Annotated in this window: 46 protein-coding genes and 1 tRNA gene (2 of these 47 running past the window's edge); 22 read left to right on the top strand and 25 right to left on the bottom strand. The window is 70.7% G+C overall.

Annotation, left to right across the window (positions count from 1 at the left end; all coding sequences use genetic code 11):
* The 6 genes from H6726_28960 to H6726_28935 form a co-directional block, all read right to left on the bottom strand.
* Positions 1–920: the 5' portion of a PEGA domain-containing protein gene (locus H6726_28960; GenBank protein ID MCB9661711.1), read on the bottom strand. The gene continues 445 nt to the left of window position 1, outside the view; 920 of the gene's 1,365 nt are visible here — the first part of the coding sequence; its start codon is at positions 918–920; its stop codon lies beyond the left edge, outside the window.
* A 175-nt stretch (positions 921–1,095) separates the two neighbouring features.
* Positions 1,096–1,866, bottom strand: a complete 771-nt coding sequence (locus H6726_28955; GenBank protein MCB9661710.1) for a hypothetical protein — start codon at positions 1,864–1,866, stop codon at positions 1,096–1,098.
* 80 nt (positions 1,867–1,946) lie between these two features.
* On the bottom strand, positions 1,947–2,969 hold the full coding sequence (locus H6726_28950; protein ID MCB9661709.1) for an AraC family transcriptional regulator ligand-binding domain-containing protein: 1,023 nt from the start codon (positions 2,967–2,969) through the stop codon (positions 1,947–1,949).
* A 15-nt stretch (positions 2,970–2,984) separates the two neighbouring features.
* Positions 2,985–3,587 (bottom strand): TetR/AcrR family transcriptional regulator, encoded by a 603-nt coding sequence (locus tag H6726_28945; GenBank protein ID MCB9661708.1) that lies wholly within the window; start codon positions 3,585–3,587, stop codon positions 2,985–2,987.
* Positions 3,584–5,656, bottom strand: coding sequence for a hypothetical protein (locus H6726_28940; protein ID MCB9661707.1), 2,073 nt, complete (start codon positions 5,654–5,656; stop codon positions 3,584–3,586). Before H6726_28940 ends, H6726_28945 begins: the two co-directional genes overlap by 4 nt.
* A 173-nt stretch (positions 5,657–5,829) precedes the next feature.
* Complete coding sequence (locus H6726_28935; protein ID MCB9661706.1) at positions 5,830–7,521, bottom strand: cytochrome P450; 1,692 nt, start codon at positions 7,519–7,521, stop codon at positions 5,830–5,832.
* A gap of 567 nt (positions 7,522–8,088) precedes the next feature.
* Between H6726_28935 and H6726_28930 the strand changes: the two genes are divergently transcribed.
* The 4 genes from H6726_28930 (at position 8,089) to H6726_28915 (ending at position 12,662) form a co-directional block, all read left to right on the top strand.
* On the top strand, positions 8,089–9,348 hold the full coding sequence (locus H6726_28930; protein MCB9661705.1) for a cytochrome P450: 1,260 nt from the start codon (positions 8,089–8,091) through the stop codon (positions 9,346–9,348).
* Positions 9,349–9,434: 86 nt separating this feature from the next.
* Positions 9,435–10,232, top strand: coding sequence for a hypothetical protein (locus H6726_28925; protein ID MCB9661704.1), 798 nt, complete (start codon positions 9,435–9,437; stop codon positions 10,230–10,232).
* Positions 10,233–10,327: 95 nt separating this feature from the next.
* Entirely contained in the window at positions 10,328–11,827 is a 1,500-nt protein-coding gene (locus H6726_28920) for a hypothetical protein (protein MCB9661703.1), read from the top strand.
* A 205-nt stretch (positions 11,828–12,032) separates the two neighbouring features.
* The gene (locus H6726_28915) at positions 12,033–12,662 is read left to right on the top strand and encodes a hypothetical protein (protein ID MCB9661702.1); all 630 of its coding nucleotides are present in this window, start codon (positions 12,033–12,035) and stop codon (positions 12,660–12,662) included.
* Here the strand turns inward: H6726_28915 and H6726_28910 are convergent.
* The 3 genes from H6726_28910 to H6726_28900 all read right to left on the bottom strand — a co-directional run bounded on the left by H6726_28910 (position 12,581) and on the right by H6726_28900 (position 16,304).
* Entirely contained in the window at positions 12,581–13,018 is a 438-nt protein-coding gene (locus tag H6726_28910; protein MCB9661701.1) for a flagellar biosynthetic protein FliO, read from the bottom strand. The two genes, H6726_28915 and H6726_28910, sit on opposite strands and share 82 nt — an antisense overlap.
* A 128-nt stretch (positions 13,019–13,146) precedes the next feature.
* Positions 13,147–15,327 carry a (Fe-S)-binding protein gene (locus H6726_28905; GenBank protein ID MCB9661700.1) on the bottom strand — a complete coding sequence of 727 codons (2,181 nt, stop codon included), beginning with the start codon at positions 15,325–15,327 and terminating at the stop codon, positions 13,147–13,149.
* 416 nt (positions 15,328–15,743) lie between these two features.
* A complete protein-coding gene (locus tag H6726_28900; protein MCB9661699.1) occupies positions 15,744–16,304 on the bottom strand; it encodes a DUF1232 domain-containing protein in 561 nt (186 codons plus the stop codon).
* 160 nt (positions 16,305–16,464) lie between these two features.
* On the opposite strand from H6726_28900, the gene H6726_28895 reads away from it, so the two are divergent.
* Together H6726_28895 and H6726_28890 are read left to right on the top strand one after the other, a co-directional pair.
* Positions 16,465–17,151, top strand: coding sequence for a PEGA domain-containing protein (locus H6726_28895; protein MCB9661698.1), 687 nt, complete (start codon positions 16,465–16,467; stop codon positions 17,149–17,151).
* Positions 17,148–18,299: a tetratricopeptide repeat protein gene (locus tag H6726_28890; GenBank protein ID MCB9661697.1), complete on the top strand. Its 1,152-nt coding sequence runs from the start codon at positions 17,148–17,150 to the stop codon at positions 18,297–18,299. Before H6726_28895 ends, H6726_28890 begins: the two co-directional genes overlap by 4 nt.
* Before the next feature lie 41 nt (positions 18,300–18,340).
* Here H6726_28890 and H6726_28885 read toward each other — a convergent pair whose 3' ends face one another.
* The 4 genes from H6726_28885 to rseP all read right to left on the bottom strand — a co-directional run bounded on the left by H6726_28885 (position 18,341) and on the right by rseP (position 22,315).
* Positions 18,341–18,949: a response regulator gene (locus H6726_28885; GenBank protein ID MCB9661696.1), complete on the bottom strand. Its 609-nt coding sequence runs from the start codon at positions 18,947–18,949 to the stop codon at positions 18,341–18,343.
* 171 nt (positions 18,950–19,120) lie between these two features.
* Positions 19,121–19,197 (bottom strand) — tRNA-Pro (locus tag H6726_28880).
* A 38-nt stretch (positions 19,198–19,235) separates the two neighbouring features.
* The gene (locus H6726_28875; GenBank protein ID MCB9661695.1) at positions 19,236–20,657 is read right to left on the bottom strand and encodes a hypothetical protein; all 1,422 of its coding nucleotides are present in this window, start codon (positions 20,655–20,657) and stop codon (positions 19,236–19,238) included.
* A complete protein-coding gene (gene rseP / locus H6726_28870) occupies positions 20,621–22,315 on the bottom strand; it encodes an RIP metalloprotease RseP (protein ID MCB9661694.1) in 1,695 nt (564 codons plus the stop codon). Before rseP ends, H6726_28875 begins: the two co-directional genes overlap by 37 nt.
* A gap of 200 nt (positions 22,316–22,515) precedes the next feature.
* Between rseP and H6726_28865 the strand changes: the two genes are divergently transcribed.
* From H6726_28865 to H6726_28855, 3 genes are all read left to right on the top strand, one after another.
* On the top strand, positions 22,516–23,937 hold the full coding sequence (locus H6726_28865) for a right-handed parallel beta-helix repeat-containing protein (protein MCB9661693.1): 1,422 nt from the start codon (positions 22,516–22,518) through the stop codon (positions 23,935–23,937).
* 5 nt (positions 23,938–23,942) lie between these two features.
* Entirely contained in the window at positions 23,943–25,133 is a 1,191-nt protein-coding gene (locus H6726_28860) for a hypothetical protein (GenBank protein ID MCB9661692.1), read from the top strand.
* 253 nt (positions 25,134–25,386) lie between these two features.
* Complete coding sequence (locus H6726_28855; GenBank protein ID MCB9661691.1) at positions 25,387–26,574, top strand: hypothetical protein; 1,188 nt, start codon at positions 25,387–25,389, stop codon at positions 26,572–26,574.
* Between the two features lie 40 nt (positions 26,575–26,614).
* Here the strand turns inward: H6726_28855 and orn are convergent, their stop codons facing one another.
* Positions 26,615–27,178 carry an oligoribonuclease gene (gene orn / locus H6726_28850; GenBank protein ID MCB9661690.1) on the bottom strand — a complete coding sequence of 188 codons (564 nt, stop codon included), beginning with the start codon at positions 27,176–27,178 and terminating at the stop codon, positions 26,615–26,617.
* Between the two features lie 101 nt (positions 27,179–27,279).
* Between orn and H6726_28845 the strand changes: the two genes are divergently transcribed.
* From H6726_28845 to H6726_28830, 4 genes are read left to right on the top strand one after another with little or no spacing between them, the layout of a single operon-like run.
* Entirely contained in the window at positions 27,280–28,455 is a 1,176-nt protein-coding gene (locus tag H6726_28845) for a threonylcarbamoyl-AMP synthase (protein ID MCB9661689.1), read from the top strand.
* 14 nt (positions 28,456–28,469) lie between these two features.
* Positions 28,470–31,130 carry a DNA polymerase I gene (gene polA, locus H6726_28840; protein MCB9661688.1) on the top strand — a complete coding sequence of 887 codons (2,661 nt, stop codon included), beginning with the start codon at positions 28,470–28,472 and terminating at the stop codon, positions 31,128–31,130.
* Positions 31,109–32,272: an N-acetyltransferase gene (locus H6726_28835; protein ID MCB9661687.1), complete on the top strand. Its 1,164-nt coding sequence runs from the start codon at positions 31,109–31,111 to the stop codon at positions 32,270–32,272. Before polA ends, H6726_28835 begins: the two co-directional genes overlap by 22 nt.
* Positions 32,269–33,510: a metallophosphoesterase gene (locus H6726_28830; protein ID MCB9661686.1), complete on the top strand. Its 1,242-nt coding sequence runs from the start codon at positions 32,269–32,271 to the stop codon at positions 33,508–33,510. Before H6726_28835 ends, H6726_28830 begins: the two co-directional genes overlap by 4 nt.
* 133 nt (positions 33,511–33,643) lie before the next feature.
* On the opposite strand, the gene H6726_28825 is transcribed toward H6726_28830, so the two are convergent.
* A complete protein-coding gene (locus tag H6726_28825) occupies positions 33,644–34,354 on the bottom strand; it encodes a DUF4336 domain-containing protein (protein ID MCB9661685.1) in 711 nt (236 codons plus the stop codon).
* A 197-nt stretch (positions 34,355–34,551) separates the two neighbouring features.
* Between H6726_28825 and H6726_28820 the strand changes: the two genes are divergently transcribed.
* From H6726_28820 to H6726_28810, 3 genes are all read left to right on the top strand, one after another.
* Positions 34,552–35,001, top strand: a complete 450-nt coding sequence (locus H6726_28820) for a MarR family transcriptional regulator (protein ID MCB9661684.1) — start codon at positions 34,552–34,554, stop codon at positions 34,999–35,001.
* A gap of 21 nt (positions 35,002–35,022) precedes the next feature.
* Positions 35,023–35,601: a hypothetical protein gene (locus H6726_28815; protein ID MCB9661683.1), complete on the top strand. Its 579-nt coding sequence runs from the start codon at positions 35,023–35,025 to the stop codon at positions 35,599–35,601.
* Positions 35,602–35,728: 127 nt separating this feature from the next.
* Positions 35,729–37,273 (top strand): NAD(P)/FAD-dependent oxidoreductase, encoded by a 1,545-nt coding sequence (locus tag H6726_28810; GenBank protein MCB9661682.1) that lies wholly within the window; start codon positions 35,729–35,731, stop codon positions 37,271–37,273.
* On the opposite strand, the gene H6726_28805 is transcribed toward H6726_28810, so the two are convergent.
* From H6726_28805 to H6726_28775, 7 genes are read right to left on the bottom strand one after another with little or no spacing between them, the layout of a single operon-like run.
* Positions 37,191–38,396: an ABC transporter permease gene (locus tag H6726_28805; GenBank protein ID MCB9661681.1), complete on the bottom strand. Its 1,206-nt coding sequence runs from the start codon at positions 38,394–38,396 to the stop codon at positions 37,191–37,193. The two genes, H6726_28810 and H6726_28805, sit on opposite strands and share 83 nt — an antisense overlap.
* Positions 38,396–39,145: an ABC transporter ATP-binding protein gene (locus tag H6726_28800; GenBank protein MCB9661680.1), complete on the bottom strand. Its 750-nt coding sequence runs from the start codon at positions 39,143–39,145 to the stop codon at positions 38,396–38,398. Before H6726_28800 ends, H6726_28805 begins: the two co-directional genes overlap by 1 nt.
* Positions 39,142–40,347: an efflux RND transporter periplasmic adaptor subunit gene (locus tag H6726_28795; GenBank protein MCB9661679.1), complete on the bottom strand. Its 1,206-nt coding sequence runs from the start codon at positions 40,345–40,347 to the stop codon at positions 39,142–39,144. The genes H6726_28800 and H6726_28795 overlap by 4 nt, the downstream gene beginning before the upstream one ends.
* Positions 40,344–41,936, bottom strand: a complete 1,593-nt coding sequence (locus H6726_28790) for a TolC family protein (protein ID MCB9661678.1) — start codon at positions 41,934–41,936, stop codon at positions 40,344–40,346. Before H6726_28790 ends, H6726_28795 begins: the two co-directional genes overlap by 4 nt.
* An 11-nt stretch (positions 41,937–41,947) precedes the next feature.
* Complete coding sequence (locus H6726_28785) at positions 41,948–42,697, bottom strand: alpha/beta hydrolase (GenBank protein MCB9661677.1); 750 nt, start codon at positions 42,695–42,697, stop codon at positions 41,948–41,950.
* A 7-nt stretch (positions 42,698–42,704) separates the two neighbouring features.
* Positions 42,705–43,472, bottom strand: coding sequence for an alpha/beta hydrolase (locus tag H6726_28780; GenBank protein MCB9661676.1), 768 nt, complete (start codon positions 43,470–43,472; stop codon positions 42,705–42,707).
* Entirely contained in the window at positions 43,469–43,912 is a 444-nt protein-coding gene (locus H6726_28775; protein ID MCB9661675.1) for an SRPBCC family protein, read from the bottom strand. Before H6726_28775 ends, H6726_28780 begins: the two co-directional genes overlap by 4 nt.
* A gap of 161 nt (positions 43,913–44,073) precedes the next feature.
* On the opposite strand from H6726_28775, the gene H6726_28770 reads away from it, so the two are divergent.
* Positions 44,074–45,417: an inner membrane CreD family protein gene (locus tag H6726_28770; GenBank protein MCB9661674.1), complete on the top strand. Its 1,344-nt coding sequence runs from the start codon at positions 44,074–44,076 to the stop codon at positions 45,415–45,417.
* A gap of 45 nt (positions 45,418–45,462) precedes the next feature.
* Here H6726_28770 and H6726_28765 read toward each other — a convergent pair whose 3' ends face one another.
* Positions 45,463–46,836, bottom strand: a complete 1,374-nt coding sequence (locus H6726_28765) for a GGDEF domain-containing protein (GenBank protein MCB9661673.1) — start codon at positions 46,834–46,836, stop codon at positions 45,463–45,465.
* A gap of 100 nt (positions 46,837–46,936) precedes the next feature.
* On the opposite strand from H6726_28765, the gene H6726_28760 reads away from it, so the two are divergent.
* Positions 46,937–49,522, top strand: coding sequence for a response regulator (locus H6726_28760; protein MCB9661672.1), 2,586 nt, complete (start codon positions 46,937–46,939; stop codon positions 49,520–49,522).
* A gap of 3 nt (positions 49,523–49,525) precedes the next feature.
* Here the strand turns inward: H6726_28760 and H6726_28755 are convergent, their stop codons facing one another.
* On the bottom strand, positions 49,526–50,194 hold the full coding sequence (locus tag H6726_28755; protein MCB9661671.1) for a PaaI family thioesterase: 669 nt from the start codon (positions 50,192–50,194) through the stop codon (positions 49,526–49,528).
* Positions 50,195–50,359: 165 nt separating this feature from the next.
* Between H6726_28755 and H6726_28750 the strand changes: the two genes are divergently transcribed.
* Positions 50,360–50,998 carry an HAD-IA family hydrolase gene (locus H6726_28750; protein MCB9661670.1) on the top strand — a complete coding sequence of 213 codons (639 nt, stop codon included), beginning with the start codon at positions 50,360–50,362 and terminating at the stop codon, positions 50,996–50,998.
* 62 nt (positions 50,999–51,060) lie between these two features.
* The gene (locus tag H6726_28745; GenBank protein MCB9661669.1) at positions 51,061–52,308 is read left to right on the top strand and encodes a DUF839 domain-containing protein; all 1,248 of its coding nucleotides are present in this window, start codon (positions 51,061–51,063) and stop codon (positions 52,306–52,308) included.
* 56 nt (positions 52,309–52,364) lie between these two features.
* On the opposite strand, the gene H6726_28740 is transcribed toward H6726_28745, so the two are convergent.
* Positions 52,365–55,481, bottom strand: a complete 3,117-nt coding sequence (locus H6726_28740; protein MCB9661668.1) for a sulfatase-like hydrolase/transferase — start codon at positions 55,479–55,481, stop codon at positions 52,365–52,367.
* Positions 55,482–55,660: 179 nt separating this feature from the next.
* On the opposite strand from H6726_28740, the gene H6726_28735 reads away from it, so the two are divergent.
* Positions 55,661–57,073, top strand: a complete 1,413-nt coding sequence (locus H6726_28735) for a VCBS repeat-containing protein (GenBank protein MCB9661667.1) — start codon at positions 55,661–55,663, stop codon at positions 57,071–57,073.
* A 52-nt stretch (positions 57,074–57,125) separates the two neighbouring features.
* Positions 57,126–57,671: the 5' portion of a hydroxyacylglutathione hydrolase gene (gene gloB / locus H6726_28730; protein ID MCB9661666.1), read on the top strand. It continues 324 nt past the right edge of the window; only the first 546 of its 870 coding nucleotides appear in the window; the start codon lies at positions 57,126–57,128; the stop codon falls past the right edge of the window.

Raw genomic sequence — 57,671 nt, 5'->3', positions numbered from 1 at the left:
TGTTCCGTGTCCCCGTGCTGCGGGTCCACGTGTTCCGCGTGCCCGTGCTCCGAGTCTGCGTCTGCCGGGTCCGCGCGGGGTGGGCCCGCGTCAGGCGCTCCGGTCTCGCGGGGCGCTCCAGTCGCATCAGGCGGTCCCCCCGGCGTGCCCTCCACCCGCGCGCCCTCCCCGTCCGCTGCCTGCCCCGGCCGAGGCACCAGCTGCGCTTCCACCGTGCGTTCGTCACCCGGGCTGACCGCCACCCCCACGATGCCGTCCTCGTACCCCTCGGCGCGCAACAGCAGCACGTGCTCTCCCGGCGCGAGCGGCAGCGTGAGGGGCGTGCGTCCAGCGGCACCGAGGTCGGGCCTGTCCACGCGCACCTCGGCGCCCGGCGGAGTGGACTGCACCGTCACCAACGCCAGCCGCTCCAGCAGGGTGCCGCGCTGAGCCGCTCCCGCAGCCCGCTCGTCGTCCGTCAGGCCCGGCTGTGTCAGGTACTCGCCAAAGTAGGCGTAGGCCTCGGCCGGCCGCCCCAGCGCGGCCAGCGTCACCCCCGCGTTGAACAGCGCGTTCTTGCTGCGCACGATGGCCAGGCTCGCCACGTAGGCTCCCAGCGCTTCCTCCAAGAGCTCTCGTCGCCGCGCTCCCTGCGCGCGCTGGCTGCGCTCGAAGGCCCGGTTGCCCTGCACGAAGAACGCGCGGGCCTCGGCGTTGTCGGTGGTCTGCGCGTGGGCCTCGGCGGGTTGGCCCGTCCCCGCGCCGCACGTCAGCGCCAGCGCCAAGACCACGAGCCGTGTGACCGCGAGCGCCACCGCGGGCGCACCGCTGCGCGTCCCACGCCGAGACCCCCGTGTGGCGGCCGACGAGCAGCCGCACGCAGCACGAAGACGCACGCGCGCCTGCACCGGGCTCGGGGGAGGGGGAGAAGCGAAGGTCACGGTAAGCAACGTCGGACACGCAGCGACCAGGGGCAGTCCCGTGCGCCGACCATGCCCACAGTGAACCATTTTCGCTCCGCGCTTGCACGCATCACGCGCGCGCGGGGCTAACCGAGCTCCGGGCGCGAACTCCGAACTCTCCCGCGGCCACCGCTCCGGTGACCGGCGCGTCCCTTCACCCCGCGTCGGCCGGGAGCGGGCCCCGGGCGCGGTAGATGCGCTCCAGCGTCTTGGCGCCCCACACGAACACGAAGGCCGGCATGAACACCCAGAAGCTGTTCGACAGCACGAACTTCACCCACAGGTTGATGGGGTTCGCGGCGTCCACGTTGGGCAGCCCGTTGGCCAGCTCGCTCACGTAGTACAGCACCGTCGGGTAGCTGTGCAGCGGCGCGGCGAACATGAAGTACAGCACGGGCAGCGGGTTGGTCTTCTCGGACTTGAACCACGCGTAGAGCGCGATGGCGCTGAGGATGCCGTTGGTGTCCGCCCAGCCCTCGATGAAGAACACCAGCCAGTTGGGGTTGATGTAGCGCAGGTCCCCGCCGTCGATGTAGGCCCACCAGGTGTAGGCCCACAGCTCCTCGCGCGCGCCGGCGATGCGCTCGTGCAGGAAGGCCCAGGGGATCTCCCAGGTCAGCGCCACGCCCACGAAGACGATGATCCAGATGTAGACCATGCGCTCGAGGCGCCGGTAGCGGGACTCGCCGCGCAGCGCCGCGAAGGGCAGGTGCGGCGCCACCATGAGGCCCGCCATGCTGAACACGAAGATGCAGGCCAGCACCGCGGCGGTGTCGGCTCGGTCGGCGCCGGCCCCGAAGACGGCCCACGACGCGATGGGGAAGCTGAGCGTCAGCGTGGCCGTGAAGAACGCGAGGGTGCGCGTGTAGCCGTCGCGGAGGAAGCCCGGCTGAGCGGCGGAGGTGGCGGCGAGGGTCTGTTCCATGGACTCGCAGCATGGCCCACGCGCAACGGGGGACCACGGCCGAAGCGGCCAGAAGGTCATGCCGTAGCGGCCTCTAGCGCCTATCCGCGGCCCCGGCGCTGCTCCAGGAAGGCCGAGGGCGTCTGCCCCGTCCAGCGACGGAACGCGCGCCCGAACGCCCCGGCGTTGCCGTAGCCCAGCTCCTCGGCGATGGCGTCCAGGTTGACCTTGCCGCGCTCCATCAGCTCGATGGCGCGCTCGCGGCGCGCGTCGTCCACCAGGGCGCGCACGCTGCTGTCCTGCTCGGCCAGCTGTCGCCGCAGGCTGCGCTCGCTCAGCTTCATGGCCTTGGCCAGGCGGGCGCCGAGCGCGTCGTCCCCTCGCAGGTTGGCGCGCAGCCAGTGCCGCGCCCGGTCGCGTAGCGTGAAGGCCGCCGTGTTCTCGGCCAGCTGCGCCTGCGCGCGGTGCGCCAGCAGCTGCCCCAGCCCCGGGTCCGCCGAGGCGACGGGCAGGTCCACGTTGGGCAGCTCGAAGCGGAAGCCCACCTCGGCCGCGCCCAGGTGCACGGGCGCGCCGAAGAACTCCTCCAGGCTGCTCCCGTGCCGTGGGAAGCGGTGCGTGAACGTCACCGCCCGCGCGGGTGGCGAGGCGGGGGCCACCAAGCGCGTGAAGCGCCACAGGCACAGCAGGAAGTACTCGGCCAGCTCCGGCGGGTAGAAGGGCTCGTCGTGCCGCCGGAAGTCCGCGAAGCCGCTCTGCCCGTCGTGCGCCAGGTGCACCGCGAGGCCGTCCACCAGCGAGCTCCCGAAGGGCATCGCGTAGCGCGCGCCCTCCCGCAGCGTGGGCTGCGAGCCCACCAGGTACAGCTCGAGGGGCAGGCTGCGCGCGTCGAGGCGCTCCGTGGCGCGCAGCGGGAAGCTCGGGTCCTTGGTCTCCTCCACGCAGAACAGGCGCACGTCGGCCCACATCTCGTACGCGATGCGCCCGTCGATGCGCGCCGTAAGCTCGAGGTCCACGCCCAGGCGCTTCTCCAGCACGCGCAGGTCGCGCCCGCCCGCCTCCCACTCGCGCAGCAGCGGCTGGATCAAGCGGGCGGAGATGGAGCTCGGCGCAGACGACGGCACGCGCCGCAGTGTACTTCAGTCACGCGCCGGAGCGGACGCCGCGAAGAGCCCCTCGGCGGGCAGCAACGCGCCGATGAACGCGCGCAGCGGGGCGCCCTGTCGTGGCGGGTAGGGCAGCATCGCGAGCGAGAGCACCATGCGCACCAGCCACTCGCCCAGCGCGGCCACGTTGGTGTCCTCGGCCAGCCCCGCGCACCCGTCGGCCGGGGTCAGCAGCGCGCGCAGGGCCTCGAGCGCGTGGGGCAGGAGGCGCGTGCTGCGCGCCGGGATCAGCGCCGCGATGGCGAGCGCGTCGGGCGCGAAGAAGGCGGCCATGGGGGGCCGCGTGGCGATGCCCTCCACCGCGAACGCCACGGCCTCGATGACCCGCGCGCGCACGCTGCGCTTGCGCCCCGCCACCACCAGCAGCTCGGCCAGGAAGCGGTCCATCTCGCGCTCGGCATAGGCCACGAACACGTCCTCGCGCGTTCCGAAGTAGCGGTAGAGCGTGGCGCGCCCGAGCCCCGCTTCGTCTGCGATGTGCCCCACGCGCGCCTTCACGACCCCCTGCGCCACGATGACGCGCCCGGCGGCGTCCAAGATGCGCTCCACCGGGCTCGCGTCACTGTCCTGGCTCATGGCGCGGGAAGATACACCAGCGCGCCCACCGACGACTCCTGCCCCGCGTGCACGTCGTAGCCCCAGATGCCCGTGCCCGTGCCGGCCTCGGAGCTGAGTCCGTCGGTCCACGGGATGTAGTCGCCGAACACGATGCCGCGCCCCGTGCTCAGGTCGAAGAAGCCCACGTCCTGCACCTGCCCCAAGCCCGACGACGAGATGGCGCTGCTGCCGTTGCCCTGGATGCCGCTGCCCCGCACGAACAGCATGCTCTCGCCCACCGCCAGCTGCGGTCCCGTGAACACCACGGGGGGGATCGGCAGCGTCGTGCCGTGGTCGCGGATGAAGCGCTTCAAGAACCAGTAGTCGAGGTCGATGCCGTGGTCGGGCGTGCCGTTGCCGTCGATGTCGAGCGTGGTGCTGGCCACGGCCAGCGACGCGCCGGTGAGGTCGAGGATGGCCACCAGGTTGGTGTCGGACGCCTCGGTGGCCTGACCGTAGGGGAGCCGAAAGGTGGTGGCCGTGTTGACCGCCTTGCACTGCGGCAGGGCGTAGAGGCGCGTCTGGTCGGGGCTGGGCACCAGCTCGGCGAAGAGCTGCCCGAAGCCCGTGAGCGGCAGGTCCGTGGGCGCGTTCGCCAGGTTCGCGGGGTCGAACACGGCCACACCCGTGTCGTGCCCGACCAGCAGGCGCGACGCCCCGTTGAGCGAGACGACGGCCGCGCCCGAGGGCCAGTTCACCTGCGCACCGCACGGCTCGTCGGAGGTGAGCGCCGTGACCGTGGCCGTGCTGCCCGTCACGTGGCCCATCGCGTCGCGCGTGAGCTCGAAGATGCGGTCGAAGCCCACGCCGTTGTCGTCCGAGTCCTTCGACCAGCTCATGTCCACCGCGAACAGGTGGTCCGTGCCGTCCAGCGCGATGGCGCGCAGGGCCAGGTCGGTGTCGGTCAGCGGCGTGCTGTACCCGCCGTTGGTCAGGTCCACGTCGTAGAACGGGAAGGGGTACGAGGTGGTGGTCGAGCCCGCGCCCGAGAACTGCAGCAGGTACAGGTGGTCGACCCCGCCCAGGCTGCCGAACACGCCGCGGCAGGGGCGCGGGTAGGTCTGGGGGTCGCTCGCGTTGCTGGGCGGCATGACCACCACGGGCACGTCCGAGCTCTGCTGCCCCGTGCTGCCCGACAGGCGGAAGACGTTGGCGCCCGCGTCGTCGATGCCGACGGCGAACAGGTCGCTGCCGCCGCGGATGAGCCCGCACACGTCGCCCTCGAAGTCGGCGCCGTCCTTCTGCAGCGTGTACGAGGCCGGGCTCAGCGCGCCGGGCGTGGCGCTCGCGTCGCTCAGGTCCACCAGGCCAATCAGGTTGCGGTAGGTGTCCGCCGCGTTCGAGATCGCCATCACCAGCGTGCCGTCGTCGGCCGGGGCGGGCGCCGCGAGCGGACCGCGGTCGAACTGCAGGTGCCCCAGGTAGAAGGTGTCGCTCAGGCTCAGCTGCGCGTCGCGCGCCGGCACGTTGAGGGCGACCGTGGCGGGCGCGGGCTGCACGGTGGTTCCGTCGACGTTCTGGCCCACCGTGAACCCCGCGATGGAGAGCACGTCGAAGTCGGCCGGGCAGTCCGCCGTGGACGAGCACGTGCCGAGACCAGCGCGCGCGCTGAACTCCGTGTCGCCGATGATCTGCACGAACGACGCGCCGAGCGGCGCCTGCGTGATGGTGAAGGGCTTGGCGAAGCCGTTGCCGGATGTGTCGGCGCTGGCGAGGACGTAGCGGCCGTTCGTATCGGCCCCTTCGATGACCAACGGCACCACCGCGATGGGCGAGGCGCAGGCCGCGTCGCTGCAGAAGCGCGCGAAGAGCTCGACGCGCCCGAGGTCGGACCCGGCGGAGATCTCCGCGCGGAACAGCGGGAGGATCTGGCCCGGGTAGCCATTGGCGAGCAGCACCTCGCCCTGGATGTCGACCGGCACGAGCGTGCCCGGGCCCCCTTGGTCGCCGCCCATGCCCTGGTCGACCGGGTTGTCCAGCGTGGCGGTACAGCCGCCCACGGAGAGGGCGCACAACAACGCACCGAGCCTATGGTTCCACCCACTCATCGCATGACCTCCACGTGGTGCCGGCCTCGTCCATGGGCCGGCTCGCTCGAAGATACGCGAAGGGTGAGGGGATCTCTCCTTCATTCTTCCGTGCTGAGCGGACTACATGACCCGACCTGTGCGGGCGCAGGCCCACGGCCGCGCAAGAGCAGCGGCTCGTCGCGCGGCCCCGTTCAGCGCATGGGCTCGAGGTGGATGGCCCGGTTGGGGCAGTGCTCGACCGCGCGCTCGGCTGCGTCCAGCAGACCCACGTCGAAGCCCCCGTCGGCCACGCGCGCCTGCATGCCGTCGAACGCGAAGATCTCGGGGGCCTCCCCCACGCACATGCTGTGCCCCTGGCAGAGCTCGAGGTCGATCACGGCGCGGTAGCGCGTGACGGGGGCCTCTGCGTCGACGGCGACTTGGTTCGCCGGGGTCTCCGCCGCGCTCACGTCGCTCAGCGCGGGGGCGCGTGTCTTGCGCAGGCGCCGCTTGAAGCGCACCGGGCACGGCGACAGCGGCTGCACGATCATCTGTGTGTAGTCGTCCACGTAGGTGTCCGGCGCGTTCACCAGCTCGAAGTCCCACTCGCGCAGCATGACCGCGAAGATGGCCTTGATCTGGAAGATGGCGAAGGCGTTGCCCGAGCACTTGTGGCGCCCGCCGCCGAACGGCTGGTACGCGTTGAGGTTCTTGTCCTCGGCGCGCTCCGGGCTGTAGCGCGTGGGGTCGAAGCGCTGCGGGTCCGGGAACAGCGATGCGATGCGGTGCGTGACGGGCGGGCTGGCCCACACCATGCGCCCCTTCGGGATGAGGTAGTCGCCCACGCGCAGGTCCTGGCTGACCTCGCGCATCAGCACGATGAGCGGCGGGTGCAGGCGCAGCACCTCTTTCACCACGGCCTCCAGCTTGGGGATCTGGCGCAGCGACTGGAACGTCACCTCGCCGTCCTCGCCGTAGATCGCGTCCAGCTCGTCGCGCACCTCGCGCATGAGCTCCGGCTGCTTCAGCAGCTCCAGCAGCACCCACGCAGCCGTGCCCGAGCTGGTGTGGTGCCCGGCGAACACGGCGCCGATGAGCATGCCCGTGATCTCGTTGTCGGTGAGCTTGCTGCCGTCTTCGTAGGAGTTCTCCATCAAGCTCTGGAACATGTCCGTGGGCTTGTCCGTCTGCTGGCGCCGCTTGGCGATGATGCCGCTGACCAGCTCCTGCAGGCGCACGCGGGCCTTGTCGCGACGCCGGAAGGTGGGGATGGGGAAGTTCGGGTAGTGGTAGGCCAGCGGGTGCACGCCCTGCTCGAGGTCGTGGTAAATGGACGCGAACTCCTCGCTGATCTCGTAGCGGAACTCGCGGCCCAAGAGGCAGTGCGAGGCCGTGCGGATGGTCAGCTCCTTCATGAAGTCGACGAGCTCGAAAGTGCCCACGTCGCCCCACTCGGCGGACATCCCGCGCACCTCGTCCACGATCTTGGCAGAGTGGTTGCGCATGGCGTCGAAGCGCAGCGACGGCATGAGCATGCGCAGCTGCTCGTTCTTGCGGTCGATGGGCGCGTCGAACACCAGGCCCTCGCCGAAGATGGGCGCCATCAGGCGGTAGGCGGCCGACTGGTCCAGCTGCTCGTCCGGCGCGCGGTAGAACGCCTCGCTGGCCTGCTCGCCGGTGAGCAGCACGATCTTCGCGCCCAGCATGGTGAACTCCACCACCTCGCCGCCCTCGTCGTGGGCGCGCTGCATGAAGTGGTAGGGGTTCTTGGCGAACGGCAGCATGTGCCCGAAGAACGGCAGCCCGCCGCGCAGGCGAGGCGGCGCCTTGTCGACGGGGGCCGTGCCGCTCGGGGGCTTGGCGACGGGCGTCTTGCCCGCGGAGGCGGTGGTGGTGCTGGACATCGGTGAGGGCATGGTAGGCCGTTCTGGCCCGCCGGGGGGTCACCCAAGCGGCCAGAACGCTCTGTTGGAGCGGCCAGAGGGCTCAGCGGGCACTGACCGGAGCGGGGCACCCCGGACCAAAGAGGCTGTCTCAGAACCTGCCCCTGAATTGGGGCACCCCGGACTAAAGTCCGGGGCAGCATCCTTCCGAGCGCCCGGCTACCGCCGGGCACTCTCCAAAGTCCTCCCCACAAGGGGGAGGACTGTCTTGCTCGGCGCCACCGCAAATCCAAGACAGCAGCCGTCCCGCCGAACACCCGACAGCGGTCCACGAGACGCAGTCCGCCTCCGCAGGGGGCGGACTTTGAGCGAGCGATCACCTGGGATCGCTGCCCCGGACTTTAGTCCGGGGTGCCCCTAAATCGGGATACCTCGTCAAACAGCCTCTTCCAATCTCGGGTGCCCAACTTCTGCGTTGGATCCCGCCCTTCGAGACCGCTGCGGTGAGACAAAATAAAAAAGTTGTCTTGCGCGACCCCGCGCTCCACGCGCACCTTGTGTGGAGGAGACGCCGTCATGCAGCCCACCATGAGCCCCAGCACCCACGGTCCCGAAAGCCCATCCGGCCCCGGTGCGCCTGTCGCCGACGCGTCCTCACCGGGCCCGCTGCGCTACGACCCGTTCGTGGTGGGCGAGCTGCCCGACCCGTACCCGCTCTACGAGCGGCTGCGCGAGGAGGCGCCGCTGTACCGGCACGACGAGGGCGACTTCTGGGTGCTCTCGCGCTTCGACGACGTGTTCCGCGCCACGCGCGACTACACGCACTACTCGTCCGCGCGCGGGCTGACGTTCATCAAGGACGAGATGAAGCTCCTGGGGCTGGCCCCGACCTTCATCATGATGGACCCGCCCAAGCACACGGCCCTGCGGCGGCTCATCTCCAAGGGCTTCACGCCCGACCGGGTGTCGGCCATGGAGCCGCTCATCCGCGCGTTCGTGCGGGCGCGTGTGGACGACGTGGCGGCGCGCTGTGCTGCGGGCGAGGACGTGGACATCGTGAGCGCCTACACCTCACCCATCCCCACCTTCGCGCTGGCCGAGCTGCTGGGCGTGCCCCCCGAGGACCGCGCGCGCTTCGACCCGTGGTCCACCGCCATCACCAGCAGCTCCATGGAGGAGGCCTCCCTTGGGAACGCGGTGCAGGCCGTGGCGCAGCTGTTCGGCTACTTCATCCAGCTGCTGGAGCGGCGCCGCACCGACCCGGGTGACGACATGCTCTCCGCCTTGCGCGCGGCCGAGGTGGACGGCGAGAAGCTGAGCAACTGGGACCTCCTCGGCTTCTGCTTCGTGTTCATCGCCGGCGGCAACGACACCACCAACCACATGCTGGCCAACGCGCTGGTGCGCCTGCAGGAACACCCGGCGCAGCGCGCGCACCTGCTGGCCCACCCCGAGCGCATCGGCCCCGCGGTGGACGAGTTCCTGCGCTACGACGCGCCGGTGCAGGGGCTGTCGCGCACGCTCACCGCGCCGCTCGAGCTGTACGGCCAGACGCTGCCCGAGGGGGCCAAGGTGCACCTGCTGTACGCGAGCGCCAACCGCGACCCGCGCCAGTACGGTAAGCGCGCGCACGAGCTGGACGTCACGCGCGACGTGCAGCGGCACATGAGCTTCACCCAGGGCCCGCACCACTGCATCGGCGCGCACCTGGCGCGCATGATGGGGCGCATCGGGCTCGAGGAGCTGCTCGCGCGCTTCCCCGCGTACCAGCTGGATCTGGCGCGAGCCGAGCGCACCCGCTCCGCGTTCGTGCGCGGCTACGAGCGGCTGCCGTTTCATCCCGGGTAGGGGCGGCGCCCCACACGTCTCTCACACCAGACCCAGCGTCCGGCCCACTCGGGCAGCCCCTCGGTGCCGCGCGCGTATACTCGGCCGTGCTCACCGACATGCCCTCCTCGCCCCCGCCGGCCAGCTCGCTCGCCGTGACGACCATGCGTGACTGTCCACGCTTCACGCTCCGCCGCGGGCGCATGGCGCTGTGCGCGCTGATGGCCCTGTGGTCTGGGTGTGGGAGCAGCGCGCCGCTCGCGCCCACCGAGTCGCCCGCCGGCGCGGAGGCGAGCGCGCAACACCCGAGTGGCACGTCTGGCGACCCGATGGGCGAGCCCGCCGATGCCAATGCCGAACCAGCCGCGACGGACGCTGCGCCCGTCGCCGACTCCGAGCCCCCGTCCGGAGCGGACGAGCCGGTCGAGGCGTCCACCGCGCCCACCGAGCCCATCCAGCCCATCGACATGACCCCCGCGGCGGCCCCCGCGCTGTGCGCCGATCTGGTGGACGACCCCGACTTGGTGCGCAGCTGCGCGTTCCTGCGTGGTGGGGTGACGCTCCCGGAGGCGGCTCGCGCCGACGTGCTCGAGTTCGTGGTGGATGACACGAGCTATGGGGAGACGCGGCGAGCCTATCTCGTCGTCCGCACACCAGGGGTGGACTACACCACCACCCGAGAGCTGGGTGAGGCCTACGACATCCCCGGTTCGTCTGTGGGTTACCGCCTGGGCCGGCTCCAGCGCACGGCACAGGGGGTGCGCATCCAGGTGACCCTCACGGACGAGACCTTCGCCTACACGGGCGAACCCGGGGTCCACGGCCCACGTGACGTCGAGACCGTCCGTGCCATGTTCGTGTGCACACGTCAGGACGACGGGTACTACGACTGCGACCGCGACTGACGCGGGGGTCCCTTGACGCCTCTTGGCAGTCACGCTACGTCTCGGACGAAAGTGAATATCACTTTCAATATCACTTGAAGACGGAGACGCGACGGATGCTTGGACGGAATGGGGTGTGTGGGGGACTGCTGGCGGCGACGGCCGCTTTGGTGGGCTGTGGTGATCCCATCACGCGCACCGCGGACGTGATCCTCACCGACGCCAACGACCTGCGCGGCCTCACGTACGCCGCCAACGGCCGCATCTACGCCGCAGGCTTCACCGACGTGAACCCCGACGACCGCCAGAGCGTGGTCGTGCGCATGACCGCGGACGGCGCGCTCGACACCAGCTTCGGCGACGAGGGCGTGGTGGTGCTCAACCTGGTCGATGGCGACGAGCAGCCCATGGCCATCGTCGAGCTTTCGGGCGGCGACGTGGTGGTGTTGGCCAACGTCACGGACGGCCAGGGGGGCGAGGCCATCGCGGACATCGACGGTGGTGATCCCGCGGAGCGCCCCAACGGGCAGGACGTGGTGCTCTTCCGCCTGGACAGCAGCGGAGACCAACGCACCGGCTTCGGCACGAACGGCCTCGTGACCGTGACCTTCGGCTGGGACGCCGCGGCGGACGCCAGCTGGCCGGTGCCGACGTTCACCTCGAGCAACCCTGACGGCATGCAGTTCTCGGGCGGGGGCTTCCCCAGCGACACGGGCTGGGACCTGAAGCTCGACCGCTCCGGCAGCGCGGAGCGCCTGGTGGTGTTCGGCATGGGCAGCGCGGCCTACGACGAGAACGCGGGCGACGCGCAGCGCTTCGACAACGACCGCTTCGTGGTCCGCCTGAGCGTCGATGGCGTGGTGGACGCGGGCTTCAACGGCGGCGCGCCCTTCACGTTCGACAGCGGGGTGGGCGACAACGCGCGCCGTGGCTTCGTCGAGGCCGACGGGGCGATCGTGAGCTCGGGCTATGCGAACTTCGGCGCGGGGCTCGACAACCACGTCGTGCTGATTCGCTTGCTGCCCAGCGGCACGGTCGACTCGGCGTTCGGCTTCGGCTGGGACACGGCGCGCCCCGGCGTCGCGCGCTTCAACCCGTACGTCGTCGATGGCGGTGCGGCCGAGGCCTATGGCGTGGCGCGTCTCTCGGACGGCACCTACGTGACCACCGGCTACGGCGCGGCGACGTCCTCCGGCACGCCCTCCACGCTGGGCTACGAGACCACACAGGCGCAGGACGTGGTCATCTTCGGCGTGACGCCCACGGGGTTGAACGCGGACTTCGGTCACCAGGGTGAGCTCGCCGTGCAGAGCGAGGCGCTGAGCCTGCCGTCGTTCGAGGAGCGCGGGCGCGCCATCATCGCGCTTGCGGACGACCGGACCGTGCACGTCGGGCGCTTCGGCGGCCAGGCGGCTGTCTACGTCGTGCGCCCTGACGGAACGCTGGACGAGAGCGTCGGCGACGACGGGGTCTTCACGTCGACCAGCGGCGCCGTCACCAGCCAGTTCTTCAACGTGGCGCTCTCGCCAGACGGCACGCGCTTCGTCGCGACCACCAACAACGACGCGAACGGCGTCCGCGTGGCGGTCTTCCAGGTCGAGGTGAGCGCGGACTGACTCCCCGCGGACTCACTGAGCGCGTCCGGAGTCGGTGGGACTCCTTCTCTGGGCGCGCTCCATTTTTCGGCAGCCCGTCCGGGACCCTCGGACGGGCTGCTCTCTTTCGGGCGCCTGCGGTTGGAGAGGTTGGCGGGAGCCAGCGTTCCGGGACACGCTGGGCACACCCATGGACGTCGTCTCCGTCTCGACCGTCACCCAGGCCATGTTGGATGCGGGCTGGGCTCCACCTGCGGTGCTGGCTCTCGCCACCACGCTCGCGGAGGCCTACACGACGCCGAAGCGCGCCTACCACGACCTGCGCCACGTGGAGGAGCTGCTCGCGTGGTTCGCCGCGGTGCGCGACCAGGGCCCCGGGTGGGCACACCCGAGTGACGTGCTGGCAGCCGTGCTCTTCCACGACGCGGTGTACGTGGCGGGCCAGGCCGACAACGAGGCGCGCTCGGCCGAGCTGGCGGGCAGCTGCATCGCGCAGCACGGGCTACCCTGTGACGTGCCGCGTGTCGTGGCGCTGATCGAGGCGACCGCACGGCACGGGGCCGAGAGTCCCTCACTCGCTCACGAGGCCACGGGCGAGGCGTCCGACCTTCTGCACTTCCTGGACGCCGACATGGCCATCCTGGGTGCCGAGCCAGAGCGCTTCGACGACTACGAGCGCGCCATCGCCGAGGAGTATCGTGTCGTGCCCGAGGCAGCGTTCCGGACCGGGCGGGGGCGCTTCCTCACGCGCCTGTTGGCCCTGCCGCGGCTGTATCAGACCGAGTTCTTCTCGTCCCGGCTCGAGCTGGCTGCGCGCAGCAACCTCACGCGGGCGAGCGCGGCGCTGAACCCCTGAGGGGCGTCGTGCGTCGGCCCATGGGTCGCTTCGTCCCCCGTGCCATCCGGCCTGTGCGCTGGCAGCTCGCGCAGCAACGCCGGGGCGCTGCCTTCACCCACGCCCAACAGCAGCGTCTGGCCGTCCACCTCCACCAGCACCAGCGCGTGCCGTGGGTCCAGGGGGGTGCGCTCCAGCACCCTCACCCGGCCGCTGTGGGCCCGCAGCAGGCCCCCACGGGAGAGCCCGCGGAGCACCACCCACGCCAGCACGCTCACCGCCACCAGCGCCACCAGTGCCTGCAGCAGCGCGGCGCCGTAGCCACCCGCGAGGGCAGGGGCGACCGGCGCCGAGGTAGTCTGGAGAAGTACCCACACGCACCCCTCATGACATGAGGGTGCGGGAGCGACAAGCAGGGGTGCGAGCGCGAGAAGCAAGGCGAAGGCCGGGTCGAGGAGCGCCTCGCCCGGCCCAATCGGCTGCTGCAGTAGAGCGCGCTAGAAGATCACTGGGCGGCGTCGAGCTCGATGCTGGCGAGCAGGATCTCCGCGATGTCCAGCTGCTTGACCGAGTCTTCCTTCTCCTGGTCCTTCAGGCCGTCGGTCAGCATGGTGGAGCAGAAGGGGCAGCCCGTCGCGATGGTGCTCGCGCCCGTGTCCAGCAGCTGCAGCGTGCGCTTGGTGTTCACGCGCTCGCCGTGCTCCTCCATGAACATCTGCGCGCCGCCGGCGCCGCAGCACAGGCCCTTGTTCTTGTTCCAGTACTCCACCTCGACCAGCTCCACGCCCGCCGCGGTGAGCACGTCGCGCGGGGCGCTGTACACGTCGTTGTAGCGGCCCAGGTAGCAGCTGTCGTGGTAAGCGACCTTGCCGCCGACCTTCTTGGTGGGCGTCAGCTTGTTGCGCGCGATGAGCCCGTTGAGGAACTCGCTGTGGTGCACCACGTCGTAGTTGCCGCCGAAGTCGCTGTACTCGTTGCCGAGCGTGTTGAAGCAGTGCGGGCAGGCCGTGATGATGGTGCGCTTGCCGTTCATGCCATAGCCGTTGAGCGTCTCGACGTTCTGCTCGGCCAGGGTCTGGAACAGGTACTCGTTGCCGCCGCGGCGGGCCGGGTCGCCCGTGCAGGTCTCCTCGGTGCCGAGGATGGCGAAGTTCACCCCGCCCTGCTTGAGCAGCTGCACGGTGGCGCGGGCCACCTTCTTGGCGCGGTCGTCGAAGCTGGCGGCGCAGCCGACCCAGTAGAGCACCTCGGCGTCCGGGGTGTCGCTCATGAGCGGCACGTCCAGGCCGTCGGCCCAGTCGGCGCGGTCCATGGCCGAGATGTTCCAGGGGTTGCCGTTGGTCTCGATGCCGTTGAACGCGGTCTGCAGCTGGGCCGGGAACTCGTTCTTCATCATCACTTCTTCGCGACGCATCCCGATGATCTTGTCGACGTAGGTGATCATGACCGGGCACTGCTCTTCGCAGGCGCGGCAGCTGGTGCAGGCCCAGATGACGTCCGGGTGGATGATGTTGGGGACCAGCTCCACGACCTGCCCGCTCTCGAAGTAGGCGCCTGCGGGGGGCGGGGGGTTGCCGTACATCTCGACGGTGCCGTCGCCCTCGGCGGCCGGCGCGTCGGCCGTGTCCTTCGGGTCCGTGACGGTGTCGCCCTTGCCGAACATGGCCTCCTCGGTGTCGTAGAGGTGGTTGCGCAGCGCCAGGGTCAGGTGCTTGGGCGAGAGCTTCTTGTTCGTGATGAAGGCCGGGCAGTTGTCGCTGCAGCGCCCGCACTCGGTGCAGGTGTACAGGTCGAGGATGCCCTTGTAGGTGAGGTCCGAGATCTGGTTGATGCCCAGCGACTCCTCACGCTCGACCTTGCCCTCGAGGTCCTCGACCTTGGGCAGCGCGTTGTGGCGGCGCTGGTAGGCGAAGACGTTGGGGATGACGGTGATGATGTGGAAGTGCTTCGAGAACGGGAGGATGTTCAGGAAGATCAACACGAACGCGGAGTGCCACCAGAAGCCGACGTGCTGGAGCACGGTGAGCGGGGCCTGCCCCACGTCCATGCCGCTGAAGATCAGGGCCAGCACCGAGCCGATGGGCTCGTACCAGGTCCAGTGCACGGGCGTGCCCTCGGCCGCGTGCTGGATGGCCACGGAGGCGCCCACGTAGAGGAAGTCCGCCACCATCATGGTGAAGATGATGCCGAGGATGACGTTGGGCTCGTTGCCGAGCGTCATGCGTGCGCCGCGCTGGCTGTACTTCGGGTCGCCATGGTCGACGCCCTTCTTGACCAGGCGGATGTACCAGAAGGCGCACGCGCCGAGCACGGCAGCGCCGGCGGCCAGCTCCTTGATGAGCGAGTAGCCCTGCCCGACGATGTGGTCCGTGCTGAGCAGCCCCCAGAAGTCGAAGGTGGGGTCGAAGCCACGGCCCCAGAGCATGATGCTGTTGAGGAGCAGGACCTGGAACGCCATGAAGATGCCCACGTGGGCGAAGCCCGCGATGGAGTAGTTGGGCATCTTCTTCTGGAAGAAGGCGTAGATGGTGAGTGTCTTCACGCGGTCGAAGAGCTCACCCGGGCGCGACAGGTCGAAGTCGGGGTCGGGCACGCCGACCTTCAACTGACGGACGCGGCGCTTGGCGCTCCAGGAAAAGAAGCCCAGGGTGGTCAGCAAGACCAGCGTCATTCCGATGGGGCTCATGGTTCTCTTGCTCCTCTAGTCCCCTGCGTGGCGCTCGGGGCTGTTTCATACGACCACGCTCGACCGCGGGGGCGGGCGGCGCGTGGGGACTCTGCCGGGGTTCTAGAAGTGGACAGCGGACAAGTCAAACCCGCCGCCGCGTGTAGGGGGGCGCGAACCGGGAAGTCGACTGAGGATCGTGGTCGAGGCGCTCGGATGGCAAGGCGCGACGAGGGAGCATACCGTAAGGTATGTGACCGAGGAGCAACGCAGCCAGCCGGGATGCCTCGACCACGAGGACTGGCGACTTCCCAGTTTGGCCCCCCCCACTGTCGCGGGGCGGGTGGGGCGCGCTGGCCTGGGGATGGCGCGGGCGACGGGACCCGGACGAGCGCCGGGAGGTGGACCCGCGGCGCCGTCGGCCGGGGGCACCATGCTCAGCGGGGCAGCTTGGCGTCGAAGAACGCCTTCAGCTTCACCAGGTTCTTGGTCTCGCGCGAGAAGCTGGGGGCCTCGAAGCCCCGCACGAAGTTGCGCACGTCGTCCACGAAAGACTGCTGCGTGGCCGCGTCCTCGAGGATGTCCTGGACGGAGCGCCCGCGGGCCGCGCCCTTGCGCAGGCTGCGCACGTAGATCTTCAGGCGCTCGTAGTCCTTGCCGAGGAACTCGCGGATGTCCTCGCAGTCGTTGGCCAAGCGGCCCAGCGAGCGCATGCGGTCGGCCGGCACGCCGCTGATGTCGCCCTCGCTGGCGAGCTCGGCGGCCACGCGCAGCACGAAGGCGTCGTCCAGGTAGCCGATGTCGTCGATGCCGTCCGGGATGAGGTCGAGGCTCTTGAAGAGGTAGTTGACCCCACCCGCGATGCACTCGCGCGCATCGGTGGAGATGGCGGAGATGGGCACCAGGTCCACCAGCTCGGAGGCGTCCTCGCCGAGGCCGCGCAGCCATGCGGGGAAGAGGTCCAGGTACTTGTTGAGGTCTTCGTTCTCTTGGCTCATCGGGCGCCCTTTTTCATGCTCGCGTCGTGCGAGAGCAGCGGCGATGATAGAGAACACCTGCGCAATGAAGCAAGGACTACCCGTAACCTGGCCGACAAGGCCTCCGAGGTTCGCCGAGCGTCTCGACCGCCTAGTGGGCCTTCCGGGTCGGTGGGCAGGCGTGGCGGTCGCCATGGGGATCGTCGGCCTGGTGGCGAGCGCTGCCCCCGCTGCGGCTCAGGACCACACGCGCCTGGTCATTGGTGGACTCGAGGGGGTCGCCGAGGACGACGCCCGGTCCGCCTTCGCGCTGCTTCTCGCGGAGCTGCGCCTGCGCGCGCCAGGTCGCGATATGCGCGCCGACGCCCAGCGTGCGCCTGCCGAGGCGTTCGCCGCCTGCGAGCTCGCTCGCTGCCGGGCCCTGTGGATGCTCCGGCGCCACGCCTACGCCGTCGTGCTGGTGAGGTTCCAGGCCTCGGAGGATGGGCCCAGCATGACGCTCACGCCATTCGACGCTGGCGGGCGCGCGCTCGGGTCGCCCGTCCTGGTGCTGCTGCGACTCGACGCGTCCGGGTCGTTCCGCAGCGCCATCCACGAGGCGGTCGTGGGGCTGGAGCTCCCGCAGCCCAGCACGGCGCCGCTGCTCATCACCTGCGATGTGCCCGGGGCGCGGCTGTACCTCGACGAGCGCGCGTTGGGCGTCGTTCCGCTGGGTGTGACCCAGGTGCCCCTGGGGCGGCACACGCTCCACGTGAGCGCAGAGGGGTACGCGTCGCACGCGGAGGTGGTCGAGGTGGACGCGGGCGGGGTCCGCGTCGATGTGCGGATGGTGCCTTCGCCCTCGCGCCCGGCAGGGGATGCGCCATGAGGCATCTGGCGGTCTACGTTGCGCTCTCCACGTGCGCGCTGGCTGCCCCGTGCGCGCTCGGCTGCGCCTCTCGGGTGCCCCCGACCATCGTCCGAGAGACCCCTGCTGGCCCGGCAGCGACGCCCTATGTGTCGCCCTACCAGTACGAGCACTACCTGCGTGGTGAGATCGCGCTCGCCAGCGGTCAGCCCGCCGCGGCCGCCCGCTACTTCGCCGAGGCCCGCGCGGGCTCTGCGGACGACGCGTTCTTGCGGTCCCGTCATGCCCAAGCGCTCATCGAGGCCGGGGAGTGGGAGCGCGCCGACCGGGTGCTGGACGACTCCCTCGCCCGCTTCCCGGGGGCGGTGGAGCTGTGGCTCGCGCGAGCGCGCTGGGCGGAGGCGCAGGGCCGGTCGGACGAGGCGCTCCACACCCTCGCACAGGGGGACGACGAGCTGCCCGGATCTGCGGCGCTCTGTCTCGCGCAGGGCCGCCTGCTGACGCGTCTCGGACGCGCGACCGACGCCGCTGCGGCGCTCCGTGCTTGTGGAGACGAGAACGCCGAGGCCGACGTCTTGGCCGCGCAGCTGCTGCTGGCGCTCGAGGGTGGAGATCTGGATCAGGCCTCGAGGGTCCTCGAGGAGTGGCCCGAGGGGGTACCCCGCGACGGCGCGCAGGTCGCCCGGGTGGCAGAGCTCGCGTTGGAGGCGCACCGACCCGACCTCGCCGTGCGTCTGCTCGAGCTGGTCACACACACGCCCCACGCGCGCGTGCTGCGTGTGCGGGCGCTGGCGGCGGCTGGCCGCAACGTCGAGGCGGAGGCCGAGCTCGCGCTGCTACGCGACGCTGACGTGGGTGGGCTCGACGCGCGCGCGGCGCTGTATCTCACGGTGCGCCGGCCCGACATCGCGCTCGAGCTCTTGGGGGCCGTCGTCGCGCGTCCGGCCGAGGCGACGCCGCACCAGATGCTGCTGGTGGGCATGTGCCTGGCCCGCGTCGGCCGGGCCGCGGAGGGAGCCGGGTGGCTGGCGCGCGTGCCGGCTGGAGCGACCGACGGGCGGGTCGCCCGCTCCGAGCTGGTGGCGGCGCTGCGGCTTGCGGGACTCCCCGCGCTTGCCGACGAGGTCGCCGCACGAACCAACGCGCATCCGCCCGCCGAGCCGCCCTGATCCGAAGCAGCCTTGGCGGGACACTCCGCGCGAGGGGCCGTTCAGTAGTCGCCGAACAGATCTTGGATGCGCACGTCGAGCGCGGTCGCGATCTTGTACAGCGAGCTGATGCTGGCGCTGGACTCGGCGCGCTCGATCTGGCTGAGCAGCGACACGCTGAGGTTGGTGCGCCGCGAGAGCAGCTTGAGCGTGAGGCCCGCGTCCTTGCGCAGCCGCCGGATGGACTCGCCGATGACCTTGTGCAGGTCTTCCTCGGGGGTGCGCGACAGGCCCTTCTTGCGCAGGACGCGCTCGAGCACCGTGCGGAACTCGTCGGGGTTGAACGGCTTCTTGAGGTAGTCCACCGCGTCGAGCTTCATGCTCTGCACGGCGGTGTCGAGCGAGGGGTAACCCGTGAAGATCACGACCGCGACGTCCTTGTCGACGCGTCGGACGCGCTCGAGGACCTCGACGCCGTCCATCTTGGGCATCATCAGATCCAGCACGAGCAGATGGAATCCGCCTGCGCGCACGGTCTCCTCCACGGCTTGCGGGTCGTTCAGCGTGGTGACCTCGAAACCATCCGCCGTGAGGAAGGTTTCCATGAACTCGCAGATGGCCTTGTCGTCGTCGACGACGAGCACGCGGACTTGTTGGGGAAGCTTCGGCATGATGATTCAGGCGGAAGGTTGGCCCAATACCTGGACCGGGCCAACTACTTTTCGCTGTGATCGGATCCGTGGTGGCTGGACGACGGTCGATCTGCCCCTCGTCAGCATCCGCAACACCGGTTGGCCCAGTCCCTCGATTGGGCCAACCGTGTTCGCGTCGGGATGGATGGATGGTCGGGGCGAGAGGATTCGAACCTCCGGCCTCACGGTCCCGAACCGTGCGCGCTACCAAACTGCGCTACGCCCCGATTGAGCGGCCGGAACCTAGCTCCCGGCCCCGAGGCTGTCAACGAAGGAAACGAAATACTTGGTAGGCGTCCGCGCTCTCCGCGACGCCTGGGGTCCAGGGGCCGATCCGCACGGCCCCGTCGGTGTCCGGGGGTACGCACGCGTCGTCTCCGAACGGTAGGGGACGCAGCCCGAGCGCTGCAGCCTGGCCCGCCACGGCCGCCCCCTCCTCGGCCAAGGGTGAGCACACCGCGTAGCACACCACCCCACCTGGGCGCGCCAACTGCGCCGCGTTCGCGAGCAGCCGCGCTTGGAGCGCTCCCATGCGCTCCGGGTCGTTCTGGCTCAGCCGCAGCAGCAGCTCGGGGCGCCGGTGGAAGGTGCCCACCCCCGTGCAGGGCGCGTCGATGAGCACGCGGTCGAAGCGCCCCTCGAGCCCCGCGCAGCCCACGGCCAGGTCCGCGCACACCAGCTCGACCTCGGTCTGGCATCCCACGTGCGTGAGCGCCGCCGGGATCTGCTCCAGCCGCGCTTCGTGCAGCTCGAAGGCGCTGACGTGTCCGGTCGCCCCGACGGCCTCGGCCAGCAGCAGCGTCTTCCCGCCCCGGCCGGCGCAGGCGTCTGCGATGCGCTCGCCGGGCTGTGCGTCCACCAGCTGGGCGATGAGCTGCGAGCCGATCTCCTGCACCACGAAGTCGCCCTCGTCGAAGCCCGGCAGGCGGCGCGGGTCACCGGCCCGCTTCACGCGCAGGGCACGCGGCGAGGCGGGGAGGGTGTCGAACACAGGGCCGCCCCGCTCGCCGTCCGCGGTCGGCCCCTGGCCTGCGTCCGCGGTCGACCCCGGGCCCGCGTCCGCGTCGGCTTCCACGAGGGCGGCGTCTCGCAGGCGCTCCAAGACCTCGGCCACCTCGCGACCCGCCGACACGCGCAGATCGAGGGGGGGGGGCAGCACTCGCGCGCGCGTCAGCGTGTCCGCGCGCTCGGCCCCCAGGGATGCGATCAGCGCCTGCTCGAGCCACGCCGGCAGGGCGACGCGCTCGGGGGGCGCCGGCTCACGCGGGCGATCGGCGGCCAGGCCGCGCAGGACGGCATTCACGAAGCCTGCGACGCGCTGGCCGCGAGCCTCGCGCACGGCGTTCACGCTGGCGTTCACCGCGGCATGGGGGGGCACGCGCGAGAGGTGCTGTAGCTGGTACAGACCCACGCGCAGCGCGGCGCGGGTGAGCGCGTCCACGCGCCCCGAGCGCTTCATGCGGGTCGCGAGGCGTGCGTCCAGCCACGGCAGGGTGCGCAGGGTGCCGTAGACGATCTCGGCGGCCAGCGCCGCGTCTCGACCGCTCGCCCCGCGCCGCTTCAGCTCGGCGTCGAGCGCCCGGCTGGCCCACGCGCCCTCTTGATCCACCCGGCGCAGCACCTCGATGGCGACGGCGCGGGCGTCGGCGCTCAGGGCGCGCTGCTGCTCTCGGGGGTGTCCGGCCATAGGCGCTCGATGTCGTTCTTGAAGGCGATCGCCATCATGAGCAAGAGCAACACCAGCCCCACCAGCCCGGCCTGCTCGCGGCGGCGGCGTGAGATGGGGCGCCGCATGACGGTCTCGATCAGGAAGAACAGCAGGTGCCCTCCGTCGAGCATGGGGATGGGCAGCAAGTTGAGGATGCCCAGGTTCACGCTCACGAACGCCATCAGGCGCAGGTAGTCGCTGGCGCCCGCGCGCGCGGCTCGGCCGGTCTCCTCGTACACGCTGATGGGCCCGCCGATGGACTTGACCGTGATGCGCCCTTGGAAGAGCCGCAGCAGCGAGTAGAGGGTCAGCTCCACCATGCGACGCGTCTCGTCGACGGCGACCCGGGCGGCGTACGCCAGCTGGCTGTCGGGCGGGACGGCGGGCAGGATGGTGACCGGCCGGAAGCCGTCGACGCCGATCACGACCCGATCGTAGATCTCGCCGTGGGGGGTGGTGCCCTGCACGCGTGGCAGCACCAGCGTGCCTTCGTGCAGGCGGTCGCCGCGACGCCAGACGATGTGGTGGTCTGCCACCTCGTGGCTGCCGAGCAGGTCGACGACGTCGGCCCACACACGCACCACGTGCTCGTCCACCGCGATGATGCGGTCGCCCGGCCGAAGCCCCAGCTGGTGCTCGGCCGAGCCGCGCTGCACGCGCGAGACGTAGGTGGCGGCGCTCTCGAGCCCCACGCGGTGCAGCGGGTCCCCGTCGCCCGGAGGGACCACCAACGAGGTGAAGTGTGGCCGGTAGACGTCCAGCTCCACCAGACCCCCGAGGGCCCCCTCCACCCGCTCGGGGCGCAGCAGCGTCACGGGCACCAGCGAGTGCACGTCGAGCGGCCGGCGCGTCTGGCGCAGCTCGTCGATGCGGGTGCCCCCGAGGCCCAGGATGCGGTCGAAGGTGCGGATGCCCGAGCGAGCCGCGACGCTGGCCGGGGAGGTCACGCCCACGACGGGCAGCGGGCTCGCTGGGCTGATGCCGACGAGCCCCACGCGCTCGACCACCCCCAGCTCCGGGATGCGGGGGCTCTCACCCGGTGCCGCCAGGAGCACCTCCACATAGCGCTGTCGCTCGCCGTGGCCCGCGTCGTCCGCGCGCTCTCGCTCCACCTCGAACACCACCAGGTCGCCGGGGTGCTGCCGGACGATGTGCGACACGGCGCTGAAGGTGGACACGGGCTGGCCATTGACCGCGACGACGCGATCGCCCGGGAGCAGCAGCCCGTCGGCGGGCATGCCGGGGCGCACCGAGCCGACCTCCGCCGGGGTGAGCAGTGCGTCGGCGCCCAGGGTGACCAGGAAGAACAGGGCCAGCGGGAAGAAGAGGTTCATGGCGGGGCCCGCCAGCACGATGATCACGCGGCGCCACACGGCCTGCGCGAAGAAGCTGCGCGGACGATCCTCGGGCTTCACGTAGTCACGCGGGCTCTCCCCGAGCATGCGCACGTAGCCCCCGAGCGGGAGCGCGCCCACTCGGTACACCGTGTCTCCCCACTTGAACGAGGCGAGGGTGGGTCCGAACCCCAGACTGAACGTCTCGACCTTGACCCCGAAGAGCTTGGCCCAGGTGAAGTGCCCCAGCTCGTGCACGAAGATCAGCACGCCGACGAGGATCACGAAGTAGACGAGGTTCATGCGAAGGCGGCGGATCGGCGGGCGCGGGTGGACGGGACGCGGGTGGACGGGACGCGAGGGGCGGGGACGCGCGTCGTAGAGGCGATGTAGGTGCTTGGGCGCTGCGGGCCAACTCGACCCTTGGGGTGTATCCTGTCATGAAATGCCGGCCGGCGCGTGCCGCCGCCCCATCCCCCCCCGCCCGACCAAGGACTCCACCCATGAAGACGCTCTCTCCAGCGCCGCGCGCGACGCATCGCCGCGACCTCTTCGCGCTCTTGACCCTCGCTCCCCTGGCCGTCGCCCCCCTCGCGGGCGCCGTGGTCGGGTGTGGTAGCAGCGGCGGGCGCTTCGAAACCAACAACTGCCGCGACTTCGACAGCGCGAACTGCGTCGAGGTCGAGGGCGGTGACTCGGCGGCCCTGTTGGCGGCCGTGAACGCGCTCGAGAGCGACACCACCATCATCCTCGGGCCGGGCACCTTCGAGCTCGACAACCAGGTCACCATCCGCAACGCGGACGGCATCAGCTTGGTGGGGCAGGGCATGGACGCGACCACGCTGTCCTTCACTTCGGCCGCCGCGCAGATCAACGGCGTCGACGTGGTCGCCGACGACTTCCTGGTGCAGGACCTGACGGTGCTCGACGCGCCGAAGGATGGCATCCGCGTCGAGGACAGCGACGGCGTCACCTTCCGCCGCATCCGCGCTACGTGGACCAACCCCGGCCGCTCGAGCAACGGCGCCTACGGCATCTACCCCGTGAAGAGCCAGAACGTACTGGTCGAGGACAGCGAGGCCTCGAACGCGTCGGACGCCGGCCTGTACGTGGGCCAGTGTCAGCACGTCGTGGTACGCCGCAACACGGTGCGCGGCAACGTCGCGGGCCTCGAGATCGAGAACACGCAGTACGCAGACGTCTACGAGAACCACGCGGAGAACAACACGGGCGGCATCGTGGTCTTCGACCTGCCGGGCAACCCCATCGTGGGCCGCGACGTGCGCCTGCGCGACAACGTCATCATCCGCAACAACGGCCGGAACTTCGCGCCTGGCGGCACGGTCTCCGAGATCCCGCCGGGCACGGGAACGTTCGTGATGGCCTCGCGCCGCGTGATGGTCGTCAACAACCGCTACGAGGAGAACAACGCCGTCGACATCGCGGTCATCAGCGGCATGATCGTCGAGCCCCTGCCGGAGAACTGGGAGCTCCCCACGGCGATGCTCGTGGGCGACTGGGACGACCTGGGCCTGCTCGAGGGTGCCACCCCGGGCACGATCACGAACTTCCGCTCCGAGAACATCGTCGTGTCGGGGAACATGCACGTGAACCCTGGCTCCCGCTACGACCTCACCATCCGGTTCGGCCAGCTGCTGGCGGTGCTGTACGGGTCGGACCCCACGGACTCCGTGCTCTACGACACCATCGGGGAGTCCATGTTCGACGAGAACGTGCCGGCCAACAATTCGAACGACAACCACATCTGCGTGGGCGGCAACACCAACGGGACGTTCGCCAGCTTCAACGGCGAGGCACAGCTCATGAGCCCCGGCTCGCCCTTCTTGCAGCTTGCCACCGCGCCCTTCGCCCCGTTCGACTGCACCACCCTGAACGGTGGTGAGCTCGTGGTTCCGGAGCTTTGATGCGGATGCGGCGCACGACCCTCCCCGGCTTACGCGCCTGTGCGCGGCGGCTGCTCCTGCCGACCCTGTCGCTGCTGTGTGCGCTCGGCGCCAGCAGCTGTGGCGGGGACTCCGGAGGGGGCTTCAACCCGTCGCACGCACCGCGTGTGTCCCTCACGGGGGCGACCCCGGAGCGGCTTTCGGAGTACAACCTGCTCGCCTACGACGGCGACGGGCAGTTCCGCTACAACACGCGGGTCGTCCCGTACGACCTGAACACGCCGCTCTTCTCGGACTACGCGCTGAAGAACCGCGCCATCTACGTGCCCGAGGGCAGCAGCGCGACCTACACCGACGATGGCGTCTTCGACTTTCCGGTAGGGACGGTGCTCATCAAGAGCTTCTCCATGGCCGCGGACTTCCGCACTCCGGAGCTGAACCGCACGCTGGTGGAGACGCGCTTGTTGATCCGCTTCGAGGACGGCTGGCGCGCGTTTCCGTACATCTGGGACGAGGCGCAGGAGGAGGCCTACTACAGCCCGGCGGGCGAGGTGCGTGAAGTGCCGTTCATCGACGCCGAGGGAGAGCCGCAGGTGGCCAACTACCTGATCCCTCAGCGCAACCAGTGCCTCAGCTGCCATCAGCGGCGCGTCGACGGCGAGACGCTGACGCTGCCCATCGGGCCGAAGGCGCGCAACCTGAACCGCGACTACGACTATGGCACCGACGGGGGCGTCCAGAATCAGCTGACGCGCCTGGCCGACGAGGGGCTGCTCAGCGGGTTGCCCAGCCTGAGCGAGGTGGACGCCGCCTACGCCTTCGCTGGCATCGAGGCCAACGGTGTGGGGGCGCTCTCCGGAGCCGAGCTGGACGACGCCGCGCGCAGCTACCTCGATGTGAACTGCGCGCACTGCCACAACCCGAACGGTGTGCAGGGGGTGACCTCGCAGCTCTTCCTGAACTACGAGAACACCGACGACTTCCGCCTGGGGGTGTGCAAGCGCCCTGGGAGCGCGGGCTCGGGCACCGGCGGCTTCACCTTCGACATCGTGCCGGGCAACCCGGACGAGTCCATCCTCATCTTCCGCGTCGAGACGGAGGAGGTGGGCGCGATGATGCCGCTCTTGGGGCGTTCGCTGCAGCACCGCCATGGGGCCGCCCTGCTGCGTGCGTGGGTGGAACAGATGCCGGCCAACGACTGCATCGGTACGCCGTAGCGCCGCGTCCGTTCCGCCAACGCGGCGGGGTGCGCGCCTGGGATTCGTGACGAGCTTGGAATCTTTTCCGGGCTCGTTTCGTCTCAGCCCGCGTCCGGCGCGGTGGCTCGGGATGCGTCGGGGTGAAACACACGGGGGCTGAGCGTATGCTCCCCCCATAGAGTTCATGACACGCGCGCACACTACTCACTCTCCTGATGTCTCGTGCACGGGGCGTCGTCCAGCGGGCTCGCCAGAAGGTCGAGTGTCTTTGGTGGCGACCCTCGGGGCGCCAGCCCGAGCGGGTCTCCGTCGATCCGAGCGACGCGACCCGACGCTCGTGGGCGCCGCGGTGCTCGTGGGCCCTTGGGCGCGTATTGGCTGCGCGGCGCTGGTTGCTCTCTCGCTGCTCCCGGGCGCGGCGCGCGCGCAGCAGCGCTTCGGCGACTACGCGGACGAAGCCACCGAGGTGAGCGGCTCGCTGCTGGAGCTGGCGAACCCTGTGCTCGAGAACTGCCATGCCTTGTCCGGAGCGGCCCGCCGGACTTGTACCGTGCGCGTGCGCAACGCATCCCGCGAGCTCAACGGCCACACGTACCTGTACTCCATGCCCGCCGGGCAGCACCTGCGCTTCGATCCGTACGAGCCCATGGGGGGAGGCTTCCGCGTGTACCTCGAAGGGTTCGAGCAGCACGACGACACGCGGGTGGTGGCGACCCGTGAGACCGCTTCGGGCGTACTACCGGCGCACACCGTGGCCCAGGGGTTCTCGGTCGTCCCGGCGAGCGCTGCGGCCGCCTTCCTGACGCAGAACGTTGCCGAGCGCCTGGTGCTGCGCATCGTGTTCCGCTTCGGAGACACGTTCCGCGACGGTGAGCGGCAAGGGGTGGAACTGAACCTGGTCGCCGCCCAGGTCTACAACGACAGCACGGGCGGCGTGCTGCTGGACACCACGCGCACCCCAGGCCCACCCCAGGAGCCCCACGTGCTCGACCGGCGGGTGCGCCTGTGGGACAGCAACGGCCACGCCGAGGCGCTCTGGCGCGCCCCCGACGGTCGCCGCTTCGTGTTCCACGTGGAGAACCAGCCGCTGCTGACGCCGCCCAATTCCAGCGCGCCGCTGCTGAACGCCTGGCATGGCGCGCGCCGGCAAGGGGTGGTGCACTTCATCGCGCCCTGCTGCACCGCGAACGTGTCCGTCGCGCCCCGCGGTCCCGACACCCTGACGGTCATCATCACCGAGCGCGCCCCCCAGGGGAACGTGCCGGGCCAAGGGCAGGTGGCCGTCATCCGGTTCGTGCCCGCGCGTGGCATCTTCCGCGTGGTGGCCCGCTGGCGCGGGAGTAACACCGAGCGGCCGCCCGCGTGGGTCCTCGACCCGAACGCGCCGCTGCCGAGCGAAGACGACGTGGCCGCCGAAGGGCCTGCCGAGTCCGAGGTCACCCAGGCCGCGAGCGAGTGACGACGAGCGGCGCGCGGGCCGCCTGTCGCTCCCGAGGAGCTCAGCGGAACACAGCGGCGCGGTAGTAGCGCAGCTCTTCGATGCTCTCGAGGATGTCGTCGATGGCGCGGTGGTTGCCGCGCTTCCCGGGGCGCTTGCTGTAGGCCTCGGGGTACCAGCGCTGGGTGAGCTCTTTGACCGTGGACACGTCGATCATCCGATAGTGCAGAAAGGCGTCCACCAGCGGCATGTACAGCGCGATGAAGCGCCGGTCTTGGTGGATGGAGTTCCCGGCCAAGGGCGCCGTGCGCGGGTCACAGTGCTCCTGCAGGAACGTCAGCACCTGCGCCTCCGCGTCGCCTTCCGAGATGGTCGACTCGCGGACGCGGTCGGTCAGGCCGCTGGCCCCGTGGTGCTTGGTGTTCCACTCGTCCATCGCCGCCAGCAGCTCGTCTGGCTGGTGGACCACCACGTTGGGCCCCTCGGCGACGATGTTGAGCTCGCCATCGGTGATCAACATGGCGATCTCGATGATGCGCTCGCGCTCGGGCACGAGGCCCGTCATCTCGAGGTCTGCCCACACGATGCGGGCGGCGCGGGGGTCCTGAACTGCGGTCTCGTCCATGTCCCTCTGGTATCTCACGCCCTGCCCCGGGCGTCACCGCGTAACGACGTGCACGGCACGTCACGTGGATCTCGGCGGGGTCGCGCGCTATGGCGCACCGCATGTCCTCCGCTGCCATCGGAACCGACCTCGCGCTCGCCGCCGATCTGATCTGCGACGGCGAGCTGGTGGGGATGCCGACGGAGACGGTGTATGGGCTGGCGGCCAACGCGTTCGACGAGGCCGCCGTGCTGCGCGTGTTCGACGTCAAGCGGCGCCCCAGCTTCGATCCGTTGATCGTGCACCTGGCCAGCGCCGCGGGGCTCGGCGACGTGGCCCGGCTGGACGCGCTCGCCCCTGCCGTGCGGGCCCAGGTGGAGCACCTGACCGAGCGCTTCTGGCCAGGGCCGCTGACGCTGGTGCTGCCCAAGGTCGCGGACCTGCCCGATCTCGTGACGAGCGGGCTCGACACGGTGGCCGTGCGCGTGCCCGACCACGAGATGGCGCGGGCGCTCATCGTGGTGTCTGGCGTGCCCCTCGCGGCGCCCAGCGCGAACCCCTTCGGCTACATCAGCCCCACGACGGCGGCTCACGTGGTGGCCCAGCTGGGGACGGCCGTGCCCTACGTGCTCGACGGGGGCGAGTGTGGGGTCGGGGTCGAGAGCACGATCGTGGCGCCTCCCTTGCCGGGTGTGTCCGAGGAGTGGACCGTGCTGCGTGACGGGGGGCTCCCGCGGGAGGTGCTGGCCGAGCTGCTGGGCACGACGCTGCGTGACGGCACGCTGAGCGGCGACGAACAGCGGCCGGCCGCGCCGGGGCAGCTGGTGTCCCACTATGCGCCGCGCACCCCGCTGCGGCTTGGGGCCCTGTCCGCGTTGCTCGAAGACGCGCTCCAGGCTCAGCCAGATGCGCGCGTGCACCTCCTGGCGTTCCGCGACGTGCCCCATGCGCTGCGGCGTGATGGGGGCGGTGCCACGGGGGCGGGTGACGCAGAGGGCGGCACAGGCGCGCGCGGCGCTGGCGACGCCCGCGGGGCGGGTGATGCGGAGCGTGGGACGGGAGCCCACGGCGCCGTGGCGGAGGTCGCGCGCGCCCTGCAGGAAGGCCGCGTGACGCTGGAGTGTCTCTCGCGCGATGGCGACCTGCACGGCGCCGCTCGTGCGCTGTTCGCGGCCCTGCGCCGGGCCGACGTGCTGGGAGCCGACCTGATCCTGGCCGAGCCGGTGCCGGACGATGGCCTCGGCCGGGCGATCAACGACCGCCTGCGTCGTGCGTCGGCGCCGGCGTCCCATCCCTGATAGGCTGCCGGCCGATGGCCCGAGACCGAGTCGTGTTGGTGGACGGGAGCGCGCTCCTCTACCGTGCCTTCTTCGCGCTACCCGCCAGCTTGGCCACCACGAGCGGGGTGCCCACCAACGCCACCTTCGGCTTCGCAACGATGTGCCGCAAGGTCTTCGCGGGGCGTCGCCCGACGTTCGGCGCCGTGGTGTTCGACGCGCCTGGACCCACCTTCCGAGAGGAGCGCTTCCCCGCGTACAAGGCCCAGCGACCCAGCATGCCGGCCGAGCTGCGCGCCCAGCTCGAGAACATCGACCGCGTGGTGCACGCCTTCGGGCTGCCCAGCCTGCGCCTCGCGGGGTACGAGGCGGACGACATCATCGCCACGCTCACGCGCGCCGCGCTCGAGGCGGGCCACGAGGTGCACATCGTCTCGGGCGACAAAGACTTCGCGCAGCTCGTGGGCGAGCACGTGCGCATGGTCGACACCATGCGGGACGTCACGTACGACGCGGAGCTGGTGCGCAAGAAGTGGGGGGTGCTCCCCGAGCGCATGGGCGACTACCTGGCCCTCGTCGGCGACAAGGTGGACAACGTGCCTGGCGTCCCGGGCATCGGGCAGAAGACCGCCGTGACCCTGCTGGAGCGCTTCGGCTCGCTGGAGGGCGTCTTGGCCGGTGCAGCCGAGCTGAAGGGCAAGCAGCGCGAGAACCTGACCGAGTTCGCGGACCAGGCGCGCCTGTCTCGTGAGCTCGTAGCGCTCGACGAGCAGGTGCCGTTGGCCGAGACGCTCGCGGAGCTGCGTCTTGGCGATCCCGACGCCACGGTCGTCAATGCGCTGTTTCGTGAGCTCGAGTTCTTCTCGCTGTTGGGCGCCGAAGAGCCCAGCGAGGGGGCGGGGGCGGAGGAGCCCGTGGGGCACGTGGCGGAGGACGCGGCGGCGCTGACCGACTTCTTCGCGCGCGCCGCGGAGGGCTTCGCGCTGGACGTGCTGTTCGACGGGGCTTCGCCCGCGACCGCCACGCTGTGTGGTGTGGCCGTGGCCACACGGGACGAGAGGCTGTACATCCCGGCCGACGCGTCCAACGAGCTGCGTTCCGCCCTACGTGACGCGCTCGAGGACGAGCAGTGCCCAAAGGTCGTGCACGACACGCGCGACGCCTACAACGTGCTGGAAGCGCACGGGCTGGGACTGCGGGGCGTGACGCTGGACACGCAGCTCGGGTCCTACCTGATCGACCCCACGGCACACCTGCCGCACGAGCTCGACCAGGTCGCGCGCGCCTACCTTCAGCGCGTGCTGCCCGCGCTCGGGCCGTCCGCGGCGGGAGGGTCGGGCGGGGCGCGGCGCGCGCGTCCCGCGGCGGGCGACGTCCCGGTCTCGGGCCAGGCGGCCTTCACCTGTGCCCGTGCTCAGGCGGTGGCGGAGCTGGGGGGGGTGCTCGGCGCGCAGCTGGAAGAGCACGCCCAGCGACGCATCCACGACGAGCTGGAGCTCCCGCTGGCGCGCGTGTTGGCGGACATGCAGCGCGCAGGCGTGCGCGTCGACGCCGAGGCGCTGTCCGCGCTGAGCGTGGAGTTCGAGGCGCGCAAGGCCGAGATCGAGGCGGACATCTACGCGCTGGCGGGCCGCGAGTTCAACCTGGCGTCGCCGAAACAGCTGGGCGAGGTGCTCTTCGACGAGCTCGGCCTGCCGGTGCTCAAGCGCACGAAGACGGGCTACAGCACCGACGCGTCCGTGCTCGAGCGGCTCGCGCCGAAGCACGCCATCGCCGAGAAGATCCTGCGGCAGCGCGAGCTGGCCAAGCTCATCAACACCTACACCGAGGTGCTGCGCGCCGCGATCGACCCGCACACAGGGCGCGTGCACTGCACCTTCCAGCAGACCACCAGCGCGTCGGGGCGGCTCATCACGACCGAGCCCGACCTGCAGCGCACCCCCATCCGCGGCGAGGACGGCAAGCGCATCCGGGCGGCCTTCGTACCGCGCGACGGCTGGGTGATGGTCTCGGCCGACTGGAGCCAGATCGAGCTGCGCCTGCTGGCGCACCTGTCCGACGACCCGGCGCTCACCGCGGCGTTCCGCGAGGAGCTCGACGTGCACCGGCGCACCGCCGGCGAGATCTTCGGCTGCGCGCCCGACGAGGTGACGCGCGAGCAGCGCAACGTCGGCAAGACCGTGAACTTCGCCACCATCTACGGCCAAGGGGCCACGGCCCTCGCGCAGTCCCTGGGGGTCACGCGCAACGAGGCCAAGGCCTACATCGACCGCTACTTCGAGGTGTACGGGGGTGTTCGTACGTGGCTCGACGCGAGCATCGCCGGGGCGCACGCGTCGGGCTACGTCGAGACGATGGTCGGGCGCCGGCGGCTCATTCCCGAGCTCACCAGCGGTGACCCGGCCACGCGCGCCTACGGCGAGCGCATCGCCGCCAACACGCCCATCCAGGGCAGCGCCGCGGACCTGTGCAAGCTGGCCATGCTGCGCATCGCGCGGGGCATGGCGGGGGACGGCCTCGACGCGGCGATGGTGCTGCAGATCCACGACGAGCTGCTCTTCGAGGTCAGCCCCGCCCACCTCACGGCGCTGGTGACGCTGGTGCGACGCGAGATGGAGCAGGTGTGGCCGGAGCTGCGCGTGCCGCTGGTGGTCGACGTGGGCCACGGCGCGTCGTGGGAGGAGGCGCACGGGTGAAGGTCACACGCGTAGACGGGCTGAGCGGGGTCGACGCCGCCGCGTGGGACGCGCTCGCCGGCGAGGACGACCCGTTCGCGGAGCATGCGTTCCTGTCTGCCCTCGAGGACTCCGGGTCGGTGGGTGGGCGCTCCGGCTGGCGCGCGACGCACGTGCTGGTGCACGACGAGGGCAGGCTGGTGGGGGCCCTGCCGCTGTACCGCAAGGACCACAGCTACGGCGAGTACATCTTCGACTTCGCCTGGGCCAACGCCTCGTCGCGGCTGGGCGCGCCGTACTACCCGAAGCTCGTCGCCATGACCCCGCTCACGCCCGCGACGGGCACGCGCTTCCTGGTGCATCCCGACGCGGATCGTGAGCGCGTGGTGTGTGCGCTGCTGGACGGCGCCATCGACGCGGCGGCTGCGCTGCGTGCTTCGTCGGTGCACCTCAACTTCCTGAACGCGAGCGAAGCCGACGAGGTGGCCGCGCACGGGGGCTATCTGGCGCGCACCACGCACCAGTTCCACTTCCACAACGAGGGCTACGCGGACTTCGAGGCGTTCGTCGCCCGCTTCCGCTCGTCCATGCGCAAGAAGCTGCGCAAGGAGCGCCGAGCCGTCGCGGAGAGCGGGCTGGACGTGGGCGTCGTGGCCGGTCCGCAGCTGAGCGAAGACGACTGGTCGCGCCTGCGCCGCTTCTACCTGGACACGTGCTGGCGCAAGGGCAGCGAGCCCTACCTGACCGAGCGCTTCTTCACGTTGCTGGCCGAGCGCTGCGCCGCGAGGGTGCTGGTGGGCTACGCCCGACGTAACGGTCTGCTCGTGGCAGCGTCACTCAACTTCCAGAAAGGCAAGCACCTGTACGGTCGGTACTGGGGCTGCGAGGAAGACCAAGAGATGCTCCACTTCGAGCTCTGCTACTACCAGCTGATCGAGCACGCCATCGCCCACGGGATGACGCGCTTCGAGGCCGGCGCGCAGGGGACCCACAAGCTGCGGCGCGGCCTGATGCCCAGCGCCATCCACAGCGCGCACTTCATCGCGCACCCCGTGCTGCGTGACGCCGTGGCCGACTACCTGCCGCGTGAGCACGCCGCCGAGCTGCGCGAGATGGAGGCCTTGGCCGAGCACGGGCCCTTCCGTCGCGGAGACGAGGCATGAGCTTCGCCCTCGCGACCTTCTTTGCGTGGCTGGCCGCCGTCGGCGCGGCGTGGACGCTACGCAACCGCTACTTCGCCATCTTCGTGGCGGTGCTGACGGGGCTCGAGGGGCTGGTGGCCTCTGCCTACGAGCCCTTCGTGGGGCCCCTGCGGCCGCTCTTCATCGCGCTGCACGTCACGGTGCTCATCCAGGTGCTCTCGCTCACGCGCCCGGCGCTGCGCCCCCTGTGGTTCCGCGCGCTCGTCAGCTGGCCCGCGTACTACTTCCTGGCCGCCATGCTGCTCGGCTTCTTCTGGCTGCCGCTGCTCTTCGCGTTCCATGCGCCGCTCACGGTCGCGCAGGCCGTGATCCTCGGCGTGCCCTTCGTGCTCGCCGCGGTCGGCATGTGGCAGTCGCTCGTGGGGCGCGAGTCCACCGTGAGCCTCTCGCTGGCCGACGCGCAGGCTACGGGAGAAGCGCTCGCGCGGCACACGCCCGCTGCGCCTACAGCGGCCCTGAAGGCCGCCGAGGGGGCGCGCCCCCTGCGCGTGGTGCAGATCACGGACCCTCACCTGGGCCCCTTCATGAGCGTGCCGCGGCTGCGGCGCATCGTGCAGCGCGCGGTGGCGCGTGAGCCCGACCTGGTGGTGTTGACGGGTGACTTCCTCACGATGGAGTCGCAGGCGCGCGAGGACTACCTGGCCGACGCGCTCGCGCCTCTCACCGCGCTGGAGGGCCGCGTGTTCGCGTGCCTCGGCAACCACGACCACGAGGCGCTCCACATCGTGACCAACGCGCTGGCCCGCGCGAAGGTGCGGCTCTTGGTGGACCAGAGCGCGCTGGTGGACACGCCGGCTGGCCCCGTGCAGGTGGTGGGCGCGGACTTCCACTTCCGCGACCGCGCCGCGCATCTGGCGCGAATCGCGCGCGAGCACCCCCGCGTGCCCGGCGCGCTGCGCCTGTGGCTGCTGCACGACCCGGGCGCGTTCAAGCGCATCCCGCGCGGCGAGGCGGACCTGGTGCTCAGCGGTCACACCCACGGCGGCCAGGTGGGCGTGCTGTCCCTCGGGGGCAGCTGGACGCCCGTGTGGTCCATCGCGAAGATCCCCGACCACGGGCTGTTCGCGCGTGGTCCCGACCGCCTCTACGTGCATCGGGGCACGGGGCACTACGGCTTCCCGTTGCGGCTGGGCGTGCCGTCCGAGCAGAGTTTGCTCGAGGTGCATCTGGCGCCGTCCAGCGCCCCTGAAGCCAGCTGACGCGGGCCTGCCTGCGCTGGGCACGCCGGGGCAGGCGCCCCTGCAGCTCGCGGGAGGCGAGCCTGCCCCGGGCACGCGGTGGCCATTGGTCCTGGGATCTGCTCCGCGCGCGTCAGCCGCCGGGTCGCGTCCATCAGCGCTCCCCAGCGCGCAGCATCTTCTCGAGCGCGGCGTGCAGGCGCGGCTTGGCCTTCACCTCGACCACGTCGCCGTGGGCCATCACCACGCGCGTGAAGTCCAGCGCCAGCACCTCGCGCGCGCTCGCCGCGGCGGCTGGCTTGTCGCGCATCATGTGGCGCACCTCGGAGCTCTGCGCGAACACACCACGGGCGCCCACCGCGCGCAGGATGAGCCCCGTGAGCAGCCCCTTGGGCTCGCGCACGTGGAACACGAAGTCGGTGACCACCAGCGTCTTGGACGCCGGGTGGAACAGCAGGCACTCCCCGAGCATGGGTGTCCCCGCCAGCAGCACACCCGTCACGTCGTCCGGGAGCCCGTCGGGCAGCACGCTGTGCGCGGGCACGGGGCGCCGTAGCTTGGCGAGCTTCTCGGGCAGGCCAGGCGCGAGGTGGACCTGTGCCTGCGGCCAGCGCGAGACGGCCTGGTCCAGGAAGAGGTGGTGCAGCCGGTTCGGGGCGACCAGGTGCTCGACCGGCCCCAGCTGCTCCAGCTCGGCCGCCAGCGCGTCCGTGATCGCGAGCGGGGAGATGAGCATCAGCCCGCCGGTGCGGAGCCGCAGGACGGTGCAGCGCACGGGCAGGTGGAACCCGGGGACGACACGCAGGCTGCTCTCGAGGCCGAAGACGCCGTCCGCGAGGGGGGTGAGGTGGATGTCGGTGGTCATGCGAGGGCTCCGGGGTTGGGATGTGAATAGTAAAGTGTCATTGACTAAAATAGTCAACCTTGCTGGACGAAAATGTCCCGGGCGCGCATGCTGGACGCGTGACGAAGCGCCGCGCCTCCCCCGTGACGAAGCGATCTCCGCGAGCCCTGGGGCAGGCCGCTCCCGTCGAGCCCGCGTCGCCTTCGTTCGCCGCGGAGCTGACCGCACACAAGCGCGCGAGCACGGGGCAGCTGTTGGTCCGCGCGGCGCGCCTGGTGAACGAGCGGGGCGTGGCCCGGGCTGGCGACGTCTTCGGCCTGCCCATCCGCGCGGCGCACCTGAGCTTGTTCCCGCACCTGGACCTCGACGGCACGCGGCAGACCGAGCTGGCGCGCCGTATGCGGGTCAGCAAGCAGGCCGTCCACCAGCTGGTCGCGGAGCTCGAGCAGTTCGGGGTGGTGGAGCGCGTCCCCGACCCGCGCGATGGGCGGGCCACCCTGGTGTGCTTCACGGACCGTGGTGCGCGGGCCCTGTTCGATGGCCTGGCCGTGCTGGGCGAGCTCGAGGTGGGCATGCGAGAGGCGCTCGGAGAGTCACGCATGGCTGCGCTGCACGACGCGCTGCTCGCGCTCAACGACTGGCTCGATACGACGGAGACCAGCGGCTGACTGCGCTACAGTGTCCGCGTCATGTCGTCACGTCCCCTCGAGCGCGCTGCGCTCCCGCTCGCCGCCCTCGCCTGGCTGCTCGCTCCGCTCGCCGTGGGTCCCGCGCTCACCGCCTGCACCAAGGGCAGCAGCAACCTGCCGCTGGTCATCAACGAGGTGCACGCGACCCCGCCCGAGTGGGTCGAGATCGTCAACCTGAGCGATCAGCTGCTGCCCTTGCGTGACGTCCAGCTGACCGGCAGCGACGAAGATGGGCGCCCGAGCGACGAGCGTGCACAGCTCCCCGACATCGCCATCTTGCCTGGCGAGCACCTGGTGGTGGCGCTCGGCAAGTTGGACGCGGACAGCGAGCTGCACGGCGCACGTGAGTGCGGCATCGAAGGCGTGAGCGAGTGTGCGTTCGCTGCCTTCCGAGTGCGCGCGGACGCGGGCGAGACAGTGCACTTGTTCGAGAACGCGCGCCACATCGACGCGTTCGTCTACGAGCCCCGCGGGGCGGGTCTGGACGAGACCCAGTGCCGCCTGCCCGACGGCACCGGCGACATCATGGTGTGCGCGCCTACGGCAGCGGCTCCGAACGCGCCCGTCGCCACGCCCTGAGTCCATCCCGGCGGGAAGGGGTCGCGCCGTGCCGGAAATCGTCGCGGCGCCCTTGACGCGCCCGTCTATTGACTGTAGTTCAATAGCAGGCGATGCGTCGCCACCACGCACCTGACCAGGAGTGACCATGGATAGCCAACACGTAGACGTGCTGATCGTAGGGGCTGGGCTCTCGGGCATCGGAGCCGCCCACGAGCTCCAAGAGCGCTGTCCCAGCAAGTCGCTGTTGCTGCTGGAGGCGCGCGACGTGATCGGCGGCACGTGGGACCTGTTCCGCTATCCCGGGGTGCGCTCCGACTCCGACATGTACACGCTGGGCTACCGCTTCCGACCGTGGACCGGCGCCAAGTCGCTCGCCGACGGGCCGTCCATCCTGCAGTACATCCGCGATACGGCGGCCGAGGCGGGCATCGACAAGAAGATCCGCTTCCACCACAAGGTGGTGCGCGCCGAGTGGTCCTCGGACGAGGGGCGCTGGACGGTGGACGCGGAGCGCACCGACACGGGCGAGGCCGTGCGCTTCACCGCGGGCTTCGTCTACAACTGCAGCGGCTACTACCGTTACGAGGCGGGCTACACACCGGACTTTCCCGGGATCGACCGCTTCGCGGGCCAGGTCATCCACCCACAGCACTGGCCCGAGTCGCTCGACTACTCCGGCAAGCGCGTGCTGGTCATCGGCAGCGGCGCGACGGCGGTCACGCTGGTGCCCTCGATGGCCGACGACGCCGCGCACGTCACCATGTTGCAGCGCTCGCCCACGTACGTGGTGACCGTCCCCGGTCAGGACCCCATCGCGACCACCATCCGGCGGTACCTCCCCGAGGAGGTGGCCTACCGCGTCACGCGCTGGAAGAACGTCCTGCTGAGCGCCTACATCTTCCAGTACAGCCAGCGTCGCCCGCAGCAGATGCGCGCTTTCATCCGCAAGATGCTCAAGCGCCAGCTGCCCGCGGACTTCGACGTCGATACGCACTTCAACCCCCGCTACAACCCGTGGGATCAGCGCCTGTGCGCCGTGCCCGACGGCGACCTGTTCAAGTCCATCAGCGCCGGCAAGGTGTCGGTGGTGACGGACACCATCGAGACGTTCACGGAGCACGGAGTGCGGCTGAGCTCGGGCCGCGAGCTCACGGCGGACATCGTCGTCACGGCCACGGGCTTCACGCTGCAGATGATGGGCGGGGCCCAGCTGGTGGTGGACGGCGAGCCCGTGCGGCTGTCCGAGCGGATGACCTACAAGGGCATGATGCTGAGCGACGTGCCGAACTCGGCGTTCACCATCGGCTACACCAACTCGTCCTGGACGCTGAAGGCGGACCTGGTCGCCGAGTATGTGTGTCGCGTGCTCAACCACATGGACGAGCACGGCTACGACGTGTGCGTGGCGCACAACGACGACCCGAGCGTGAAGCAGGCGCCCCTCTTGGACTTCGGCGCGGGCTACGTGCAGCGCTCGGTGGAGGAGCTCCCGACGCAGGGCTCGCGCTGGCCGTGGAAGTTGGGGATGAACTACCTGGTGGACGCGGTCACGCTGCGCCACGGCTCGGTGGACGACGGCGTGATGACCTTCTCGCGCACGCCGACCACTACTCGGTCCGCAGCGCGGCGACCGGGTCCAGGCGAGCGGCGCGACGCGCCGGGCCCACTCCGAACACCAGCCCGATCGTGACGGACACGCCGAGCGCGAGCACGATGCCATAGACGGGGATGATCGGCGGCCACTCACCCACCCGGGCAATTCCGAGGGCCATCAACACGCCGAGCAGCACGCCGACCAATCCGCCTGCGATCGAGACCACCACCGACTCGACGAGGAACTGCAGCAGGATGTCGCGGCGGCGTGCGCCCACGGCCATGCGCACGCCGATCTCCCGCGTCCGCTCGCGCACGGACACGAGCATGATGTTCATGATGCCGATGCCCCCGACCAGCAGCGACACGGCCGCGACGCTGCCGAGCAACCCCTTGAACACCGTGGTCACCTCGTCGAGCGTCGCCAACATCTCGGCCTGTGAGCGGACCGTGAAGTCGTCGTCCATGTCGTCGCTGAGGCGGTGACGGGCGCGTAGGACCTGGGTGATGCGCTCGACGAGACGCGGCGCGTCGTCCTCGTTCGCGATCTGGACGTTGATGCCGCTGAGCGACGTCTGTCCGAAGAGCGAGCTCTGGTGGGTGCTGAGCGGCACGAACACCTGGTCGTCCGGCGAGCTGAACCCGGTGTCGCCCTTGCGCGTGAGCACGCCCAAGACGCGGAACGTGATGCCGCGCAGCTGCACACGCTGTCCAAGCGGCGAGCGACCTTGGAAGAGCGCGTCCGCGACGTTGGCGCCCAGCACCACCACCCGTCGGCGCAGATCGACGTCGTCGGCCGACAACGAGAGGCCGCTGTCCACGGCCAGCCCGCGCACGCGGAAGTACGCGGGCGTGACACCGTAGATGGTGGCCGACATGTTCTCGCTCAGGTACTTCACCTGCGCGCTGCCCGCCGCTTCGGGCGAGACCCCCGTGACGCCCGGGAGGCGCGCGAGCGCTTCGGCGTCGCGCAGCGTGAGCGTGTCGACGGTGCCGCTGCGGACCGGACCGTTGGTGCGATAGCTCGGGCGCAGGTAGAGCAGGTTCGCGCCCAAGGCGCGGATCTGGTTCGCCACGTTCGCCTGCGCCCCCTCCCCGATGGCGAGCACCGCCACGACGGCCGCGACGCCGATCACCATCCCGAGGCCCGTGAGCGCGGTGCGCATGCGATTGCTCAGCAACGAGCGCAGCGCCGTCCGAACCGTCTCGCGTACGAGCATCAGTTCCCTCCCTTCGGCTCGGTGTGCGCGAGCTCGGCGCGACGGATGTCGTCCACCACGGCGGCGGCGGGCCCGTCGGCTTCGATCTGCCCGTCGCGCATGGCGAGGGCGCGCTTGAGCGTCGCCGCCACGCCGAGGTCGTGGGTGACCATGATGATCGTCGCGCCGTCCGCGTTGAGGGCCCCCAGCAGCTCGAGCACCTCGCTGCCCGTACGCGTGTCCAGCGCGCCAGTGGGCTCGTCACACAGCAGGATCGATGGGTCCGTGACGAGCGCTCGCGCGATGGCCACGCGTTGCTTCTGTCCGCCCGACAGCTCTGCGGGGACGTGATGGGCGCGTTCGGCGAGCGACACACGTTCGAGGGCGTGCAGCGCGCGACGCTTCGTGTCGCCGACCCCCGCATAGAGCAGCGGGAGCTCGACGTTCTCGGCGGCCGTCATGCGCGGCAGGAGGTTGAAGCTCTGGAACACGAAGCCGATGTGCCGGTTGCGGACCGCGGCGAGCTCGTCGCTCTTCATCGTGGACACGTCGCGGCCCTCGAGGCGGTACACGCCCGAGGATGGCTGGTCGAGGCACCCGAGCATGTTCAGCAGCGAACTCTTGCCGCAGCCCGAGGGGCCGAGGATGGCCACCGACTCCCCGCGCTCGATGGTGAACGAGATCGCGTCCACGGCCACGACGCGCAGCTCGGGGCGCTCGGGGTGGTAGACCTTGCTCAACGACTCGACCACGACGGGCGCAGCACTCATCGCCGCCTGCCGCCTCCGCCCATGAGCGGGTTGCGGCCGCGCGAGGGCGGGCTCCCTTCGGCCGGGCGCGGCTCGGTTGGGTCGGCCAAGATCTCGTCACCTTCGTCGAGCCCGCCCGTCACGACCACGTTGCTCCCGTCGGTTCCTCCGATGGTGATGTTGTGTGGGCTCCCGTCCGGTCGCAGCACGGTGTGCTCGTCTCCGTGGCTCCGCACGGCCGTCAGGGGGATGAGCAGCACCTGCTCCTGGCGATTGGTGATGATCTCCACGTTCGCGCTCATGCCCGAGCGGAGCTGCCCAGCTTCCCTGTCCGTGACGACGATCTCCACGTCGAATGTCACCACGTTGGACGCGTTCACTCCGAGCGGGCTCACACGGTGGACGCGCCCGGAGAACACCCGATTGCGGTAGGCGTCGACGCGGATCTCCACGTCCTGCCCGACGGCGACCGAGCCGATCTGGGCCTCGTCGATGGCGCCGATGACGCGCAGATCGGAGAGGTCGGCGAGCGTCATGATGGCGGAGCCGCCGCCCACGTTGGTGACGGCCGACGACACCATCGAGCCGCGCTCGACCGTCACGGACAGCACGGTCCCACTGATGGGCGCCACGAGCGTGGTGGCTTCTCGGCGCCGCTGCGCGTCAGCCACGCTCAACCGCGACGAAGCGAGCGCCGCTTGGGCGGCGGCCACCTGCGCGCGTCGCATCTCGACGTTGCGCCCGGCGACGTCTTGCTGATGCCCCGTGCTGCGCGCGCTCTCGGCCGAGACCAGCCCGAGCGACTGTCCGCGCGCGGACACGTCTCGAGAGATCGCCGCTTGCTGCGCCTCGGCCTCGGCGACCGCCAGCGCGGCGCGCGCTTCCCTCAGCTGGGCGATGGTACGCCGCTGCTCCGCACGGGATCCGTCGACGGCACGGTCCGTGTCGAAGGGGTCGAGCCGCACCAAGGGGGTCCCTGCCTCCACCACCTGGCCCTCCTCGACCAGCACCTCGACGACCTCGCCGCTCTCGCGCGAGCGGATCTCCACCTGCACGTCGGGGCGGATGTTGCCCGTCGCGCCGGCGTACTCCACGAGGTCTCCGCGGACGACGCGCACGGTCTCACGCTGACCCCGGGCGCTCGGGTCCTCACGGAAGCCGAAGTAGTAGACCGCTCCGGCGATGGCTCCGACGCCGACGAGGATGAGCAGGGCACGCTTCACGTGGGATCTCCGGGGGCATGCGGGGCGACGAGGGACATGAGTAGCTCGCCCGTGCGGTGCCGTAGTCGTAGCACGACGAGCACTTGGTCCAGGGTCGCGCGCTCTTGTTGCAGCAGCGCGTCACGGGCTTGCTGTTGAGCCTCGATCAGGGCGATGGGGGTCGTCTGACCGAGGGCCAGTCGCTCCCGTTCGGCCGCGGCCAGCTCCTCGGCGAGCACCCCCTGCGCGGCGGTCTGCTCGCGCCGCGCCTGTGCGGCGGCGAGCTCCGTGAAGAGCGTCGCGAGCTCCGTCTCGATGGCCTGCTCCTGCGCGCGAGCCCGAGCCTGGGCCGCGACGAGCTGGGCCCGCGCCTGCTGGTGTGCGCCCTCGGCCCGTCCACCGCCGACCGGCAGCTCCAGCTCCAGTCGCGCGGCGACCGAGAACGCGGGGCGCCCGTTCGGGAGCGCCAGGCCGTCCAGCATGTCCTCCGCCCAGATACCGGCCGCCGACGTCGTCAGCGTGAGGTCGAGCCGCGCTTGGTCTGCGTCGGCCGTACCTCGTAGCGCCTCCTGGGCCGCCTCCAGTTCGGCTTCGACGGCCAACCACTCGCTCGAGTGGGCGAGGGTGAGCGCCAGCGCGGTGGCGAGGTCGTTGTCGTAGGGGTCGAGCGCAGGGCTCGTCACCGCGACCAGCGCGCGCGCCTGTCCCGGGTCGAGCGCGAGCAGGCGCGCCAGCGTCAACGCGCGCGCGTCGCGTTGCTGCGTGGCGGTGACCAGCGCCGTCTGGACGTTGAGCTGCTCGGTCGCGAAGCGCAGCACGTCCGCGCGCGCGAGCGTGCCCAGCTCTTCTTGACGGCGGCGGGCTTCGTCGTGTTGCTGCGTGGCCAGCGTCAGCGCCTCCTCGCGGACGGCGAGCGCGCGCTGCGCGTACCACAGCTCCCAGTAGGCGGTCAGCACGTCGCGGGCGAGCTCGCTGGCGGCTTGGTCGTAGCGGTGACCCGCCTGGCGCTCGAGGGCCCGCGCACGCTCCAGGGACGCCCGCGTCGCGTCGCGACCTGCACCTCGCAGCAGCGGCTGGGTCGCCGTCAGCGCGAGCTGTCCGCGGTACACGGGTCCGATCGTCACCGCGGTCGTCGTGCCGGCCGTGAGGTTGACCGTCTGCCAGCTCATCGACGACGTGACCTCCGCGCTGACACGCGTGCCGATCGCCGTGGTGTGGGAGACGCCGACTCGCGCGTCGCCCCCATGGTCCTCGTTCAGCGCGGGTCCTTGGCTTGTGGCCGAAAAGCGCTCGTTGCGGCTCGCGCCGACGCTCGCGGTCACCGTCGGCCGCACCGCGTCCCGCTCGGCTTCGCGTCCGTAGCGGGCCGCGGCCGCGTCCCGCGCGGCGGCTTCCAGCGAGGGGTTCTGGCTCGCCGCCAACGAGAGCGCCTCCTCGGCTCGCAGCTCTTGGGCTGCACCCACGGCGGGCCACGCCGCGCCCACGGTCGCGCAGGCGGTGGCGGCCAAGGCGATGGCTCGGGCGACGGAACGAGCGTTGTCATGGACGAACGGCCGCGACGCGAGTGGCCTCTGCGCGCGGCCCGATGGGAGGCTGTTGGCGTGGGACATGACCCCCCTGTCTAGCACCTGGACGCGTCCACGTATTCCACAACCCGTTGAACGAATGCGGGCCAGTCCAGGGGGGTGTCGTTGTGCCCGCCATCGTCCGCCACGAGGGGGCCCCCGGTGATCCGCGCCAGCGCCTCCGCGTTCTCGAACGGGATCAGCTCGTCGCGGCGGCCGTGGACGTGTAGGGCGCGCGCGGGCTTCCTGCGCAGGACCTCGACGCTGTCGAAGCGGTCTGCCACGAAGCGTGCAGGCAACCGGAACAGGCGCCCCGCCAGCTCGGTGACGCTCGTGAAGGTGCTCATCAAGACGAGGACACAGGCGTCTCGCTCGGCGAACACCTGACACACGGCGCCACCTCCGAGCGAGCGGCCCATCAGGACGCAGGCAGCCGGGTCCACCGTGGGGTGCGCGCGCATCCGGTCGTAGAGCCGGACGAAGTCGCCTCGTACGGTGGCCTCGCTCGCGCGACCCGCGCTCCGGCCGTAGCCGCGGTACTCGGCGAGCAGCACGTGGAAGCCGCGCTCGCGGAACGCCTGCATGGGCAGGGGCCAGTCGTCGATGAGCTCGCCGTTGCCATGCGCGAAGAAGATGGCGGGGCGCCGGCCTTCGCCCGTGAGCGCGGGGAGCCAGAAGGCTTCGACGGCTCCCTCTTCCGTGGGCAGCCACCAACGCTCGAGGCCCGGAACGTCGTCGCCGGCGTGGGGCTGGGGGACGCGATCGTGCGCCGGGAAGAGCAGGGCGCGTTGCAAGCGGGCAAGCACGGTCGGCCTACGTGCTCCGCGGGGGCGTGGGCTCGGGCCCTCCCGTACGCGTGGGCAGACTCGCGAGGAAGCGCTCGGTGAGCTCGGCCACGCGCGATGGGTGCTCGGTTGGTAGGCTGTGGCCTGCACCGGGCAGGGTCTCGAGCTGAGCCCCTGGGATGTGCTCGTGGAGGAAGCGTGCGTACTTCAGTGGCGTGAGGATGTCGTTCTCACCTACCACGATCAGCGTCGGGAGGGTCAGCTCGTGGATGCGGTCCATGCGGTCGAACGCGTTGGCCGCCCGCCAGTCGGCCAGGGCGCTCGGGCGTGGCGCGCGGCGAGACTGCTCGAGCCCACGCGCGAAGGAAGCGCTGGCGCCTGGCGCCTGCGTGGCGTTCGTGTCCTCGGCGCCGTCCGCCGCCTCGAGCGCGGCGAGGATGCTCGGATGGACGCGCAGCCGGGCACCCGTGGACACCAGCACGAGGGCCTCGAGCCCTCGAGGCGGGTCCAGCGCGTACTCGACGGCGACGGCCCCGCCCATGGAGTGGCCGAGCATCACGTGCGGCCGGTCGAGGTCGCCGAGCGCCGCACGCACCGCGTCGCGCACCGCCTCGGCCAGCGCCGCGACCGTGTCACGTGGCAGGCCCTCGTTCCCTTCGCGACCCGGGTAGGCGAGCGCTCGCGCGTCGGCGCACCCCGCTGCCCGGAGCGCGTTGGCCAGCGCGCCCATGGAGCCGGCATCACCACCCGCGCCGTGACACAGGAAGACGGTCGCGTCGACGGCGCGTGTGCTCACAGCGACTCGGCCCGCTCCTGGAACTTCTGCATCAGCTCTGGCAGCTGCGCCTCGGCGAAGGCCTGCTGGATCTCCGGCGCGATCGGCAGCGAGGTGACCAGCTCCGCGCGGTAGTGCGCGACGGTCTCGCCGTCGTCCGTCTCGGTCAGGCGCCACGCGCCCTCGTTCACGGTGAGGTCCGGGGAGGCGTGAAGCGTCCAGGACACCGTGAGCGCGTCGCGGTCGATGGTGTAGTCCACCGTGTACTCGGTCTTCACGTCCAGCCCGGCGAAGGCCACGGCGACGGAAAAGCGCGCTCGCATGGCGGTGTCGGACGAGGAGAGCACCTCGACCTCCTTCACCTCGGGCAAAAAGCGCGGGTACTGCTTGACGTCCAGCACCACGTCCAGGAACTCGGAGGGGCTGACGAAGGTCTCGATGGTGGTCTCGCTGATGGGCATCCCTGGCTCGTACTGCGGCAACCGCCCGGCGCGCAATCGGATTCCGACCTGCCACATTTTCGCCACGACTTCTCCCGGGACATGCCTCGGTGGGTCCCGGTCGCCGCCACACCGCGCCCGCACGATGACGGCATGACACGAGCAATGGCTGGAGGTTCGCGATGAAGCGGTTTGGTTCGATCCTGGCGATCTGGGTGGGGTGCGCGTTCGCGTGGATGGTGCTGGGGTCCACGCTGACGGTGCGCTCGGGCGAGATGTCCTCGTCGCTGCTGAGCGAGGTGCACCGACTGTGGGGTCCCGAGGGCGTCCAGCGCGCGCCTACCGCGGCGTTCACGCGGACGGGCTACACGGAGGAGATTCAGACGACCACCGTCGACGGAGAGACCCGCCAGACCTCGACGCAGCGCGTGACCGAGGAGCGCGTGGAGGTCCCGCTGGTGCAGTCCCACCTGCGGGCTCAGCTGGAGCTCGAGCAGCGTCAGAAGGGGCTCAACTGGTTCCCCACCTACGACATCACGTTCCGCGGGCTGTACCGCTTCGTGAACCCCAGCGAAGACCGGCAGAGCTTGCAGGTGGTCATCCCGCTCATGGCCGACAACGTGGGCTACGACAACTTCACCGTGCGGCGCGCGGGCGGGGCCGAGATCCCGTTCGACATCACGCCCGACGCCGCGCTGGTGGTGCAGGAGCTCGCGGGCGGCGAAGACCTGGCGATCGAGGTGTCCTACCGCACGCGGGGGACCAGCTCGTGGACCTACCACATGGCCCAGGGCAACGGGCGCGTACGCGACTTCGTGCTGGAGGTCGACACGGACTTCGCGCAGGTGGACTTCCCGCCGGGCTCCCTCTCGCCCAGCGAGCACCAACGCAGCGGCAGCGGCTGGCACGGGGAGTGGCGCTTCGACTCGCTCATCTCCAGCGCACCCGTCGCGCTGCAGCTGCCCGAGGAGCTGAACCCGGGGCCGCTCGCGTCGCGCATCACGTTCTTCGCGCCCGTGTCGCTGCTGTTCTTCTTCTTCGTGCTGGCCGTGCTCGCAACGGTGCAGCGCAAGGCGCTTCACCCCATGCACTACTTCATGATCGGCTGCGCGTTCTTCGCGTTCCACTTGCTGTTCGCCTACCTGGTGGACCACGTGCCCGTCACGGCGTCGTTCGCGCTGAGCGCGCTCGTCTCGGTGTTGCTCGTGGTGTCCTATGCGCGGCTCTTCGTGGGGTGGCGCTTCGCGCTGCGCGAGATCGGGGTGAGCCAGGTGCTGTACCTGGTGCTGTTCAGCTACAGCTTCTTCTGGGATGGGTTCACCGGACTCGCCATCACGTTGGGCGCCATCGCGACCCTGTTCGTCATGATGCAGGTGACTGGTCGCCTGGACTGGGCCGAGCTCACGGGCGCGAAGCCCGAGGGAGATGCGCAGCCCCCATCGTGGGCGGACCCGACGGGCAACGCAGCGCACGGCGACCTGCCTGCTTCGGCGGCCGTGAGCGGAGCGAAGCCGGTGAGCTTCTAGCCTAGCTGGCTCTCGAAGCGGCCTGCGTGAGCGACCGCGTGAGCGTCAGCTGGACGCGGCCTGGCTGTCGCGGTCGGACACCACGGAGTTCCGACCGCCACGCTTGGCCTGGTAGAGCGCGCCGTCCGCCACGTCCAACAGCGTCTCCACGGTGGCGTAGGCGGGGGGGACGGTGGCGATGCCGAAGCTGGCCGTCACCCGCAGCGGTCCGTCGCCGTTCGCACCCGGGACGCCCAGGTCCAGGCGTGCGACGGCCGCGCGACAACGTTCTGCCACCACGCGCGCCTCCGCATCCCCGAAGCCGGGCAACACCAGCAGGAATTCCTCGCCGCCGAACCGTCCCAGCGCATCGTCCCGGCGCAGGCTCTCTTGGAGTGTGCTGGCCACGCGGCGCAGCACTTCGTCGCCGATGAGGTGCCCGTGGTCGTCGTTCACGCGCTTGAAGAAGTCGATGTCCACCAGCACGACCGACAGGGGCCGCTTCTCGCTCGCCCGCGCGAAGGCTCGGTCCAGCACGTCCATGACGTGTCCGCGGTTGTAGATGCCCGTCAGCGCGTCCGTCTGCGCGGCGCGTTCGAGGCGCCGCTCACGGTAGCGCCAGCTGGCCACGATCATGCCGAGGAAGGGAAACACGATGATCGACAACGCGAGCGTGGCGACGCTGGAGCGAAGCAGCCAGTCGGGGTCCAAGCCGCGTCCCGCGGTGGACGAGAGGTAGAGGGGCTCGAAGGGGAGCAGCCCCGTGTGGCTGAAGTAGCCGATCAGCAGCAAGCCGACTCCGTAGCAGGCGAGGCCGAGGGCGAGCACGCCGCGTTCGAAGAAGAGCATCCCGGTCGTGACGCCGGCCAACAGGGCGAAGCCGCTCGGGGCGCTGAAGGGGCCCGTGACGTAGCTGAAGAAGGAGATGTTGACGGCGTAGTACACCGCCGTCACGTGCGTCAGCAGCGGGCGTGGACTCTGGTCGCGTGCGCGCACCAAGCGCACCGTGGGGAAGAGCATGAGGGGCCACACGGCGAGGATCCCCAGGGACCACGGCGCCGCCGCGCGCACCGAGCCCAGCAGGGACTCGTCGAAGAACGGCCAGCCGTCCAGCGTGACCGCCGTCAGCCCATACACACCCGCGGCGACGCACATGAGCGCCTGAACCACGAAACACTTCGTCGCGTCGCTGAGGTGCATGCTCGAGCCGGTGTGCTCGGCCATGCGGTCCAGCAGCGGGCGCTTCTCCGGAGGAGCGAGGGCGATGGCGCCCGACCACGACTGGAGGCCATCCCCCGACGAGAGCAGCGAGCGCCTCTCGCCGCTCCGATGCACGGCGCGTTCCCGTACGTCACTCGCCTGCGCGTCACTCGCGAGCCCGGCACGCAAAGCAGCGTCGCGCGCCTCGGGGTCGTGGGTCGGCGGGGAGGACGGAGACATTCCAAACACTAGAGTGTATCCTCGGCGCTCTCTTTGGAACGGCTCTTTCGCTGTCTCGAGCGATATCCGCAGATAGAGCGCCCAGCCCGGCAGTCCCCCCATGAGCGTCGAACGAAGGCCCATCGCCAGCATCAGCTGGCACCTCCGACGCATGCTGTTGATCGGCGGCGCGTGGTTCGGCGTGTTGGGAGCGTTGTACCTCCTCACCCCTCCTCTCGAGCCCGGGCTGCCCATCGCGCTCGTGAACTTCGGCGTCGCGTTGGCCTGCTTCGTCGTCACGTACTTGGACGTGCGTCTCGACGGTCGCTGGGCCTTCCCGCTGACGTTCGCGGCCGCGACTTGCGTATCCGCGGCGCCGCTCTCCGTGGTGGGCTTCAGCGGGGACCCGGACCAGAGCGTGGTGATCGTGATCAGCATGGTGGCGGGCGCGGGCATCATCCCGAGCGCGCTCGCGTCGACGTACTTCACGTTGCTGTTGGGGCTCGGGTGGCTCGTGCTGCGGCCCGCCATGCTCCCCGCGCAGGGCTCGCACTGGCTCATCAACGTGGCCGTCGCAGGTGGCGCGTCGGTGGTCATCGCGCTCACGCGAGAGCGGTTCGTCCGCACCATCGTCGCGCTGGCGCAGCAAGGCGACGAGGCGCGTGAGATGCTGGTGGCTCAAACACACGAGATCGCCGACGCGCGCGACGCAGCCCTCGAGTCGGCGCGCGCCAAGGGCCGCTTCCTGGCCAACATGAGCCACGAGATCCGGACGCCGCTCAACGGCATCGTGGGCATGCTCTCGCTGCTCCGTCGCACGCGACTGTCCACCGAGCAGGCCGAGTTCGTGAGCGAAGTGGTGCGCTCGAGCGAGCTGCTGATGGCCATCGTCAACGACATCCTCGACGTGTCGAAGATCGAGGCAGGGGCCGTGGAGCTCGAGCTGGTGGCCTTCGACATCGCGCAGCTCATCGAGGAGGTGGCGTCGGCGCACGCTGCGACGGCGCTGCACCGCGGCATCGAGCTGATCGCCGACGTCGACGCGAACCTCCCGAAGCAAGTGGTGGGGGACCCGCTGCGCGTGCGGCAAGTCATCACCAATTTGGTGTCGAACGCCATCAAGTTCACGTCCGACGGCGAGGTCGTGCTGACGGTGCAGCTGGTCGACAGCCCACGCGACGGCGTGGTGCGTCTGCGCCTCGCCGTCACGGACACGGGTGTGGGGATCGCGGCCGACAAGCTGCTGACCATCTTCAACCCGTTCTCACAGGCCGACACGTCCACCACGCGCCGCTTCGGTGGAACGGGCCTCGGGCTGTCCATCTGTCGTCAGCTCGTCGAGCTGATGGGCAGCGAGCTCGAGGTGAGCAGCATGCTCGGTCAGGGCAGCTCGTTCAGCTTCGCGCTGGAGCTGGAGAAGGAAGACCTGCTCACGACGCGCGGGCTGACGGTCAACGCGCGCCTCTGGCATGCCCACGTGCTGGTGATGGACGCGTCCGAGCGCATGCGCCTCACGCTCAAGTCTCAGCTCGGGGCGTGGGGCGTCGAGTCCGTGCTCACGCAGTCTCCCGCCGACGCGGTGCAGGCGGTGCGGGGACGGGCCCAGGCGAACGAGCCGAGCATCGACGTGGCCATCGTGGACGTCGCCAGCCTGGGGCAGCCTGCGGCGAGGGCGGCGCAGGAGCTCGGGGCCGTCCTCGCGCCGCTGGGCTGCGTGATGGTGGCCATGGGCGCCTCGCTCGGCGAGCTCCGCCAACAGCTCGAAGAGTGCGGCTTCGTGGCCGAATTGCCCAAGCCCATCCACCGCAATCGCCTGCTGGACGCGCTGAACACGGCCCTGGCGGCCGAGCCCATCGTGCCCGTGGTGGGCGCGCCTCCGTCCGAGCGGCCGCGCAGTCCTTCGCTGAGCGAAGGTGGCCACGAGGTGTCGCTCAACGGGCGCACGGTGCTCGTGGTCGAGGACAACGAGACCAACCAACGGGTCGCGGTGGCGCAGCTGCGCGCGCTGGGCTTCGCCTCGGTGGTCGTCGGGGACGGGGCGGAGGCGCTCAGGCTGTTGCGCGATTCGGAGCACGGCTTCTGGTGCGTCTTGATGGACGGACAGATGCCCGTCATGGACGGCTATGAAGCGACCGCCGAAGTGCGCGCGCTCGAGCAGCGCTCGGGGCGCGAGCGCCTGCCGATCATCGCGCTCACGGCCAACGCCATGCCGGGCGACCGCGAGAAGGCGCTCGACGCGGGCATGGACGCCTACTTGGCGAAGCCCTTCACGCTCGACCAGCTCGAGGCAGCGCTGCAAATCGGCTGCGCCTCGGCCCCGGGTTCGTTACCATCCCGCATGGCGACGGACAGCCCCGAGTGGCGTGAGACGCTGGACATGGCGGTGGTCGAGCAGCTGAAGGCGCTGGAAGAGGTGAGCCCTGGCTTCTTTGCCCAGGTGGTCGAGACGTACCTGGGCACCAGCGACGAGAACGTCCGCGACCTGTTGGCTGCGTCTACCGCGGGGGACCTGCACACCGTCCAGCGTCGCGCGCACGCGCTGGTTGGCAGCAGCCGGCAGGTCGGCGCCATGCACGTGGGGCAGCTGTGCGCGACCATCGAGCACGCGGCGGCGTTGGACGACGTCGCCCACGAGCTCGCGGAGCTCTCCGACGCGGTGCACCAAGCGCAGCAGGCGCTGCTCGCCGTCGTGCGCGCGGGCGCGTAGGGCTCAGCCTTCGGCCGCTCGCGGCATGATCGCGTCGAAGCGGTCGCCAGACACGTCGACGAAGACGCCCTCCGCGCTGGCCGTGCGCTTGTCCCCAGCCAGGATCTGGCCCTTGAGCTTGAAGCGCCGCCCCGTGTGTTCGGCGATCCATCCCTCGCAGCGCAGCGTGACGCCGAGCGGGGTGGGCGCGTGGTAGCGGACGTTCAGCGTGGCCGTCACCACCGATACCCCGGTGGAGATGGCCGCGTGCCCCAGCACCTCGTCCAGGAGCGTGGCGACGACGCCGCCATGCACCAAGCCGGGGGCGCCACCGTGCGCGGGTCCGAGGGAGATCTCACCGACCACGCGCTCACCCTCGCGCCGCAACACGAGCGGTCCGGCCACGGGGTTGCTGCGGCCCAGCATGGCTCCTTGGTCGACGAAGCGCTCGGGGTGCTGCCTGTAGTGGCCCTCTCGATACGCGTCCCGCGCGCGAATGCGCGGGTGCCCTGCGAGCGTCGCGCTCACGGCGCGCACGGCCTCCGTCACGCTGGCTAGCGTGTCGGCGTCTGCTCGCGTCTCGATGCAGTCGGCGATCAGGGCGCGCACGGCGCTCGCGAGCTCTCGCTGCGCCGCCCAGTCGGGGCTGCTGGCGTGCTCGGGGGGCTTCATCCACTGCGGATCGGTCGGCATGCCGGGGAGCATGACCCAAATCGCCCAGCGCGCTCGGAGGCGCGCCCCGCGCGGGCTCGCCCGTTGCGTTCAGGCGCGCGGGTGGAGCGCGGTGGTGTGACGCGAACGCGGCGGTTCGTCCTCGACTGGCGACGGGCACGCGAGGGTGCCAGACCAGCCCCCTCGATGCGCTACCCCAACCTGATCTTCGACCTCGACGACACCCTGATCGACTCCTTCGGTCAGTACGTCGCCGCGCACCAGCGCGTGGCGGCCGAGCTCTCCCTGCGCGTGCCCTCGCGAGACGAGCTGGTGGTCTACCTCTCGACCTGGGAGGAGACCCTGCAGCGCCTCTGGCCAGGCGTGGATCCTGCCCCGTTCATGGCACGCTACCTCACGCTGGTGACGCAGTACCCGTACCCCGCGGTGCCGGGCGTGCGGGCTACCCTCGCGAAGCTGCGCGAGCTGGGGCATCACCTGACCATCGTCACCAAGCGTTCGCGGCGGCACCTGGCGCTGCGGATGGAGCAGGCCGAGCTCCCCATGGCGCTCTTCGATGGCATCTTCGCCGTGGAGGACCAGCCCGCCCCCAAGCCGGACCCGCGCTGCTTCGAGCCCGTGTGGGAGCTGCTGGGCGAGGCGCGGCCCGAGCGTTGCCTCTACGTGGGCGACCGCCTCGACGATCAGCGCGCGGCTGCAGGCGCTGGCATCACGTTCGTCGCCGTCGGGACGGGCCCAGAGGGGCTCGCCGTGTTCGACGGACACGTGCCGAAGAGCCACCAGCTCGACAGCGCCGCGCAGCTCGATGCGTGGCTCTCACGCTGACTTGTTTCTTTTGCCAACCCGTTGTTGCTTGTTCTCGTCACAACGGGTCGAATACTCGCGCCATGGCAAAGCCCCGCTCCCCGCAACCCCTCAGCCGTCGAGGCTTCCTCCAACGCAGCGCTGCCGGCACCGGTGCGCTCCTCCTCGGCCCCTCGCTGCTCGGCTCGAGCGTGAGCGGCTGTGGCGGAGACGGGGATGTGCCCGTGCCGACACCTGCCGCGGGCGACCTCACGCGCCACGGCGCGCTCCAGCCCGCCAACGAGTTCGGCATGCGTATGCCCGCGGGGTTCACGGGGCGGGTGATCGCCACGTCGGGGCAGCCCGTGATCGCCGGCGAGGACTACATGTGGCACCCGTTCCCGGACGGAGGCGCCACGTTCGAGACGACCGACCAAGGCTACATCTACGTCTCGAACAGCGAGTTCCCCATCATCCGCGGGCGCTCGGGCGTGGGCGCCATCCGCTTCGACCGCAACGGCAACATCCTCGACGCTTATCCCATCCTGACCGGCTCCACGTGGAACTGCTCGGGCGGCCCGACGCCGTGGGGCACGTGGCTGTCTGGCGAGGAGCACGCCGAGGGCGTGGTGTGGGAGTGCGACCCGACCGGCGAGCGCGCCGGGGTCGAGCTCACGGCGCTGGGCGTCTTCTATCACGAGGCCGTGGCCGTGGACCCCGTGCGCATGCGCCTGTACCTGACGGAAGACCGCCCAGACGGGCGCTTCTACCGCTTCACGCCCGACGCGCTGGACGACAACGGCAACCCCATCCTCACGGCCGGCACCCTCGAGGTCATGCAGGTGACCGCGGGCGAGACGGGGGCCGTCACGTGGTCCGCCGTGATCGACCCCAGCGCCGAGACCACGCCGACCCGCGAGCAGGTGCCCGAGAGCACCGCCTTCGACGGGGGCGAGGGCGTCTGGTACTTCGACGACGAGGTCTACTTCACGACCAAGGGCGACGACCGCATCTGGGCACACCACGTGGTCGACGACACGCTGCGCATCGTCTACGACGCGGGCACGGTGGCCGATCCCATCCTGCAAGGGGTGGACTTCATCCTGGCCACCACGGGTGGTGACCTGCTCGTGGCCGAGGACGGCGACGACATGCAGGTGGTGGCCGTCTCGCCCAGCGGCGAGGTCGTGCCCCTCGTGCAGCTGGAAGGGCACGACACGTCGGAGATCACCGGGCTCGCCTTCGACCCCACGCTGCGCAGGCTGTACTTCAGCTCGCAGCGTGGCGTGAACGGCGCGGGGACGGGCGTGACCTACGAGGTCACCGGGCCGTTCTTCGGCCCGCTCGGCTGAGCCTCAGCCGGCGGGGACCGCGGGGCCCGGTCCGGGCCCCGTCGCGCGTCGCGGGCTCACGGGGTCGCGTTGCAGAGCGCGCCGCTCAGCAGGTCGCGCCGGCACAGGTCCAAGCAGACCTCCCCCGTCAGGTAGCCGAGCCGGCACAGGCTGGCCTTCTCATCGTCCCCCATGTCTGTGACCGGCACCTCGTCCGACTGCGCGCGCCCTTCGGCGGCCCAGCGGCGACGCTCGGCCATCAGCGTGCGCAGCCCCGCGATCTCCTCCGCGCTGTCCGCGTCGGCGGCGCGGTCGTGCTGCTCGGTCGGGTCGTCGTCCACGTGGAACAGCTCCGTGGTGGGCAGGCCGCGGGGGTTGCCCTCGTTGGCCGTGATCAGCTTGCGCTCGGTCATGCCGCTGCGCACGCGGATGCTCTCGAGGATGTTCTCGGCGTGGCTCTCCTCCGCGTAGACGCGGTCCGTGCCCAGGAACAGGTCACCGCCCTGCACGCCCTCGGGCACGTCGAGGCCCTGCGCGCGCAGCAGCGTGGGCATGATGTCGATGCTCTGCACCCAGTGGCGCAGCACGGTGCCGCCGCGGCTGTTGCGCGGCAGCTTCACCATGAGGGGCACGCGCAGCTGCTCGTCGTAGAGCGTGTCGCCGTGCCAGAAGCCGCCGTGCTCACCGAACTCCTCGCCGTGGTCGGACGTGACGATGATGGTCATGTCGTCGTACAGACCGCGCCGCTGCAGCTCGGCCACCAGCGCGCCGAAGTGGCTGTCCCAGTAGGTGATCTCGCCGTCGTACAGGCGGCGCAGGGCCTCGGCCTCCTCCGGGCGCGGGTTCTGATGCGCTGCGCGTGAGTACCCGCTGCCCGAGTAGGGGTGCGAGAAGTACGGGTCATGCGGGTCCATGTACCCTGCGAACAGCAGCCAGGGGCGGTCCGAGGGCGCGCGCTCCAGCCAGGCGAAGAGCTCGCGGTTGACGGTCTCGGCGTCCTGGTAGTCGGCGCCTGGGGCCACCACGTTGAGCATGCCATTGAACTTCTCGCGCACGCGTCGCACCACCTGCAGCACCAGCAGCTTGCTGGAGTCGGCGTCGGCACCCAGCACGAAGTCGGGCTCGAGGAAGCGGTACTCGTCGAAGCCCTGCCCGAAGTTGAAGCGCGGCTCCACGTTGAAGTTGGTCACGAAGCCACCGGTGACGAAGCCGCGCGCGCTCATGGCCTCGGCCATGGTGGTGACCTCCTCCGGGAGGCGCGAGCCCTTGCCCATGACCGTGTGGCTGCTGGGCATGCGGCCCGACATGATCGAGGCGAAGCTGGGGCGCGTCCAGCTGGCGTTCGAGAACGCCTGGTCGAAGCGCACGGCGTCCGCCGCGAAGGCGTCCAGGTGGGGCGTGCTGCCGCGCTGGTAGCCCCAGGCGGGCAGGTGGTCGGCGCGCAGGGTGTCCACCACGATGACAAGCACGTTGCCGGCGTCGGCCGGGGGCGTGGCGCGGTTCTGGTGGTCCGACGCGATGGCGGGCTTGCCCACCGCGAAGGTGATGCCCATCAGGAGCGCGACGAGGCCGACGAACAACCCGAGCGAGCCGCGGATGCCCAGCACGGGCGTGGCCACCTGCTTCTTCAGGAGGAAGCGCAGGCTGGCGCTCAGCACCACGTACAGCACGAGGCCGAACAGCGCGGCGCTGCCGAGCAGCAGGAGCCCCTCCTTGCTCTTGTAGGCGATCTCCTCGTCGTACACGTCACGGCGCACCAGGAACGCGCTCAGCACGAAGCCGAAGAGCCCCACGATGGCGCCGCAGTAGCGCGCGTAGGCGTCGGCCTCGGGCATGGCCTCGCGACGCATCATGCGGCTGACGTGCGCCATGACGAACCCGCCCACGGCGCCCAGGAGCGAGCACAGCACGGCGTAGCTGACGGCGCCGTACACGATGGCGTTCAGGCCCGTGGGGACGGCGCTGGTGGCCACGATGACGCTGCCCTCGGCGAGCCCGATCAGCACGCCGGCCAGCAGGCCCGCGCCGAAGCCCAGGATGAGGCCGCGCTTGGGGACCGACCAGCGGCTCTCGTCCACGCCCGTCTCCGCGTAGAACTGCTCCTCGCGCTCCGACTCGTCGACGGTGATGTCGGCGCGGACCCCGCCCTTGCGCAGCAAGAACGCGAGACCACCCCACGCCGACACGAACATCTCGCAGGCGAAGCCCACGGTGGGGATGAGCACCGCCACGGCCAGCGGCAGGCCGATGGCGGGCGAGGTGTAGAGCGCGACGGCGGCGGTCTCGCGCAGGCCCATGCCGTTGATGGAGGCGGGGATGAGCGTGGCGAGGATCTGCAGCGAGGACGCGAAGAACACTTGCCCCACGCTGAGCTCGACGCCGAGGGCGCGCGCGGCGCACACGTAGATGAGGTTGTTGAACGCATGCACACCCACACCGAGCGCGGCGGCCTGGGCGACGAGCAGCCCCTTGCCCTGGTAGGCGCAGACCGCGTCGATCAGCGTGTGGATGCGCGCCTGGACGTTGCCGGGCAGGACCCCGCTGACGGTGCGGAAGAGCCGCGGGCGCGCGAGGAACGTGATGCCGATGGTGATGATGGTGACGAACGCCGCGTTGATCAGCAGCACGCCGTTCATGCCGATGAACTCGGCGCCGAACACGCTCGCCATCATCACCACCACACCGAACGCGAGCTGACCCAGGATCATCTCCACGCCGATGACGGCCGCGGCGCGCGCGGTCTTGTCGGTGCGCTCGGCGATGTCGAAGATGCGCCAGCCGCCAAAGCCGGTGAAGCCGCCTGGCGTGAACGCGCCCCAGAAGCGCGCGATCATGATGGAGCTGCCCAGGAAGCGCCACGGAGCGTGGATGCCCTGACCCACGAGGAGACGCTGCCACCGGACCGTCGCGAAGCCGATCGCCGTGAGCTGCATGCACACGGCCGCCACCACCCAGCGCCAATCCAGGTTGGCGAGGCGGGCGCTCAAGTCCTCGGCCCCGTCACGCGCCAGCACCTTGCCGAAGATTACGTAGAGCATGGCGCCGGTGAACGCGAGCTTGAGCGCCAACAGCGTCAGCTTCTTCGCGCGCCCTTTCCCCGCCGCCTGCGGCTCGTCGCTCGCGCCCTCGGCCCGGGCGCTCGTGTCTGCTGGGGTGCCCGTCGCGGCCACCTGGTCGTGCTGTTGTTCCGTCATGGATCCTCGTGTTGGCCCGCAGCATTCGCCCTGCCACGGGACCCCCTCCGGTATCGAGCCGGCAGTCTGGGGTCAAATTCTCGGCGGGGCACCCCGACGGCGTCTGCGGGCGGTTGGCGGGAACTTGCCTCGCCGCTCGCGCGTTGGTAGCTGCACCCCCGAACCTCGGAGATTGGCGCATGCAACGCTTTCGGCACGGATCCTTGTTCCCCCTGACCCGCACCGCCCGGACCGCTCGGCCGTCCGCGCTGAGCGCTGCGCTCCTGCTGCTCGCGGTCCCCTGCGTCGGATGCGGCGGAGGCGAGACGCCCGAGACGACGGGGGCGACCGCGCCTGTGGTGGACGAGCCCACGACGGCCGTGACCGATCCCAACCCACCACCCGCTGTGCCCGCAGATCCGCTGGCGCTGCCCGCCGACCTGCCCAACGGCCTCCTGCTGGTCTACAGCGACTTCGCCGAGGACGACAACGGCAGCTTCACCGTCCCGCAGCCCGCCCGCATGGAGATCCTCACGCGCCGCAACGGCGAGTGGACCACCGAGGTGGTCACCGACCGTGACAGCAACGTCTTCCACAAGGCCATGCCCTTCACGCCGGCCGTGGGCGCGCCCGGCATTCTCACGGCCGGTGGCAGCGGCGCGTTCGTGCGCCTGTGGCGCCGCACGGCGGAGGGCTTCACCCCGGAGACCCTCTGGACCGAGTCCTTCGGCGGGCGCTTCGACCGCATGCGCGACATCGAGGTGGGTGACCTGTACGGCAACGGCCGCCCCGCCATCGCGGTGGCCACGCATGATCAGGGCGTGTTCGCCGTGCTGCGCCAGAGCGAGCAGGGGGCGTGGGACGTGGACCGCATGGACCAGCGCGCCGACACCTTCGTGCACGAGGTGGAGATCGGCGACCTGAACCACGACGGCAAGCTCGAGGTCTACACCACGCCCAGCGAGCCCAACCGCCTGGATGGCGGCGCTCAGCACGGCGAGGTGCTGCGCTACATCCCGCAGGACGGTCGCGGCAGCCGCACCGTCGTGGCGGACCTCGGCAACCGTCACGCCAAGGAGATCTGGGTGGGCGACGTGGACGGCGACGGCACCGACGAGCTGTACGTGGCGGTCGAGGCCCTCACGCGCATGAACGAGGGCCGCCTCGAGACCGTGGAGCCCGTCGAGATCCGCCGCTACGACGCCAACACCCCCCCCGACGCGCGCGTCGTGGTGGCGACGCTCGAGGACACGCAGTGTCGCTTCCTCACGGTGGGCGACTTCGACGGCGACGGAAAGCGCGAGATGGTGGCCGCGGCCATGCGCTCCGGCCTGTGGCTGCTGCGCCCCGGCAGCGATCCGCGCGGCGAGTGGTCCGTGGAGCGCATCGACCAGGAGTCGGGAGGCTTCGAGCACGCCTCCACCGTGGCCGACCTCGACGGCGACGGGCGCGACGAGCTCTACGTCGCAGCGGACAACCAGGGCGAGCTGCGCCGCTATGTGTGGGTCAACAACCGCCCGCGGCGCCAGATGATCCACAGCCGCGCCGAGCCCCGCCAGCGCATGACCTGGAACATCACCGCCGTGCCCGTGTCGTTGTTGAGCGCACCATGACCCCCCGCGCGCGCCGGTAGACAGCGCGCGCGAGACGGTCTACCCCGGGGACATGGACCACGTCGTCACGTCCCCGCGCGCGCCCTTCACCACGGCCGATGGCCTGCTGGAGGTGCACCAGATCCCCGCCGCCCGCGACAACCTCGTGTGGCTGCTGCGCCCGACGGGCGGTGACGAGGTGGCGGCGGTGGACGGGCCGGACGCCAGCGCCGTGCTCGCCTACTGCGAGGCCCGTGGCCTGCGGCTGACGACCATCCTCAACACGCACACGCATGGGGACCACATCGGGATCAACCGCGACCTCGCGAAGCGCGGGTTGCTCGACCAGATGCGCGTGGTGGGCGCGGCAGCGACGCGTGACGCCATCCCCGGGCTGACCGAGGCGGTGAGCGAGGGCGACACGGTGCGCCTGGGCGACGCGACGGCCCGCGTGCTGCTGACCGAGGGGCACATCGACGGGCACGTGAGCTACGTGTTCTCGGACGCGCTGTTCTGCGGCGACACGCTCTTCGCGGGGGGGTGTGGCTACCTGTTCGACGGGCCCCCGGCCAAGATGCACGCGTCACTCGGGCGCCTGGGGCAGCTGCCGGAGGGCACG

It is taken from the genome of Sandaracinaceae bacterium (assembly GCA_020633055.1).
Lineage (GTDB): Bacteria > Myxococcota_A > Polyangia > Polyangiales > Houyiibacteriaceae > JADJJE01.
Note: the sequence above shows the minus strand (reverse complement) of the source record. Positions and strands in the feature narration are given on the sequence as shown.

Coding starts and splice junctions, on each gene's coding strand:
- H6726_28775 (MCB9661675.1), bottom strand. CDS start 43,912: ATGCCCATCAGCGAGACCACCATCGAGACCTTCGTCAGCCCCTCCGAG.
- H6726_28875 (MCB9661695.1), bottom strand. CDS start 20,657: ATGGCCGGACACCCCCGAGAGCAGCAGCGCGCCCTGAGCGCCGACGCC.
- H6726_28935 (MCB9661706.1), bottom strand. CDS start 7,521: ATGTCCAGCACCACCACCGCCTCCGCGGGCAAGACGCCCGTCGCCAAG.
- orn (MCB9661690.1), bottom strand. CDS start 27,178: ATGGACGAGACCGCAGTTCAGGACCCCCGCGCCGCCCGCATCGTGTGG.
- H6726_28765 (MCB9661673.1), bottom strand. CDS start 46,836: ATGTCTCCGTCCTCCCCGCCGACCCACGACCCCGAGGCGCGCGACGCT.
- H6726_28940 (MCB9661707.1), bottom strand. CDS start 5,656: ATGAGTGGGTGGAACCATAGGCTCGGTGCGTTGTTGTGCGCCCTCTCC.
- H6726_28860 (MCB9661692.1), top strand. CDS start 23,943: ATGCGGCGCACGACCCTCCCCGGCTTACGCGCCTGTGCGCGGCGGCTG.
- H6726_28900 (MCB9661699.1), bottom strand. CDS start 16,304: ATGAGCCAAGAGAACGAAGACCTCAACAAGTACCTGGACCTCTTCCCC.
- H6726_28930 (MCB9661705.1), top strand. CDS start 8,089: ATGAGCCCCAGCACCCACGGTCCCGAAAGCCCATCCGGCCCCGGTGCG.
- H6726_28865 (MCB9661693.1), top strand. CDS start 22,516: ATGAAGACGCTCTCTCCAGCGCCGCGCGCGACGCATCGCCGCGACCTC.
- H6726_28815 (MCB9661683.1), top strand. CDS start 35,023: ATGTCGTCACGTCCCCTCGAGCGCGCTGCGCTCCCGCTCGCCGCCCTC.
- H6726_28740 (MCB9661668.1), bottom strand. CDS start 55,481: ATGACGGAACAACAGCACGACCAGGTGGCCGCGACGGGCACCCCAGCA.
- H6726_28825 (MCB9661685.1), bottom strand. CDS start 34,354: ATGACCACCGACATCCACCTCACCCCCCTCGCGGACGGCGTCTTCGGC.
- H6726_28920 (MCB9661703.1), top strand. CDS start 10,328: ATGCTTGGACGGAATGGGGTGTGTGGGGGACTGCTGGCGGCGACGGCC.
- H6726_28770 (MCB9661674.1), top strand. CDS start 44,074: ATGAAGCGGTTTGGTTCGATCCTGGCGATCTGGGTGGGGTGCGCGTTC.
- H6726_28955 (MCB9661710.1), bottom strand. CDS start 1,866: ATGGAACAGACCCTCGCCGCCACCTCCGCCGCTCAGCCGGGCTTCCTC.
- H6726_28750 (MCB9661670.1), top strand. CDS start 50,360: ATGCGCTACCCCAACCTGATCTTCGACCTCGACGACACCCTGATCGAC.
- rseP (MCB9661694.1), bottom strand. CDS start 22,315: ATGAACCTCGTCTACTTCGTGATCCTCGTCGGCGTGCTGATCTTCGTG.
- H6726_28735 (MCB9661667.1), top strand. CDS start 55,661: ATGCAACGCTTTCGGCACGGATCCTTGTTCCCCCTGACCCGCACCGCC.
- H6726_28760 (MCB9661672.1), top strand. CDS start 46,937: ATGAGCGTCGAACGAAGGCCCATCGCCAGCATCAGCTGGCACCTCCGA.
- H6726_28745 (MCB9661669.1), top strand. CDS start 51,061: ATGGCAAAGCCCCGCTCCCCGCAACCCCTCAGCCGTCGAGGCTTCCTC.
- H6726_28830 (MCB9661686.1), top strand. CDS start 32,269: ATGAGCTTCGCCCTCGCGACCTTCTTTGCGTGGCTGGCCGCCGTCGGC.
- polA (MCB9661688.1), top strand. CDS start 28,470: ATGGCCCGAGACCGAGTCGTGTTGGTGGACGGGAGCGCGCTCCTCTAC.
- H6726_28890 (MCB9661697.1), top strand. CDS start 17,148: ATGAGGCATCTGGCGGTCTACGTTGCGCTCTCCACGTGCGCGCTGGCT.
- H6726_28945 (MCB9661708.1), bottom strand. CDS start 3,587: ATGAGCCAGGACAGTGACGCGAGCCCGGTGGAGCGCATCTTGGACGCC.
- H6726_28885 (MCB9661696.1), bottom strand. CDS start 18,949: ATGCCGAAGCTTCCCCAACAAGTCCGCGTGCTCGTCGTCGACGACGAC.
- H6726_28790 (MCB9661678.1), bottom strand. CDS start 41,936: ATGTCCCACGCCAACAGCCTCCCATCGGGCCGCGCGCAGAGGCCACTC.
- H6726_28810 (MCB9661682.1), top strand. CDS start 35,729: ATGGATAGCCAACACGTAGACGTGCTGATCGTAGGGGCTGGGCTCTCG.
- H6726_28905 (MCB9661700.1), bottom strand. CDS start 15,327: ATGAGCCCCATCGGAATGACGCTGGTCTTGCTGACCACCCTGGGCTTC.
- H6726_28800 (MCB9661680.1), bottom strand. CDS start 39,145: ATGAGTGCTGCGCCCGTCGTGGTCGAGTCGTTGAGCAAGGTCTACCAC.
- H6726_28805 (MCB9661681.1), bottom strand. CDS start 38,396: ATGCTCGTACGCGAGACGGTTCGGACGGCGCTGCGCTCGTTGCTGAGC.
- H6726_28915 (MCB9661702.1), top strand. CDS start 12,033: ATGTTGGATGCGGGCTGGGCTCCACCTGCGGTGCTGGCTCTCGCCACC.
- H6726_28845 (MCB9661689.1), top strand. CDS start 27,280: ATGTCCTCCGCTGCCATCGGAACCGACCTCGCGCTCGCCGCCGATCTG.
- H6726_28755 (MCB9661671.1), bottom strand. CDS start 50,194: ATGCCGACCGATCCGCAGTGGATGAAGCCCCCCGAGCACGCCAGCAGC.